Origin of the sequence: Mesorhizobium sp. BR1-1-16 (assembly GCF_020165495.1) — a bacterium.
Taxonomy (GTDB): Bacteria; Pseudomonadota; Alphaproteobacteria; order Rhizobiales; family Kaistiaceae; genus Kaistia.
Genome location: NZ_JAIUIE010000007.1, coordinates 1 through 56,263, shown reverse-complemented (window position 1 = coordinate 56,263; position 56,263 = coordinate 1). Strand labels below are relative to the sequence as shown.

The 56,263-nt window shown below is 64.4% G+C and carries 54 protein-coding genes (1 of these 54 cut by a window edge); 19 read left to right on the top strand and 35 right to left on the bottom strand.

Annotated features, from left to right (window positions below):
- The 16 genes from LB518_RS15945 to LB518_RS15870 all read right to left on the bottom strand — a co-directional run.
- Window positions 1–761: the 5' portion of a branched-chain amino acid ABC transporter permease gene (locus tag LB518_RS15945; RefSeq protein WP_224578515.1), read on the bottom strand. The gene continues 97 nt to the left of window position 1, outside the view; only the first 761 of its 858 coding nucleotides appear in the window; it begins with the start codon at window positions 759–761; its stop codon lies off the left edge, out of view.
- Window positions 748–1,476, bottom strand: coding sequence for an ABC transporter ATP-binding protein (locus LB518_RS15940; RefSeq protein ID WP_224578514.1), 729 nt, complete (start codon window positions 1,474–1,476; stop codon window positions 748–750). The genes LB518_RS15945 and LB518_RS15940 overlap by 14 nt, the downstream gene beginning before the upstream one ends.
- Window positions 1,473–2,201: an ABC transporter ATP-binding protein gene (locus LB518_RS15935; RefSeq protein ID WP_224578513.1), complete on the bottom strand. Its 729-nt coding sequence runs from the start codon at window positions 2,199–2,201 to the stop codon at window positions 1,473–1,475. The genes LB518_RS15940 and LB518_RS15935 overlap by 4 nt, the downstream gene beginning before the upstream one ends.
- Window positions 2,202–2,227: 26 nt before the next feature.
- Window positions 2,228–3,535: an ABC transporter substrate-binding protein gene (locus LB518_RS15930; RefSeq protein ID WP_224578512.1), complete on the bottom strand. Its 1,308-nt coding sequence runs from the start codon at window positions 3,533–3,535 to the stop codon at window positions 2,228–2,230.
- 74 nt (window positions 3,536–3,609) lie between these two features.
- Window positions 3,610–4,428, bottom strand: coding sequence for an SDR family NAD(P)-dependent oxidoreductase (locus LB518_RS15925; RefSeq protein WP_224578511.1), 819 nt, complete (start codon window positions 4,426–4,428; stop codon window positions 3,610–3,612).
- Window positions 4,429–4,467: 39 nt separating this feature from the next.
- A complete protein-coding gene (locus tag LB518_RS15920; RefSeq protein WP_224578510.1) occupies window positions 4,468–5,358 on the bottom strand; it encodes an intradiol ring-cleavage dioxygenase in 891 nt (296 codons plus the stop codon).
- A gap of 9 nt (window positions 5,359–5,367) precedes the next feature.
- Window positions 5,368–7,122, bottom strand: a complete 1,755-nt coding sequence (locus LB518_RS15915) for an FAD-dependent oxidoreductase (protein WP_224578509.1) — start codon at window positions 7,120–7,122, stop codon at window positions 5,368–5,370.
- Window positions 7,122–8,171 carry a branched-chain amino acid ABC transporter permease gene (locus LB518_RS15910; RefSeq protein WP_224578508.1) on the bottom strand — a complete coding sequence of 350 codons (1,050 nt, stop codon included), beginning with the start codon at window positions 8,169–8,171 and terminating at the stop codon, window positions 7,122–7,124. The genes LB518_RS15915 and LB518_RS15910 overlap by 1 nt, the downstream gene beginning before the upstream one ends.
- 8 nt (window positions 8,172–8,179) lie before the next feature.
- Window positions 8,180–9,043: a branched-chain amino acid ABC transporter permease gene (locus LB518_RS15905; protein ID WP_224578507.1), complete on the bottom strand. Its 864-nt coding sequence runs from the start codon at window positions 9,041–9,043 to the stop codon at window positions 8,180–8,182.
- A complete protein-coding gene (locus LB518_RS15900; protein WP_224578506.1) occupies window positions 9,040–9,747 on the bottom strand; it encodes an ABC transporter ATP-binding protein in 708 nt (235 codons plus the stop codon). The genes LB518_RS15905 and LB518_RS15900 overlap by 4 nt, the downstream gene beginning before the upstream one ends.
- Window positions 9,744–10,460 carry an ABC transporter ATP-binding protein gene (locus LB518_RS15895; protein ID WP_224578505.1) on the bottom strand — a complete coding sequence of 239 codons (717 nt, stop codon included), beginning with the start codon at window positions 10,458–10,460 and terminating at the stop codon, window positions 9,744–9,746. The genes LB518_RS15900 and LB518_RS15895 overlap by 4 nt, the downstream gene beginning before the upstream one ends.
- 63 nt (window positions 10,461–10,523) lie before the next feature.
- Window positions 10,524–11,798 carry an ABC transporter substrate-binding protein gene (locus tag LB518_RS15890; protein WP_224578504.1) on the bottom strand — a complete coding sequence of 425 codons (1,275 nt, stop codon included), beginning with the start codon at window positions 11,796–11,798 and terminating at the stop codon, window positions 10,524–10,526.
- A gap of 27 nt (window positions 11,799–11,825) precedes the next feature.
- The gene (locus LB518_RS15885) at window positions 11,826–12,890 is read right to left on the bottom strand and encodes a maleylacetate reductase (RefSeq protein ID WP_224578503.1); all 1,065 of its coding nucleotides are present in this window, start codon (window positions 12,888–12,890) and stop codon (window positions 11,826–11,828) included.
- On the bottom strand, window positions 12,887–13,546 hold the full coding sequence (locus LB518_RS15880) for an alpha/beta hydrolase (RefSeq protein ID WP_224578502.1): 660 nt from the start codon (window positions 13,544–13,546) through the stop codon (window positions 12,887–12,889). Before LB518_RS15880 ends, LB518_RS15885 begins: the two co-directional genes overlap by 4 nt.
- Window positions 13,543–14,502, bottom strand: coding sequence for a VOC family protein (locus LB518_RS15875; protein WP_224578501.1), 960 nt, complete (start codon window positions 14,500–14,502; stop codon window positions 13,543–13,545). The genes LB518_RS15880 and LB518_RS15875 overlap by 4 nt, the downstream gene beginning before the upstream one ends.
- Window positions 14,503–14,505: 3 nt before the next feature.
- Window positions 14,506–15,414, bottom strand: a complete 909-nt coding sequence (locus LB518_RS15870; protein WP_224578500.1) for a dioxygenase family protein — start codon at window positions 15,412–15,414, stop codon at window positions 14,506–14,508.
- Between the two features lie 93 nt (window positions 15,415–15,507).
- Here LB518_RS15870 and LB518_RS15865 point away from each other — a divergent pair, with 93 nt between their 5' ends.
- Entirely contained in the window at window positions 15,508–16,458 is a 951-nt protein-coding gene (locus tag LB518_RS15865; protein WP_224578499.1) for a LysR family transcriptional regulator, read from the top strand.
- Between the two features lie 119 nt (window positions 16,459–16,577).
- A complete protein-coding gene (locus tag LB518_RS15860) occupies window positions 16,578–17,207 on the top strand; it encodes an NADPH-dependent F420 reductase (protein ID WP_224578498.1) in 630 nt (209 codons plus the stop codon).
- Between the two features lie 23 nt (window positions 17,208–17,230).
- On the opposite strand, the gene LB518_RS15855 is transcribed toward LB518_RS15860, so the two are convergent.
- Window positions 17,231–19,552: a glucose/quinate/shikimate family membrane-bound PQQ-dependent dehydrogenase gene (locus LB518_RS15855; RefSeq protein WP_224578497.1), complete on the bottom strand. Its 2,322-nt coding sequence runs from the start codon at window positions 19,550–19,552 to the stop codon at window positions 17,231–17,233.
- Between the two features lie 385 nt (window positions 19,553–19,937).
- On the opposite strand from LB518_RS15855, the gene ytfQ reads away from it, so the two are divergent.
- From ytfQ to LB518_RS15830, 5 genes are all read left to right on the top strand, one after another.
- On the top strand, window positions 19,938–20,900 hold the full coding sequence (ytfQ, locus tag LB518_RS15850; protein WP_353619960.1) for a galactofuranose ABC transporter, galactofuranose-binding protein YtfQ: 963 nt from the start codon (window positions 19,938–19,940) through the stop codon (window positions 20,898–20,900).
- A gap of 77 nt (window positions 20,901–20,977) precedes the next feature.
- Window positions 20,978–22,528, top strand: a complete 1,551-nt coding sequence (locus LB518_RS15845; protein ID WP_224578496.1) for a sugar ABC transporter ATP-binding protein — start codon at window positions 20,978–20,980, stop codon at window positions 22,526–22,528.
- A complete protein-coding gene (locus LB518_RS15840; protein ID WP_224578495.1) occupies window positions 22,525–23,526 on the top strand; it encodes an ABC transporter permease in 1,002 nt (333 codons plus the stop codon). Before LB518_RS15845 ends, LB518_RS15840 begins: the two co-directional genes overlap by 4 nt.
- A complete protein-coding gene (yjfF, locus tag LB518_RS15835) occupies window positions 23,523–24,500 on the top strand; it encodes a galactofuranose ABC transporter, permease protein YjfF (RefSeq protein WP_224578494.1) in 978 nt (325 codons plus the stop codon). Before LB518_RS15840 ends, yjfF begins: the two co-directional genes overlap by 4 nt.
- A gap of 1 nt (window position 24,501) precedes the next feature.
- Window positions 24,502–25,263, top strand: coding sequence for a FadR/GntR family transcriptional regulator (locus tag LB518_RS15830; protein WP_224578493.1), 762 nt, complete (start codon window positions 24,502–24,504; stop codon window positions 25,261–25,263).
- Window positions 25,264–25,267: 4 nt separating this feature from the next.
- Here LB518_RS15830 and LB518_RS15825 read toward each other — a convergent pair whose 3' ends face one another.
- On the bottom strand, window positions 25,268–26,677 hold the full coding sequence (locus LB518_RS15825; protein WP_224578492.1) for a sensor histidine kinase: 1,410 nt from the start codon (window positions 26,675–26,677) through the stop codon (window positions 25,268–25,270).
- A gap of 157 nt (window positions 26,678–26,834) precedes the next feature.
- Here LB518_RS15825 and LB518_RS15820 point away from each other — a divergent pair, with 157 nt between their 5' ends.
- From LB518_RS15820 to LB518_RS15810, 3 genes are all read left to right on the top strand, one after another.
- Complete coding sequence (locus LB518_RS15820; RefSeq protein WP_224578491.1) at window positions 26,835–27,614, top strand: Crp/Fnr family transcriptional regulator; 780 nt, start codon at window positions 26,835–26,837, stop codon at window positions 27,612–27,614.
- 152 nt (window positions 27,615–27,766) lie between these two features.
- Window positions 27,767–28,885, top strand: a complete 1,119-nt coding sequence (locus LB518_RS15815; protein WP_224578490.1) for a PAS domain-containing protein — start codon at window positions 27,767–27,769, stop codon at window positions 28,883–28,885.
- Window positions 28,886–29,326, top strand: a complete 441-nt coding sequence (locus LB518_RS15810; RefSeq protein ID WP_224578489.1) for a response regulator — start codon at window positions 28,886–28,888, stop codon at window positions 29,324–29,326.
- 7 nt (window positions 29,327–29,333) lie between these two features.
- Here LB518_RS15810 and LB518_RS15805 read toward each other — a convergent pair whose 3' ends face one another.
- Window positions 29,334–30,053, bottom strand: coding sequence for a CBS domain-containing protein (locus tag LB518_RS15805; protein ID WP_224578488.1), 720 nt, complete (start codon window positions 30,051–30,053; stop codon window positions 29,334–29,336).
- A 191-nt stretch (window positions 30,054–30,244) separates the two neighbouring features.
- On the opposite strand from LB518_RS15805, the gene LB518_RS15800 reads away from it, so the two are divergent.
- A complete protein-coding gene (locus LB518_RS15800) occupies window positions 30,245–31,426 on the top strand; it encodes an acetate/propionate family kinase (RefSeq protein WP_224578487.1) in 1,182 nt (393 codons plus the stop codon).
- Window positions 31,427–31,429: 3 nt separating this feature from the next.
- On the opposite strand, the gene LB518_RS15795 is transcribed toward LB518_RS15800, so the two are convergent.
- Window positions 31,430–33,358, bottom strand: coding sequence for a hybrid sensor histidine kinase/response regulator (locus LB518_RS15795; protein WP_502845839.1), 1,929 nt, complete (start codon window positions 33,356–33,358; stop codon window positions 31,430–31,432).
- A gap of 30 nt (window positions 33,359–33,388) precedes the next feature.
- Window positions 33,389–34,141, bottom strand: coding sequence for a Crp/Fnr family transcriptional regulator (locus LB518_RS15790; RefSeq protein WP_224578486.1), 753 nt, complete (start codon window positions 34,139–34,141; stop codon window positions 33,389–33,391).
- Window positions 34,142–34,293: 152 nt separating this feature from the next.
- Between LB518_RS15790 and LB518_RS15785 the strand changes: the two genes are divergently transcribed.
- The 3 genes from LB518_RS15785 (at window position 34,294) to LB518_RS15775 (ending at window position 36,399) form a co-directional block, all read left to right on the top strand.
- Window positions 34,294–35,022 carry a response regulator gene (locus tag LB518_RS15785; protein WP_224578485.1) on the top strand — a complete coding sequence of 243 codons (729 nt, stop codon included), beginning with the start codon at window positions 34,294–34,296 and terminating at the stop codon, window positions 35,020–35,022.
- 229 nt (window positions 35,023–35,251) lie between these two features.
- Window positions 35,252–35,890, top strand: coding sequence for a DsbA family oxidoreductase (locus LB518_RS15780; RefSeq protein ID WP_224578484.1), 639 nt, complete (start codon window positions 35,252–35,254; stop codon window positions 35,888–35,890).
- Between the two features lie 101 nt (window positions 35,891–35,991).
- Window positions 35,992–36,399 carry a VOC family protein gene (locus tag LB518_RS15775; RefSeq protein ID WP_224578483.1) on the top strand — a complete coding sequence of 136 codons (408 nt, stop codon included), beginning with the start codon at window positions 35,992–35,994 and terminating at the stop codon, window positions 36,397–36,399.
- Window position 36,400: 1 nt separating this feature from the next.
- Here LB518_RS15775 and LB518_RS15770 read toward each other — a convergent pair whose 3' ends face one another.
- The 4 genes from LB518_RS15770 to LB518_RS15755 form a co-directional block, all read right to left on the bottom strand.
- The gene (locus LB518_RS15770) at window positions 36,401–36,946 is read right to left on the bottom strand and encodes a putative glycolipid-binding domain-containing protein (protein WP_224578482.1); all 546 of its coding nucleotides are present in this window, start codon (window positions 36,944–36,946) and stop codon (window positions 36,401–36,403) included.
- Between the two features lie 66 nt (window positions 36,947–37,012).
- The gene (locus tag LB518_RS15765; protein ID WP_224578481.1) at window positions 37,013–38,485 is read right to left on the bottom strand and encodes an NAD-dependent succinate-semialdehyde dehydrogenase; all 1,473 of its coding nucleotides are present in this window, start codon (window positions 38,483–38,485) and stop codon (window positions 37,013–37,015) included.
- A 197-nt stretch (window positions 38,486–38,682) separates the two neighbouring features.
- Window positions 38,683–39,402: an HAD family hydrolase gene (locus LB518_RS15760; RefSeq protein ID WP_224578480.1), complete on the bottom strand. Its 720-nt coding sequence runs from the start codon at window positions 39,400–39,402 to the stop codon at window positions 38,683–38,685.
- The gene (locus tag LB518_RS15755; protein WP_224578479.1) at window positions 39,402–40,952 is read right to left on the bottom strand and encodes an acetolactate synthase large subunit; all 1,551 of its coding nucleotides are present in this window, start codon (window positions 40,950–40,952) and stop codon (window positions 39,402–39,404) included. Before LB518_RS15755 ends, LB518_RS15760 begins: the two co-directional genes overlap by 1 nt.
- A 177-nt stretch (window positions 40,953–41,129) precedes the next feature.
- Here LB518_RS15755 and LB518_RS15750 point away from each other — a divergent pair, with 177 nt between their 5' ends.
- A complete protein-coding gene (locus LB518_RS15750) occupies window positions 41,130–42,029 on the top strand; it encodes a DMT family transporter (RefSeq protein WP_224578478.1) in 900 nt (299 codons plus the stop codon).
- Here the strand turns inward: LB518_RS15750 and recJ are convergent.
- From recJ to LB518_RS15725, 5 genes are all read right to left on the bottom strand, one after another.
- Window positions 41,989–43,803: a single-stranded-DNA-specific exonuclease RecJ gene (recJ, locus tag LB518_RS15745; RefSeq protein WP_224578477.1), complete on the bottom strand. Its 1,815-nt coding sequence runs from the start codon at window positions 43,801–43,803 to the stop codon at window positions 41,989–41,991. The two genes, LB518_RS15750 and recJ, sit on opposite strands and share 41 nt — an antisense overlap.
- A gap of 12 nt (window positions 43,804–43,815) precedes the next feature.
- Window positions 43,816–44,814, bottom strand: a complete 999-nt coding sequence (gene glpX, locus LB518_RS15740; RefSeq protein WP_224578476.1) for a class II fructose-bisphosphatase — start codon at window positions 44,812–44,814, stop codon at window positions 43,816–43,818.
- 12 nt (window positions 44,815–44,826) lie between these two features.
- Complete coding sequence (locus tag LB518_RS15735) at window positions 44,827–46,155, bottom strand: homoserine dehydrogenase (protein ID WP_224578475.1); 1,329 nt, start codon at window positions 46,153–46,155, stop codon at window positions 44,827–44,829.
- A gap of 23 nt (window positions 46,156–46,178) precedes the next feature.
- Window positions 46,179–47,399, bottom strand: coding sequence for an LL-diaminopimelate aminotransferase (locus tag LB518_RS15730; protein WP_224578474.1), 1,221 nt, complete (start codon window positions 47,397–47,399; stop codon window positions 46,179–46,181).
- Between the two features lie 111 nt (window positions 47,400–47,510).
- On the bottom strand, window positions 47,511–47,921 hold the full coding sequence (locus LB518_RS15725; protein WP_224578473.1) for a hypothetical protein: 411 nt from the start codon (window positions 47,919–47,921) through the stop codon (window positions 47,511–47,513).
- A 130-nt stretch (window positions 47,922–48,051) separates the two neighbouring features.
- Between LB518_RS15725 and LB518_RS15720 the strand changes: the two genes are divergently transcribed.
- Entirely contained in the window at window positions 48,052–49,887 is a 1,836-nt protein-coding gene (locus LB518_RS15720) for a PHA/PHB synthase family protein (RefSeq protein WP_502845838.1), read from the top strand.
- 75 nt (window positions 49,888–49,962) lie between these two features.
- On the opposite strand, the gene LB518_RS15715 is transcribed toward LB518_RS15720, so the two are convergent.
- Window positions 49,963–50,799 carry an alpha/beta fold hydrolase gene (locus tag LB518_RS15715; RefSeq protein WP_224578472.1) on the bottom strand — a complete coding sequence of 279 codons (837 nt, stop codon included), beginning with the start codon at window positions 50,797–50,799 and terminating at the stop codon, window positions 49,963–49,965.
- A 115-nt stretch (window positions 50,800–50,914) separates the two neighbouring features.
- Between LB518_RS15715 and LB518_RS15710 the strand changes: the two genes are divergently transcribed.
- Window positions 50,915–51,937 (top strand): GlxA family transcriptional regulator, encoded by a 1,023-nt coding sequence (locus tag LB518_RS15710; RefSeq protein ID WP_224578471.1) that lies wholly within the window; start codon window positions 50,915–50,917, stop codon window positions 51,935–51,937.
- Here LB518_RS15710 and gfa read toward each other — a convergent pair.
- From gfa to rplM, 4 genes are all read right to left on the bottom strand, one after another.
- Window positions 51,927–52,502, bottom strand: a complete 576-nt coding sequence (gene gfa, locus LB518_RS15705) for an S-(hydroxymethyl)glutathione synthase (protein WP_224578470.1) — start codon at window positions 52,500–52,502, stop codon at window positions 51,927–51,929. The two genes, LB518_RS15710 and gfa, sit on opposite strands and share 11 nt — an antisense overlap.
- A gap of 105 nt (window positions 52,503–52,607) precedes the next feature.
- On the bottom strand, window positions 52,608–53,591 hold the full coding sequence (gene argC, locus LB518_RS15700; protein ID WP_224578469.1) for an N-acetyl-gamma-glutamyl-phosphate reductase: 984 nt from the start codon (window positions 53,589–53,591) through the stop codon (window positions 52,608–52,610).
- Between the two features lie 141 nt (window positions 53,592–53,732).
- Window positions 53,733–54,203, bottom strand: a complete 471-nt coding sequence (gene rpsI / locus LB518_RS15695) for a 30S ribosomal protein S9 (RefSeq protein WP_073054500.1) — start codon at window positions 54,201–54,203, stop codon at window positions 53,733–53,735.
- A gap of 2 nt (window positions 54,204–54,205) precedes the next feature.
- On the bottom strand, window positions 54,206–54,670 hold the full coding sequence (gene rplM / locus LB518_RS15690; RefSeq protein WP_224578468.1) for a 50S ribosomal protein L13: 465 nt from the start codon (window positions 54,668–54,670) through the stop codon (window positions 54,206–54,208).
- 300 nt (window positions 54,671–54,970) lie between these two features.
- Between rplM and LB518_RS15685 the strand changes: the two genes are divergently transcribed.
- Together LB518_RS15685 and LB518_RS15680 are read left to right on the top strand one after the other, a co-directional pair.
- The gene (locus tag LB518_RS15685) at window positions 54,971–55,420 is read left to right on the top strand and encodes a VOC family protein (protein ID WP_224578467.1); all 450 of its coding nucleotides are present in this window, start codon (window positions 54,971–54,973) and stop codon (window positions 55,418–55,420) included.
- On the top strand, window positions 55,417–56,229 hold the full coding sequence (locus LB518_RS15680) for an SH3 domain-containing protein (protein WP_224578466.1): 813 nt from the start codon (window positions 55,417–55,419) through the stop codon (window positions 56,227–56,229). The genes LB518_RS15685 and LB518_RS15680 overlap by 4 nt, the downstream gene beginning before the upstream one ends.
- The last annotated feature ends 34 nt before the right edge of the window (window positions 56,230–56,263 follow it).

Here is a 56,263-nt window from a genome sequence, read left to right as displayed (position 1 = left end):
CCGATGCCTTGCGAGATGCCGAGCACCATCGAGCCAATGAAGGCACCCCACACGGAGCCCATGCCGCCGATGATCACCGCCTCGAACGCGTAGATCAGCTGCGCCGGGCCATCCGCTGGCGCGACGGTCGACCGCAGCGCCTGGAACACGGCGGCGAAGCCGAGGATGCCGACCGCGACGGCGGTTGCGAGCGCGTAGATGGCTCGCGGATTGATGCCGGTCATCGCTGCCGCCTCGACATCGGCGGAAGCGGCGCGCAGCGCACGGCCGAAACGGGTTCGCTTCAGCATGATGTCGAGGCCCCAGGTGAGCGCTGTCGCTACGATGAGCACGATCACCGGCAGGAGGCCGATATAGATGCCGCCGATCTCGATCGACTGGCTCTCGATGCCGCCGCCCGGGAGCGAACGACTGTTCGCCGACCAGATCTGGAGCATCAGGTTCTGCAGCGCCACAGAGAGGCCGAATGTCGCGATCAGCGAAGGCAGCGGGTCGCTGCCGACCACCTTGTTCAGCACCGTCTTCTGCAAAACCCATCCCATCAGGACGGCGAGCGGGACCAGGGCGATGAGAACGGGCAGCGGTCCCCATCCCCAGGCGGACGCCATCGATATGCCGACCAGCGACAGCAGGATCACCAGATCGCCATGGCTGATATTGACGATCCGCATGACGCCGAACATCAGCGCCATGCCGAGCGCATATTGGGCATACATGCCGCCCAGCAGGATGCCCTGCACCAATGCGTCAAACCACTGCATGGCCCGCTCCAAAATACGCTTCGCCGATCTGTTCGCGCGTGACTTCGGCGGATCGTCCTGTGAGGGTCACGCGCCCCTCGAGCATGCAGTAGAGGCGGTCGGTCGCGGATTGCGCGAGACCGACATCCTGCTCGACGACGATCATCGCGGTGCCGGCTGCGCGGATCTCGGGGAGCGCGGCATAGATTTCGCGGATCACTTTCGGCGCGAGGCCGAGACTGATCTCGTCGCAGAGCAGCACCCTCGGCTGGCAGAGCAGCGCGCGGCCGATCGAGACCATCTGCTGTTGGCCGCCGGATAGGCTCTGCACCGGCGTGCGCGCCTTCTCCTTGAGGATCGGGAAGAGCTGATGCAGCCGTCCGAGCGTCCAGCCGCCCTTGGCCCCGACCCGTGTCGCCTGGTCGATGGCAACGCGAAGATTGTCCTCGACCGACATGCCGGTGAAGAGGCGGCGCCCCTCCGGGACGATAGCAATGCCCTTCTGCACCATGCGGTCGGTCGGCGTTCCGCCCACCGGCTCGCCATCGAGACGGACCATGTCGCGGCTGACGGGCAGCAAGCCCATGATCGAACGCAGGAAGGTCGACTTCCCTGCCCCGTTCGCGCCAATCAGGGCCACGGCTTCGCCGGCATTCAGCTCGGTATCGACACCGTAAAGCGCCTGGAAATCCCCATAGCGCGCGATCAGCCCATGGGTGGAGAGAACGGCGGTCATCCTTCGATCCCCATATAGACGCGCCGAACCTCGGGCAGCGCGATCACTTCGGCCGGGAGCCCCTCCGCGATCTTCTCGCCGAAATTCAGCACCATCAGCCGGTCGGCCACAGCGAGCAGCGCATGCAGCACATGCTCGATCCAGACGATGGTGACGCCGCGGTCGCGAATGCGGCGGACCAGCGCCACCAGCGCCTTCGATTCATCATCGGTCAGCCCACCCGCGATCTCGTCGAGGAGCAGCAGCTTTGGATCGGAGGCGAGTGCGCGCGCGAGTTCGAGGCGCTTCCGGTCGAGCAGCGTCAGCGCGCCCGCCGAGGCGTTGGCCTTGTCGATCAACTCACAATCGCGCAGCACCTCAGCACAGAAGGCGTAACTCCTCTTCTCGGACCGGCCGCCGCCAAACGCGGCGGCGACCAGCAGGTTTTCAAAGGTGGTCATGCCGGAATAGGGTCTCGGGATCTGGTAGGTCCGCCCGATCCCCATCTGGCAGCGCCGAAACGGCGGCTCGCCGCGAAGCATCGTGCCGCCGAGCTGGATTTCGCCGCCCGACACCTTCATGTCGCCGCTGATCATGTTGAACAGCGTCGTCTTGCCGGCGCCGTTCGGGCCGAGGATGCCAAGCACCTCGCCCCGCGCGACATCGAAGCTCACTTCATGCAGGACGCGGATGGCGCCGAAGGACTTCGACACACCGCGCGCTTTCAGCAGGATTTCCCTGTCCATCACTTCCCCCGCGTCCCGCACTCACATCACCAGGCGATCGGCACGATCTTCTGCTGCGGCGCGAAGAGCTGATTGACGGAGTTGTCGACGATCTTCAGGTCATACGGCCACTTCTCGCCCTTCACCCACTGGCCGCCGAAGATCGGCGTCTTGCAGATGTTCTTGTGAACGGCGCCGTCGAACTTGATGTGCCCGACAAGCGACTGCAGATCGGTCGCGGCCAGCGCATCGCGATTGGCCTCGCGGCTCAGCGGATCCGAGGAGCGCTTCAGGATGTCGATCGCGACCTCGAGCAGCGCATGTGAATAGCCAAGCGGCTGCGTCCACTGCTTCTTGGTGTCGGCTTCCCACTGGTCGGCGATGTCCTTGCTGACCTGGCCGGTCAGCGAAGACTTGAACGGGAAGGCCGGCGTCCACCAGACTTCCGACGACATGCCATTGCCGAGCGGACCCATGGCTTCGACACCGCTGGGGAACAGCAGAGCGGCCGCCACAGTGATCGCCTTGGGCTTGAAGCCCTGCTGGTTGCACTGGGTAACGAAGGTCTTCAGATCGTCGGGATAGGTGATACCGCCAATGATCTCGCAGTTGTTCTTCTTGAATTCGGCAATCTGGGCCGAGAAATCATTGGTGCGCGGCTGGAAATAGCCCGGGACGAACACCTCGTAGCCCGCCTTCTTGGTCGGGACAGGCAGGCCGTATTCGTCATTGCCCCATGTTTCGCCGTCGATGTTCTGCGGGAACAGCATGCCGACCTTCTTGTTGGTCTCCAGGCCGTTCCAGAGACCGACAAACGTGTTCAGCGCTTCGTCGAGGCCCCAGAAGAAGTGGTAGGTCCACTCGAAGGTCTGCTTGCCGCCGCCGCGCGGGAATACAACTGCCTGCCACGGCGCGCCGGACGAGAGGCACGGCGTCTCGTAGAGTTCGGCCTGTTCGGCCGCCGGCAGGATCGTGTCGGTGGTCGAGGCCGGCAAGAGCAGGTGGATCTCGTCATTGAGGATGAGATTGCCGGCGATTTCCGACGACTTGTTCGGGTTCGACTGGCTGTCGCGATCGAGGATCTCGATTTCGTAGGTCTTGCCATTCGACGACTGCAGCTGGCCGCCAAGCGCCGCGCGGATCTTCTGCAGCGTGTAGCCGTCGGTCTCGCCGAACAGCGCCAGCGGGCCCGTGGTCGGGCTGATATAGCCGACCTTGATCTTGCCGGCCGTCTCCGCGCGGGCATAGCCGGGCAGCGCGAGGGAACTGGCCGCGGCGCTGGCCGCGAGGCCCTTCATCAGGCTTCGACGATTGATGTTCAGGCCCGATTTGACGATGCGATTGTAATAGGTCATCCGAGACTCCTCCTTCTGGATGGATTGTTTCTTGTGGTAGCGGCGCGCCCTCCCTGGCGCGCCGGACGCGTCTGTCAGGTCATGCGGGTCAGAGCGCCCCCGTCGATGACGATCAGCGAGCCGGTGAACAGCGAGCCGGCCGGCGAGGCGAGCAGCAGCGCCAGACCCTTGATGTCCTCGACATCGCCGATGCGGCCGATCAGCGACTGGCTCTCGAAGGCGGCGCGATCCGCCTTGTTGCGCAGCCTTCCCCCCGCGATATTGGTAATGAAGGGCCCCGGCAGGACCGCGTTGACGCGGATGCCATAGGCGCCGAGCTCCATCGCCATATGGCGCACGAAGTGGTTCACCGCGGCCTTGGCCGGCATGTAGGACGTGCCGACGATGCTCTCATTGATCATTGAGGCGATGGACGAGGTGACGATGATCTCGCCGCCGCCATTCGGCTTCATGTGGCGGACGGCGTTCTTCACCGTCGTATAGACGGAGGTCAGGTTGACCTCGATGCCGCGATCCCACTGTTCGTCGGGAATGTTCTCGATCGCGCCATCCGGATAGCGCTCGCCCGTCACAGTGTTGAAGCCTGGGCCGGGATCGATGCCGGCATTGGCGAAGACCGTGTCGATGCGACCTTGCCGCGCCGCGACGGCGTCGAAGGCTGCCGCCATCGCGGCGCGGTCGCTGACATCCACCACCTGGCCGGAGACGTCCCAGCCCTTCGCCGTCATCTCGGCGACGACACGCGCGAGGCCGTCCGGATCGATGTCGAAAATGCAGACCGACGCGCTGTTTTCGGCCATCACCTCGGCATAGGCCCGCCCGATACCGCTGGCGCCGCCGGTGACGATCACCGACTTGCCCCGGACATCAAACATCTTCTCGAGTGCGGCCATTCATTTCCTCCCATTGGTCTCAAGCTGTTCGAGGCGCGGCTAGCCGGCCTTCGCCCGCGACAGCACGAAGTCGAATTCCACGTCGTAATAGGGAGCCGTCACGCCGACCGTGGCGGCGGCAGCGGGGTCATCGACCTTGGCGAACTCGGCCAGGAGGCTTTTCTTCACGCCGAAGACGGCGTCCGAATTGATGTAGGGATCGTCGGGGTCGAAAATGTGCGTGGTGAGAGAGTCGAAGCCCTCGGCCGAGATGATGTAGTGGAGATGCGCCGGGCGGTTTGGATGACGCCCCAGCGCGCCGAGCAGCTTGCCGACCGGACCATCATCAGGAATCGGGTAGTATTTCGGCTTGACGCCGCGGAACCAGTAGCGCCCGTCGTCCCCGGTCCGGAACACGCCGCGCAGGTTGAAGTCGGGCTGGATGCCCTTCTGCTGCACGTCGTAGAAGCCCTCGTCATTGGCCTGCCAGACATCGATCTTGGCGCCCGCGATAGGGTTGCCCTTCGTGTCGAGGATATGGCCGTGGACGAACATCGGCTCGCCCTTCTGGTCGAGGCAGATGTCAGCGCCCATCGGCAGCTCGGGCGCGTCGTCGACATGAAACGGGCCCAGCACCGTCGATTCCGAGGCGCCTGACGGCTTTCGGTTGTTGATCGCGTCGACCAGCATGGAAACGCCGAGAACGTCCGAGAGCAGGATATATTCTTGCCGCCATTCGTTGCAGATCTGGCCGGTCTCGGTGAGGAACATGATCGCGCGAAACCACTCCTCCTGGGTTGGCTCGATCTCCTTCACCGCCTCATGCAGCTTGCGGGTGATGACCTCCATCACCTGCTTCAGCCGCTCGTCTTTCGCGTTCTTGTTGCGCGCAACAACGACCTCGGCCGAGTTTTCCTCGGTGAAGTAGCCATATTCATGCTCGTTGCTCATGGCCGTTCCTCAGCGCGCGAGAATGGAAGCAAGCACCCGGCGCAGCTCCGCTGCCGGGTCAGCGGCCAGAGCCTCGGAGCGCCAGGCGACGTGGTGGTCCGGGCGAACCAGCAGGCAGCCGGCATCGCGGATCTCCCGGGCGCGCGCCCAGTCGCCGGTGTGATCCTCGATCGCGCGGCGCGGGCCGATCACATGGGTGCGGATCGGCAGGCCGAGTTCGGCGCCAACCGTCTCGGCGGCCGACACCCACGCCTCGCCGCCAATGCCGGTCAGCAGCGTGAACTCGCCATGGCCGCAGAGATCCAGCGTCGAGAGTTTCTTGCCAGCACGATCGAAAACCCAGACATGCGGAAGCCGGGCGCCAGGCCAGGTGGTCGGCGCATAATGCAACTCGCGATCGGCCGCGAAAGGCGGCTCTTCCTGGCCATCGGTCGCGACCGCACCGGAGCGATAGCGCTGGTTCATCTCGACGCCATGCGCGTCGAACTCGTATTTCTTAAACGCGATCGCCTTGCGCAGCGCCTCGCGCTGAGCCTCGGCCGCCGGCGTCGCGTCGCAGCGCGCTTCCATGTTGCGCTGGATCTTCTCGTGATCGACGCCGCCATCCATGCCGAGCGCCTCGAAGATCGGCCCGAACTCCGCGATCGACTGGTTGGCGCGCGTCACGATCTGGCGGGCAATCGGCGCACGCTCTGTGGTGTAACTGTCGAGCAGTCCGATCCCTGCCTGGTCCTTGACGACCTTGGCCAGCTTCCAGGCGAGGTTGAAGGCATCCTGGATCGAGGTGTTGGAGCCGAGGCCGTTCGAGGGCGGATGCCGATGCGCGGCGTCGCCCATGATGAAGACGCGGCCCTTCTGCATCTCCGTCGCGAAGCAGTTGTTCACGGTCCAGGTATTGGCGCCGAGAAGCTCGATCTCGAGTTCGGGATCACCGACCAACTGGCGCGCGACTTCGGTCGCCAGTTCCGGCGTCACCTCGGGCGGCGGCTGGTTGATGTCGTAGCCCCAGACGATGAGCCATTCGTTCCATGGCCGCACCATGCGCACGAGGCCCATGCCAATGCCGCCGACATCGGCGCCTGGCTGCATGACCCAGTAGAGAACGCTCGGACGGTGGGCGACATATTTGGAGAGATCGGCGCGGAACAGGATGTTCATCGAGCCGCCGACGCCCATCTTGCCTTCGAAGGGCAGGCCAAGATGCTCGGCGACCAGCGAGTTGCCGCCATCAGCGCCGACAAGGAACTTCGAGCGTACCGTGAACGTGCCACCCGAAAGGCGGTCGCGCAGCGTCGTCGTGACGCCGTCGGTGTCCTGGACGTGGCTCAGATATTCGGTGCTCATGCGGGCCTGCGTGCCGCGCGAGCAGGCCGTCTTGAACAGGATCGGCTCCATGAAGGTCTGCGGCAGGTCGTTCATGAAGGTCGGCGAGGACAGGAGATGCTCGGCCTTCGAATTGGGGTGCGTGCCCCAGCTCTTCATCCGGCCGATTTCCTCCCCGGCGAGGCTCTCGCAGAAGACGTTCTCGCCCATCAGTTCCTGCGGCGAAGCGTGCATGACAGCCTCGGCCTCGACGTCGTGGCCGAGATCGCGCAGCACTTCCATGGCGCGCTGGTTGGTGATGTGGGCGCGCGGTGTGTTCGCCAGCCAGCGGTAGCGGTTGACGACCATGTTGGCGACGCCAGCGCTCGCGAGCAGCGCGGCCGTGGCCGAGCCTGCCGGGCCCGTCCCCACGATCAGCACGTCAGTCTCGATATCCGCCATCAGAATCCTCCCTCGATCTTCGGACCGGTCAGCCTGCGGCGGACCGGAAACAGGTGCAGGCCGGATCTTGCCGAGATCAGCCCCCAGAGCCCCTTCGGGGCGAAAAGCATGACGACGATGGCGATGAGGCCGAGCGTCATCAGATACCAGCTGCCGTAATCGGCCAGCGCGGAGCGCAGGATGAAGAAGACGATGACGCCAAGGATCGGCCCCTCGATCGTGCCGATGCCGCCGATGACGACGATGAAGATCACGTAGGCGGTCCAGTCGGTGACGGCGAAGGCCGCATCCGGCGAGATGCGCGCGGTCTGCATGAAGATCAGCGCGCCGGTGAGCCCGGTCGCGGCAGCGGCGATCAGGAACACCGCCCATTTGAGCCGCCCAGTATCGACGCCGACCGACCGCGCCGCCTCGGAGTTGTCGCGCACGGCCGACAGCGCGAGGCCAAGTCGGCTCTTCAGGAGCCAATAGATGCCACCGGTGACTAGGACGACGAGCAGAAGCGCCAGCCAATAGGCGAGGATGTCGCGCGCGGCAGCTTCGCGGACGCCGAACAGCGCCCGGATCGCATCGGTGCCAAGGATGTTGCTCGTCGCTTCGCGTGGCAGCGAGGTGCCGGTGCCGCCGCCGAGCGTCTTCCACTGGGCGACCAGCAGCCGCGTCACCTCGGCGATTACCCAGGTGCCGATGGCGAAATAGGCCCCTTGCAGGCGAAAGGCGAAGAAGGCCGTCGGCACTGCCAGCACCAGCCCGGCGAGCCCGCCAAGCAGGATGGCCCAGACCGGATTCCAGCCAGCGAGGATGACGCCCGCGAACATCGCATAGGCGCCGATGCCGACGAAGGCCTGCTGGCCGACCGAAACGAGGCCGCCATAGCCGGCGAGCAGGTTCCAGAGCTGAGCGAGGGTCAGCATCGTCAGGATGAAGAAGAGATCCTGGATGATCCCGCGGGTGGCAACGGCCGGCAAGGCCAATCCCGCCAGGACGAGAATGACGATGAGGATCGCGGTGGCTGTTCCGGCGCGGGTGCGGGTGGTGAGCTTGTACATGCCGCGCCTCAATCCACAGCGCGCGGAAAGAGGCCGCGCGGCTTCAGCAGCATGACGGCGAGGAAGGCGATATGACCGGCCAGGATCTGCCATTCAGGATTGACGGCGGCGCCAAAGGTTTGCGCGACGCCGATGATCACGCCCCCGGCGAGCGTTCCCCAGAGGCTGCCGAGGCCGCCGATGATCACCGCCTCAAAAGCGTAGATCAGCCGCGCCGGCCCGATCGAGGGGTCGAAATTGGCGCGCATGCCGAGATAGAGCGCGGCGATGGTCACCACGACCATGGCAATGCCTGTTGCCATGGCGAAGACGCGCTTCGGCTCGATGCCCATGAGGCCGGCCGTCACCGCGTCATCAGACGTCGCGCGGAAGGCCCGGCCAAGCGCCGTATGATAGAAGAGCGCGTTGAGCGCCACGATAACGATGATCGCCGAGATGAAGGTCAAAAGGGGCATCACGCCGACCGTGACAATCCCGAGATCGAGCGACGCGCCTTCGAGCGCGCCGGCCGGGATGCGCCGGCTATCGGCCGAGAAGGCTTCGAGCAGGCCGTTCTGAAGCGCCACGGAGAGCCCGAAGGTGACGAGCAGCGGCGGCAGGATATCCTTGCCCAGCACCCGATTGAGCACGCCGATCTGTAGCAACCAGCCAAGCGCGAACATCAGCGGCATCGCGATGAGCGCCGCCACCCAGGGCGAGAGTCCGAGCAGCGTCACACCCATCAGCACGAGATAGGCAGCAAAGACGATGAGATCCCCATGCGCGAGATTGACGAGGCGCATGATGCCGAAGACGAGGCTGAGGCCCGCCGCGAACAGCGCGTAGAGCCCGCCGAGCAAAATGCCTTGCACCAGCGTGTCGACCCAGATCATGCCGCCTCTCCGAAATAGGCGGCATGAATGTCCTGGCGCGTCACATCGGCCGGCTTGGCCACAAGCGTCACGCGGCCTTCCATCATGCAATAGACGCGGTCCGCGACGGCGAGCGCCTTGCCGATGTCCTGCTCGACCACGACGATCGCCGTGCCTCCGGCGCGCACCTTCGGCAAGGCAGCGTAGATGTCACGGATAACCACGGGCGCGAGGCCGAGGCTGATCTCGTCGCAGAGCAGCAATTCCGGGTTCGACATCAGCGCCCGGCCGATCGCCACCATCTGTTGCTGGCCGCCGGAAAGCGCCGTGCCGGCATTCTTCCGCCGCTCGCGGAGGATCGGGAAGAGATCATAGACGGCTTCGAGGTTCCACGGCCCGTCGCCTTTCCGCGCCTGACCGCCGATCAGAAGATTCTCCTCGACGGAGAGCGAGGGAAACAGCCGGCGACCCTCCGGCACCATGGCGATGCCACGCTTCATGATCTCGGCCGAGGGCCGCGCCCCGATCGGCTCACCCCAGTGCAGCACCATGGCGGGTTCGTTGCGGATGATGCCCGTGATCGAACGCATCAGCGTCGACTTGCCGGCGCCGTTTGCGCCGATGATCGCGACGCATTCGCCAGTGTCGACGGCGATGTCGACGCCGAACAGCGCGCGGAACTGTCCGTAGCTTGCGGTGAGATTATGGGTTTCGAGCAGCATCAAACCTCGAGCCCCAGATAGATCTCGCGAACCTCTTTCGAGGCCATGATGTCGTCGGGCGAACCGATCGCGATCACGCGCCCAAAATCGAGCACCAGCAGCCGCTCCACGACCGAGGTCAGGGCGTGCAGCACATGCTCGATCCAGATGATCGTCGTGCCCTGCGCATGGATGGCCTTGATTGTCGCGACCAGCGCCTTGCACTCGCCATCCGTGAGCCCACCAGCGATCTCGTCGAGCAGCAGCAGTTCGGGCCCGGTTGCCAGCGCGCGGGCAAGTTCGAGCCGCTTGCGGTCGAGAAGGCTGAGCGCGCCGGCCACGACATTCGCCTTTCGGAGAAGCTCGGTCTCCTCCAGGATGCGCGCGCAATCGTCAACCATATCGGCCTCGCGACGGCCCCGGCCAAAGGCCGCGGCGGTCAGGAGGTTCTCGAATACGGTCAGTCCTTCGAAGGGCTGCGGGATCTGGAACGAGCGGCCGACGCCCATGCGCACCCGCTCCATGGCCGGCGCACGCGTGACGTCGCGGCCGAGGAATTCGATCCGCCCCGCATTGGCCAGCACATTGCCGGTGATGAGGTTGAACAGCGTCGATTTACCGGCGCCGTTCGGCCCAATGATGCCGAGCGCCTCGCCACGCGGCACGTCGAAGGTCACGGAATCCGCAACCTTCAGCGCGCCGTAGGACTTCGAGACGTTTTCAAGCCTCAGGATCATTGTCGTGGTGTTCCTCGAAAGGCGGGGAATGCGGACCGGGCCTCACCGGTCCGCATGATCGGGTCAGGAAAGCGCTTCCATCTTGCCGGCCGCAGGGATCTCCGGCGCCGTGCCGTTCTCGACGATCACGAGATCGAAGCTGCCATCGGACTTCTGCCGCCACTGGCCGCCGACGAGCGGCGTCTTGCAGACATTCTTCGCCGCGAAGGGCGGAACACCGGCGCCATTCCACACGACCTTGCCGACGACGGTCGTCATGTCGGTGGCCGCGATGGCCTCAGCGATCGCCTCGGCATCCTCCGGGTCCGAAACACGACCCATGACATTGGCCGCGACCTCGAACAGCGAATGCACAAAGCCGATCGGCTGCGTCCAGGGACGGCCGGTCTTCGCCGTGAAATCGGCGGCGAGTTCAGCCGATGACTGGCCCGTCAGCGTCGATTTGAACGGATGCGAAGCGGACCACCAGACTTCGGAGGAGAGATTGTTGCCGGCAGCGCCGAGCGTCTCGACGGATTGCGGGAACAGGATCGCCTTTGCGACCGTCACGGCTTTGGGCTTGAAGCCCTGCTGGCGCGCCTGGTTCCAGAAGGTGGTGAAGTCCGGCGGGATCACGACACCGGTGACGATCTCGGCATAGGCCGCCTTGAACGCGTTGACCTGCGCGGTGAAATCATCCGAGAGATTCTGGTAGCGGCCAGGATCGGTCAGCGTGAATCCTGCGGCTTCGAGCCCTGGCTTCAGGCCGTTCTTGGGGTCGCCCCAGGCATTGCCGTCGGCATCGTTCGGGAAGAGCCCGCCGACCTTGCCGTTGGTCTCGAGCTGCTTCCACATCGCTGTGTAGACAGCGATGATGTCCTCGAGACCCCAGAAATAGTGGTAGGCGAATTTGAACGGCTTCCATGAGGCGGGGTCGCCCGGATTGCCCTGCTGGCCGATGAACCAGGGCTGCCACGGCGCCATGGTCGAGATGACGGGAATGCCTTCCGCCTCGCAGGTCGTCGCTACCGGATTGGTGTTCTCCGGCGTCGAGCCGACGAGCATCAGGTTGATCTCGTCGTCGACGATCAGGCTCTTGGCGACTTCTGCGGCCCGGTTCGGATTGGACTGGCTGTCTTTGACGATGACTTCGAAGTTCTTGCCAGCCTCCGACGCAAGGAAAGCCTTGATGTTATAGGCGTCGCTTTCGGCAAAGCCGGCGAGCGGGCCGGTCTGCGGCGACACATAGCCGAGCTTGATCTTGGCCCCCTGCGCGATCGCGGGCGCGGCAAGCCCTCCCGTCGCCAGCGCCAGACCTGTCGCCGCCGAGCCCTTCAGCAGATTACGTCTTGTCAGCATGATTTCCCTCCTCCCTCTTGTTTGTTCTCAGCCGCCAGGGCGGCGTCCCTCCCACGCCGCCTGGAGAAGTTCCCGGATTGATCCCGGGTCGATAGGCCTTGGATTGGCGTAGGCATTCTTGACGGCGATCGCGGTTGCCCGGTCGAGATCCGCCTCGCTGATGCCGATGGCCTTGAGGCTCAGCGGCGAGCCCACGCTATTCGCAAAATCCCAGAGCGCGCCGCCCGCCGATCCGCCACCAAATGCCTCGGCAATCGGCGCAAGCAGTTTCGGCACCGCGACCTCATTGAATGCCGCCGTATAGGGCAGCAGGATCGCGTGCGTTTCGGCATGCGGCCTGTCGAATGAGCCGCCAAACACATGCGCGAGCTTGTGGTGCAGCGCCATCTGGACATAGCCGAGCGCCGTCGAGCAGCACCAGGCGGCATAGAGGGCCTTGGTCCGGGCCGCCCGATCATGCGGATCCTCGATCAGCCTCGGGATGCCGTCGCGAAAAGCCGACATGGCATCCTTGATCATCAGCAAGATCACCGGATTGCGATCCGGCGCGTAGAACGCCTCCATCGCATGAGCGATCGCGTTCATCGCCGACGTGACCGTGAGCCCGACCGGCAGCGAAAGCGTCAGGTCGACGTCGTAGATCACGGTCTCCGGGCGAATAACCGGCGAACGGCGCGTCGTCTTCTCGCCATTGGCCGTCTCGCCGAGGATGTCGGTCATCTCCGAGCCGGCATAGGTTGTCGGGATCACGACCTGGTCCGCGCCGGTGCGCAGCGCGATCGCCTTGCCGAGCCCGGTTGTCGATCCTCCGCCGAGGCTAACGACAGCCGTGGCGCCGCTGACGCGGAACGCTTCGACGGCCGTTTCGGTGACCTCGACCGGCGTGTGCATGGTGGCATCGGCAAAGACGCCGGCCGCGAGACCGCCTAGACTGTCCGCCAGCTTCTCGGCATCTGCCTTTTGATGCGGTGTCGAGAGCACCAGTGCCTTTTCATGACCGAGCCGGCTGACCTCTTCGCCCGCTCGTGCAAGGGTGCCAGAGCCGAAAACAACCCGCGTCGTTAGTCCCGGAAAGACGAAATTATCCATCATCGCGCCGCCTCCATGCGTGGGCCGCGTCCGGCGCCGAGGTCCGCGAGCATCCCGCCCAGCATGGCGATCTCGGGATCCGAAACCTCGTGGGGGCGCCCAGGAAAGAGATCGGCCCGCAGGCTTGCGCCCCGCCGACCGAGCGTCCCCACTGCCTCCGCAAAGGCGGAAACAGGGATCCAGGGATCGGCATCGGCGCCCGAGAGATAGACAGGTACGCCGGCCGGCACAGCCTCGACCCGAGCATCGCTGGGAACGCCGACGCGGCAGCCCGTGAAGGCAGCCAGCGCCTCCGGCGGCGGCAATCCCGCGCAGAGATACTCAATGGCGAGGCATGCGCCTTGCGAGAAACCCGCGAGTAGCAGCGGCAGTCCCGGCAATTCACCTCGCGCCGCGGCGACCGCAGCGGCAAGATGATCGAGCGCCGACGAGAGCTGGGCCCTTGCGACCGGCGTCAGCGGATCGACCGCACGCGCCTCCCACCACGCGCCCGTCGGGGCACGCGGCAGGACAAACGCCACGGATGGCGCGGAAAGCCGCGCCAGCACATGGGACTGCATGTCCTCCGGCGTCTGGCCGCGGCCATGCACGAAGACGCAGATCGCCTTCGCTTCAGGAGCTCTGGACCCGAGCCTCAAAGGACCGCCGCCTGCGCTCATGCGAACTCTGCCTGCTCCAGGCCGGCCCGCAGTTCGTCCTCGCGATCCTTGAACCACGGCGGGAACACCAGCGTCTTGCCGATCGCACCCGGCGGTTCGTCCTTGGCCCAGCCTTCCGGCGTCGTCCAGGCGAGTTCGAACAGCGCGCCGCCGGGCGAGCGGACATAGCAGGACTTGAAGTAGTTGCGGTCCTTCTGCTCGGAAATATCGGTAAAGCCGAGGCCTTCGATATGAGCGCGGAGCTTCAGCTGGTTCTCTTCGTTGCCGGTGTTGAGAGCGAGATGGTGGATGGTGCCGCCGGCCAGCGTCCATGTGCCCTGGGGGCTCTCGCGGTCGACGATTACCTCGACGCGCTGATTGGCGCCCGTCTCGTCAGGCACGCGGTAGACGAGGCCCTCATGCGTATCGGCCTCCTTGGTGAGCGGTAGCGCGATGGTCAGAAAGTCGTCCATCGCCGTCCGGTCGGTCACGGCGATGGAGGCGCCGTAGATGCCCTTGATGCCATGCGCCTTGCCGATGCCCTGAACCGTGTTGGTGATCGGCTCGCGCGGATCGCTGTCGCTTTCGACCAGCTCGTGCAGGATGCCCGAGGGATGCGCAAAGGCGGCGCGGTCGGCGCCGAACCGGGTGATTTTCTTCGTCTCTATGCCGCGTGCGTTTAGCCGGTCGACCCAGAAATCCGCAGCGCCTTTAGGGATGGACTGCAGGATTGTCCGCGACTGATTGGTGCCGCGACGGCCATAGACGCCAGGCTTGCGGAACGGAAAGGTCGTGATGATCGTCGAGGCATCGCCGTTCGGCGAGCCATAATAGAGGTGATAGACGGGGATCACGCCATCGAAGAGCACCGTGCGCTTCACGGAATGCAGGCCGAGCGCCTTCGTGTAGAAGTCGAAATCGTCCTGTGCGCCGTCCGTCGACATCGTCAGATGGTGGTAGCCGCTTACACGGGCCATCGGTCATCTCCTCCCAGAGGTTTCGTTTTCGCCCTGCCGCGCCGGGCAGAGCACCAGATTGAGGTCGAGCGCGTATTTCCGCTTGCCGCCCGCTGGCGGCAGGGCACGAAACTCGGCCATGAGTTCGGGCTTCACCCCGAAAATCGCGTCGCGGTTGATCGCCGGGTCCGACCGGTCGAAAATGTGGGTCGTGAGCGTCTCGAAACCGTCCCCCGAGACGCGGAAATGAATGTGGGCGGGACGTTCAAGGCCTAGGCCAAGCGCCGACATCAACTGGCCCACCGGCCCGTCCGAGGGCAGCGCATAGCCTTTGGGCTTGACCGTCAGGAAATGAAACCTGCCCTGAGGGTCGGTCCGGAAACGGCCGCGCAGATTGAATTCCGGCTGCCGATCCGGCTCCTGGTTCTCGTAGAGGCCTTCGGCGTTGGCCTGCCAGACCTCGACCAGCGCGCCGGCGACCGGTGAGCCATCGAGCGCGAGAACCCTGCCCTCGACGGCCAGGGGATCGCCCTTATGGTCGCGCGATATGTTGGCGCCCGGTGCCATGTCCGGAACGTCGGAGCGGTAAAACGGGCCCGCCAGCGTGTTGGGCGTCGCCCCGGCAGGGCGCGGATTGTTCAAGTCCTCGATCAGCGAGGACACGCCGAGCACATCGGCGAACAACACCCATTCCTGCCGCCGGGCATCGGCGTAATGGCCGACTTCGGTCAGGAAATCGATAGCCAGGCGGAACTCCTCCCCCGAGGGACGGAGTTCGGCGATGAGGGCGTGCAGACCATCGACTGTTGCCTGCGCCGCCGCAGCGACACGGGTCTGCCCGGCAGCCGTCAGACGACGCGAGAATTCCTCCGCCTGTGCCGAAATCGCCCCGGGGAGTTCCTCCCTCGTCGGACCGTCATGCTGGCCGTGCATTCCGCCGGGGCCTCCCTTCCCCTTGTTAATCGGGATAGCACGGCTGCTGACGGCGCTTGATGAGTTGTGCAGCGGCTTGTATAGCATTTTGCTATGAAGCTGAATGAACGCCACCTGATGCAGCTCGCCGCCGTGCTGGATGCTGGCGGGGTTTCGGAAGGCGCGGCCATGCTGGGCCTGACCCAGCCGGCCGTCAGCCGCTCGCTAGCCATGCTCGAAGCGCGCGTCGGCGAGCCGCTGTTCCTGAAAGGCCGCCGCCCGATGCAGGCGACGCCGCTCGGGGCACAGCTCGCCGCGCAGGGCCGCACGATCATCACCGCCTCACGCAAGGCCAGCGATGCCGTGCAGGGCTTTTTGAAGGGCACCAAGGGCATTGTCCGGGTCGGCGGCGTGCCGTTCTTCATGGATGCCATGATCAGCCGGATGATCGGCGAGTTCCAAAATCTGGAGCCCGAAGTCACGATCCAGCAGAGCTATCTCAATTTGCCGGAGATGGTCGGCGCGCTGCAGGGTGATCAGATCGACCTTGGGATCGTTCCGATCGGCGTGCTCGATCTTGGCCCCGGCTTCGAATTCACGGAAATTCTGCCCGGCCGGAACATCGTCGCCTGCCGCCCTGATCATCCGCTCTTACGCAATCGCCGCCTTCGCGCCCACGACCTGACGAGCTTTCCCTGGGTCGCTCCCCTTCCCGGCTCGCCGCTGATGTCCGATCTCCAGATGATCCTGATGAGCATAGGCATGTCGGATCTCAACATCCGCTATTCCGGCGGCTCGCTGATGAGCGTCATCAACTTCCTCGCCGAAACCGACGCACTGGCGGTGTTGCCCTTCTCCGTGGTGTTCGCGCAGCGCAAGGAAAACCGCGTGACGGTGCTGCCCTACGAAATTCCGCAGCCAAACCGTTCACTCGGCATTTTGCGACGCGTCGGCGCGCCGCGCTCGCCGGCGGCCGAGCGCTTCGCCGGGCATGTCACGACCGCCTTCGAGAATCTGAAGCACATCATCAAGCGCCACGAGAATGCGGTCGTCTGGGGCCGGTAGGATACGCAGTCTGATCTACAGTATTGCGCTCAGACTCGCCGACTGACCGACGGCAGCAATTGGACTTCGTAGGGACGCCCGATAGGCTGCCCATCCATAGCGGAGGCAAGGGATCCATCATGAAATTCGGCGTTCTGGGAACGGGAGAGGTTGGCAGCGCCATCGGCGGCAAGCTGATGCAGCTCGGCCATGATGTCGTTATCGGATCGCGCCAACCGGGCGGCGACAAGGCGCGCGCGCTCGGTGCGCGGACCGGAGCGGGAATCGGTAGCTACCGGGAAGCGGCCGCTCACGCCGAATGGGTGTTCAATGCACTGCCGGGCGAGGAAGCGATCGGCATCCTTAGGGGCTGCGCCATCGACGACAAAATCCTGATCGATATCGCCAATTACAATTCCGCCGTCGACCAGCCGATCGTGACGCCGATTGGCGAGGCGATCCAGGCGGCATTCCCCCGCGCCCGGCTCGTCAAGACGCTGAACAGCGTCAGCGCGCATCTGATGGTCGAGCCCACAAGCCTTGGCCGGCCGCACCACGTCTTCGTCGCCAGCAACGACATCTCCGCCAAGAGCGAGGTCACGGAACTGCTGCGCTCCTTCGGCTGGGCTTCGATCCTCGATCTCGGCGATCTCACCGCCTGCCGGGCGATGGAACAATTGATCCCGCTGTGGATGCGTCTCGAGGAGAAGCTCGGCACGACGCATTTCAATCTTGCGGTCGTTCACGACGACGCCAGCCCGGCGGCGTAGGCCTGCCGGGCTGGCGGCACCCACTACGGCAAAGTATAGGCGATGACATAATCGCCTGGCTTGGTGCCGATCGATCCGTGTCCGCCGGCGACCATAACGACATACTGCTTGCCGTGGAGACTGTAGGTCATGGGCGTTGCCTGTCCGCCGGCAGGCAAGCGGGCCTGCCAGAGCTGTTTGCCGGTCGTGACGTCATAGGCGCGCAAGAAGTCGTCGACAGTTGCGCCGAGGAAGGCGACGCCGCCCTTCGTCAGCAACGGTCCGCCGATGCCGGGCACGCCCAGCTTGATCGGCAGTGGCAGCGGCGTCATGTCGTAGACGGTTCCGTTCTTGTGCTTGTAGGCGATCTTGCCCGTGGTGAGGTCAACGCCGGCGACATAGCCCCATGGCGGCGCTTGGCAGGGGATGCCGAGGGGGCTGAGGAACGGGCCCATCAACACGCCATAAGGCGCGCCTTCGTTGCGGTTCAGTCCCTGCTCGCTCGCCGTCTCATCGCCCTTCGGCGGCAACTTGGCAGCCGGCACGAGGCGCGATGTGAAGGCGAGATAGGTTGGCATCGCGAACATCACCTGCCGCTCCGGGTCGACGGCGACGCTGCCCCAGTTGAAGGTGCCGAAATTGCCCGGATAGACGATCGTGCCCTGCACGGAGGGCGGCGTGTAACGGCCCTCGTAGCGATATTGATGGAACGCGATGCGGCAGACCATCTGGTCGATCAGCGAGACGCCCCACATGTCCTTCTCCGTCAAAGGCGGCGGCGAGAAGGTCAGGTCAGAGATGGGCTGGGTCGGCGCTGCCGAATCCTCGGGGATCGTGCCGCCGGGTGCCGGGATTTCGTGGATCGGGATGATCGGCTCGCCGGTGCGCCGGTCGAGCACATAGATATCGCCCTGCTTGGTCGGGCCGACCAGCGCCGGCACGACGCTGCCATCCGCTTTCCTCAGATCAAACAGAACCGGCTGCGCCGGAACGTCCATGTCCCAGAGGTCATGATGCACCGTCTGGAGAACCCAGCGCAGCTTGCCGGTGGCGACATCAAGCGCGACGATGGACGATGAGAAACGCTCGACATTGGCGCTGCGGCCCATGCCGAGCTGGTCGGGAACCTGGTTGCCGAGCGGGATATAGACGAGGCCGAGCTCGGGATCAGCGCTGAAGACCGACCAGCTGTTGGGCGAATTCGTCGTGTAGGTCTGGCCGGGCGGCAGCGGCGCGGTCTGGTCCGGATTGCCGGAGTCCCAATTCCAGATCAGCGCGCCGGTCCGAATGTCAAAAGCGCGGATCACACCGGACTGGGCGTCCACCGAATAATTGTCGTTGACCGCTCCGCCTATGATGATCTTGCCGTCGATGGCGACGGGCGGAGAAGTCGAGTAATAATAGCCCGCGGGATCGTATTTCATGCCCTGCTCAAGATGCAGAGCGCCCTTGTCGGCAAAGTCAGTGCAGACCTCGCCGGTGGCGGCGTCGAGCGCGATGAGCCGCGCGTCGGAGGTCGGCAGATAGACGCGGGTCGCGCAGGCAGCGCCCGCGGCCGCCTCAGGGTCGGCCCAATAGGTGACGCCGCGACAGGTCTGGTGCTGCCGGTCGGGGTTAAGGCCCGAATTGGAGTCGAATTTCCACTTCTGCTGGCCGGTCTTGGCATCGAGCGCGATCGCCCAATTATGCGGCGTGCAGAGATAGAGCGTATTGCCCACCTTCAGCGGCGTGACCTGGTAGGTCGTTTCGCCGACATCCTGCGGCAGTTTCACGTCTCCCGTCTGATACTGCCAGGCGACCTTCAGCTGCGAGACATTGTCCGTATTGATTGAATCGAGCGGCGAATAACGCTGGCCATAGGGCGTCCGGCCATATTGGTGCCAGTCGCTGTCCGGAACGTTTCCTCCCATCGCGGCAGCAGTTTGCGCGGTCGGCAGCGCGCCTGCGATGTCATGCGGATCCTGCGTCATCGCATAGCCGGCCACGATGATCGCAATCGCCAGCGGGGCAATGAGCGACCAAGTCGAGGCCCAGCCGGCACGGCCGGGGCCGGAATCGAGGCGACGCCAGACCCACGGCGTCAACAGCCAGAGGCCGAGAACCACGAGCAGACCACCGCGCGGTGCGAGCTGCCACCAATCGAACCCCACTTCCCATACCGCCCAGCCGAGCGTCACCAATACGAGAACGCCATGGACAGCGAGCGCGGCGCGTTTGCGTCGATAGATCAGATAGGCAGTCAGCAGGAGCGCAGCGCCGATCAGGAGATAGAAGGGACTGCCGCCGAGGACGACGAGGAAAATGCCGCCGGCGGCCAGCGCCAGCCCGAGAAGAGCAAAAACGAGTGAGGTCAGCATAATGATCATGGGAGTGGACTTTCGGAAGATATCGAGGCGGGTCGCTCGGCATCCCTTCATGCGCCGCTGCAAGGCAGAAGCAGGCGAAATGAGCGCCGGCCAGCGGCCACGCTCCTGATGCCAACCCACTCGAAGCGGTGGCGTTCCCGAAAAACGCTCGTCATCAGAGGTTGGTTCGATGCGGGTCAGCCGGTATCGCCAATCCTTGGCGGACAATCCTCGGCCGTTCGGCAGCCCGCTCTACGCCGGCCAGAGCGTCGAAATGCCGATCTTGAGTAGAAATGGTGAGCCGGCGCAGCGACGAAGCCGGCCCTATTTACATATAATAGTACTAATGCTATCGACGCTTCATGCCGTGCTGGGGAGGAACGCCGCGCGGCCAAGGGAGAAAATCTTGAGCATCTTGAAGAAACTCGCCCTCGCGGCGGGCATCGCCACTGCCTTGTCGTCGGCAGCCATGGCTGCGGATATGACGGTCGGCTTCTCGCAGATCGGCTCCGAGTCCGGCTGGCGCGCCGCCGAGACATCGGTCACCAAGCAGCAGGCCGAGAGCCGCGGCATCAACCTGAAATTCGCCGACGCTCAGCAAAAGCAGGAAAACCAGATCAAGGCGATCCGCGGCTTCATCGCCCAGGGCGTCGATGCGATCCTGGTTGCGCCTGTGGTCGCGACCGGCTGGGAAGACGTGCTCAGCGAAGCCAAGGAAGCCAAAATCCCGGTGATCCTGCTTGACCGTGGCATTGACGGGCCGGAGGATCTTTACCTAACGTCGGTCGCGTCCGATCAGGTGAAGGAAGGCAAGGTCGCGGGCGACTGGCTCGTCGGCACCGTGAAGGATAAGGATTGCCGCGTCGTCGAATTGCAGGGGACCGTCGGCTCGACGCCGGCGATCAATCGCAAGAAGGGCTTCGAGGAGGCGATTGCCGGTCATTCCAATATTTCCATCGTCCGCAGCCAGACGGGTGACTTCACCCGCTCGAAGGGCAAGGAAGTGATGGAAGGCTTCCTGAAGGCCGAGAACGGCGGCAAGAATATCTGCGCCGTCTATGCGCATAACGACGACATGGCTGTCGGCGCGATCCAGGCCATCAAGGATGCGGGCCTGAAGCCGGGTACGGATATTCTCGTCGTTTCGATCGACGGCGTGCCGGATCTCTTCTCGGCCATGGCGGCCGGCGAGGCCAATGCCACTGTCGAGCTGACGCCGAACATGGCCGGCCCGGCTTTCGACGCCCTCGCCGCCTACAAGAAAGACGGCACCATGCCGCCGAAGTTCATCATCACCGAGTCGAAGCTCTATACGCCCGCCGATGATCCGAAGGGGGAAGCCGAGCGCCGCAAGAGCCTCGGCTACTGATCGGTCAGCGACAAACCACGCCTCGCCGGCTCGTGCCGGCGGGGCTATTCTTTGCGGAATCATTCGGAGACGGCCGGATGAGGCTTGGGGGACGCGACGTGGCAGAGACCGCCTTTCGCATGGAAGCGCGCGGGGTCTCCAAGATCTTTGGGACCCACAAGGCGCTCGATACGGTCGATTTCGGCCTTCTGGCGGGCGAAGTGCACGCGCTGCTCGGTGAAAACGGAGCCGGCAAATCGACCCTCATCAAGATCCTGACCGGCGCCTATCAGCCTGATGGTGGGGAGGTTCTGGTGGATGGCACCCCCGTCCATCTCGACAGCCCGCTTCACGCGCAGTCGTTCGGCATCGGCACTGTCTATCAGGAGGTCAATCTCCTGCCGAACCGTTCCGTCGCCGAAAATCTCTTCCTCGGACATCAACCCACTCGTTTCGGCCTTGTCGACCGCAAGCGCATGAACAAGGACGCGCGCGTCCTGCTGAAGCGCTACGGGCTCGAAATCGACCCCGCAAGCGAGCTCGGGAGCCACTCCGTCGCCGTCCAGCAGATCGTCGCGATTGCAAGAGCGGTCCAGCTTTCCGGCAAGGTGCTGATCCTCGACGAGCCGACCGCGAGCCTTGATCGCGACGAGGTGCAACGGTTGTTCGAAGTGGTCGCGAGTCTCAAGCGCGATGGGCTCGCCATCGTCTTCATCACGCATTTCCTTGATCAGGTCTTTGCGCTCGCCGATCGCGTGACGATCCTGCGCAATGGCAAGCTGGTCGATACCAGCCGCCTCAGCGATCTGACGCGCACCGAACTCGTGCGCAAGATGCTCGGCAAGGACATCGCCTTTTCCGGCTCCACCAGCCTGGAGGCGCAGCGTCCTGTCACCGACGTGCTGCTCGAGTTCAAGAACTATGGCCGCAAGCGCAGCGTCCGGCCATTCACGCTGACCATCCACAAGGGTGAAGTCATCGGCGTCGCTGGGCTGCTCGGTTCCGGCCGGACGGAAATGGCGCGGGTCATGTTCGGCATCGATCCATCGGATGAAGGATCGGTCACTCTCAATGGCAAGCCGATATCGATCCGGGCTGCGACCGATGCGATCGCACATGGCTTCGGCTTCTGCCCGGAAGATCGGAAGGCCGACGGCATCTTCGGCGATCTGTCAGTACGAGAGAACATCGTCATCGCCCTGCAGGGCAAGCTCGGCTGGTTCCGCGCGCTCAATCGGGACGAACAGCTCGATCTGGCGGGTCAGTTCGGCGAGTCGATGGATATCCGCGCCGCCTCGCTCGACATGCCGGTCAAGTTGCTTTCGGGCGGTAACCAGCAGAAGGTCATCCTCGCCCGCTGGCTGGCGACGGACCCCGCTTTCCTGATCCTCGACGAGCCGACGCGCGGCATCGATGTCGGCGCCCATGCCGAGATCGTGCGGACTATCAACCGACTGCGCGACGACGGCATGGCGCTGGTTGTCATCTCGTCGGAAATCGACGAGGTCGTCGCCTATTCCTCCCGCGTCGTGGTTATGCGGGATCGCGAAATGGTAGCCGAGCTGCGCGGCGAGGACATTAGCCCGGCCGTGATCGTCCAGGCAATCGCCACCCATGGCGAGGCGACATCTGAGGAAACGGCGGCATGACGCGCATCTCGTTCGGCCGGATCCTCAATACACAGACCATCGCGCTCGTGAGCGTGCTGCTCCTGAACTGGATCCTGTTCCCCGGCTTCTTCAAGATTGAATGGCAGGATGGCCGCCTGTTCGGCAGTCTCATCGACGTTCTCAATCGCGGCGCTCCCGTGGCGATCCTTGCCATCGGCATGACGGCGGTAATCGCGACCAAGGGCGTCGACCTGTCCGTCGGCGCCGTTATGGCGATGTCCGGCGCGGTCGCGGCGACGCTCGTGGTCGCAGGCTATTCCGGTCCGGTTGCGGTCGGCGGCGCACTGGCTGTCGGGCTGGCCTGCGGGCTCTGGAACGGCATCCTCGTGGCGGTGCTCGATATCCAGCCGATCATCGCGACGCTGGTGCTGATGGTCGCGGGACGCGGCATCGCCCAGCTCATCACCGAAGGCTCCATCGTCACCTTCTCCGATCCGACGCTGATCTTCATCGGCACCGGATCATTCCTCGGCATGCCGATGCCCGTGGTCATCGCCTTCGCGCTGATGGTGCTGGTGACGCTTGCTGTCCGCAAGACGGCGATCGGGCTCTTCATTGAGGCGGTCGGCATCAATCGATCCGCCGCGACGCTTGCGGGCATCCGAAGCCGCCTGCTGCTGATCTCGGTCTATTCGGTCAGCGGCCTCTGTGCGGCGATCGCCGGCATTATCGTCGCCGGCGACATCCGAGGCGCCGATGCCAACAATGCCGGTCTTTGGCTGGAGCTGGACGCCATCCTGGCGGCGGTCATCGGCGGGACGTCCCTGCTAGGCGGCCGCTTCTCGATCCCGATGTCGGTGATCGGCGCGCTCATTATCCAGGCGATGAACACCGGCATCCTCGTTTCCGGCTACCCGCCTGAATTCAATCTCGTGGTCAAGGCAGGCATCATCACGGTGATCCTGATGATCCAGTCGCCGCTTGCCGGCCAGGTCCTCGGCTTCTTCGGCCGCAAGAAATCCGGTGCCTCGCGATGAACCGCAGCATGCGCCCTCTCTTGGCGACGGTCGCCATCTTCCTCGTGGCCTATGCCGCTGCCGTGTTCCAGTTTCCCGGACTGCTCTCGACCCGCGTTCTCGGCAATTTCCTCACCGACAACGCGTTTCTCGGCATCACGGCCGTCGGCATGACCTTCGTGATCATCTCCGGCGGCATCGATCTTTCGGTGGGCGCGGTGATCGGCTTCACCGGCGTTCTGGTCGCGGTGCTGATCTCGAGCTTCGGCCTGCACCCGCTGGTGGCCTTTGCTATCGCTTTCGTTGTGGCGGCACTGTTCGGGGCGGCGATGGGGCTCGCGATCCACTATCTCGAAGTGCCGGCTTTCATCGTGACGCTGGCCGGCATGTTCCTCGCCAGGGGCGGCGCGTCGGTGATCACGCAGGACTCCGTGCCCATCAACAATGAATTCTACACGATGATCTCATCGCTCTATTTCCGCCTTCCGGGCGGAGGGCGGCTGAGCTTCGTCGGGCTTTTGATGATCGCCGTGTTCGTGTTCGGCGCCATCCTCGCCCATCGGACGCGCTTCGGTTCCTATGTCTATGCGCTCGGCGGCAATGCCACCTCCGCCTCGCTCATGGGCGTGCCGGTCGCCCGCACGACCGTTCAGATTTACATGCTCTCGAGCGTGCTCGCCTGTCTGGCCGGAATCGTTTTCTCGCTCTATACGTCGGCCGGTTATCCCCTTGCGGCGGTTGGTGTCGAACTGGACGCGATCGGCGCTGTCGTTATCGGCGGAACGCTTCTGACGGGCGGCTATGGCTTTGTCTTTGGAACGTTTGTGGGCGTGATGCTGCTCGGTCTGGTGCAGACCTACATTATCTTCGACGGGACGCTGTCGAGCTGGTGGACCAAGATCGTGATCGGCATCCTCCTGTTCCTGTTCATCGTGCTGCAGCGGCTGGTCTTCGCCGCCTCGGCTCGCGGAGACAGATCATCCGAGACCGCCTAGCATGAGCGAGCCAGGCAGCCTTCTGCGCTCGCTGTCAGGCAAGCCGGCTGCGCGCAACTTCCACACCTTCGTCATCAACGAGATCGGCGCCGGTATCGTCTCCGGCCGCTTCGCGGTGGGCACGATCCTGCCGAGCGACGCGGAGATGATGGCGAGCTACGGCGTCTCGCGCACCGTGCTGCGCGAGGCGCTGCGGACGCTCGAGGCGAAGGGCATGGTCGAGGCGCGGCCGAAGGTCGGCACGAGGGTCTCGCAAAGGAGCCGCTGGAACCTCTTCGACCAGCAGGTGCTGGCCTGGCATTTCGAGGCCGAGCTCGACGCCGATTTCATCGCCGGCCTGTTCGACATCCGCGGCTCGCTCGAGGCGCGGGCGGCCGATCTTGCTTCGCGGCGACGCACTGCCGAACAGATCCGCCTGCTCAAATACTGGATCCACCAGATGGAGCTGGCCGAGGGCGATGCCGAGACGCATGCGCTGGCCGAGCTCGAAGTGCACCGGATCATCGCGGAGGCATCGGGCAATCCGTTGCTGCGCTCATCGATCGGTCTCGTCGAGCTGACGCTGGCCCTTGTCGCCGTCGCCGGTCACGACACCGAGAAGAGTCGCCTGGTGCGCGCCGAACTGACGGCGAACAGCCAGACGCTCGTCGCAGCAATCGAGGCCGGCGAGCCGCCGCGTGCCGTCGAAATCATGACGGCGATCATTGCGTTCGGATTGAGCCGAGTCCTCTCCGTACGGCGCATCGGTCCGGCGCGCGGCTAGGACTTCAGGCCAGCAGGCGGCTGACTGGGATAACCAGGACGACGACAAGGCCCTCCGGCAGCCATTCGCGCTCCAGAGTGGCCCCGAGCTGCGTCGAGGCGACCCGCTCCGAGAGCGTGGTGCCGAAGCCGCGGCGGGTCGGCATGCCATCGATCGCTGGCCCGCCAGTCTCCTGCCAACGGATCGAGAATTGCTCGCCGATATCGGAGCAGACGATTGTCACAAGGCCGCCATCGCTCGACAGAGCGCCGTATTTCACCGCGTTGGTGGCGAGCTCGTGGATGGTCAGCGCCATAGCGGTCGCGGCCTGTGGCCCGATCGGCCGATCGTCGCCCTCGATGGCGATGTGGCCACGGCCCGGCGCGTTGTAGGGCGAGACCAGCAGATCCAGCAGCCCCTTGACTGTATGGGCGCCGTCCGCGGGAGCGGAGGCTGCGCTGTGCGGACGGACATATTCATGCGCGGAAGCCAGCGCCTGAATGCGCGCCTGGACGGACATCGCGAACGGCCGCGCTTCGGGCTGGTCGCGGGCCGGCAGCATCACCAGGCTCGAGACCACCGCGAAGATGTTGCGAATGCGGTGCGACAGCTCGCGCGCAATGAGTTCGCGCTGGGCCTCGGCCTCCTTCAGATCGTCGATATCCGTGCAGGTGCCATACCAGCGAACGATACGGCCTTCGGCATCGCGCACACACTGGGCGCGGCCGATCACCCAGCGATATTGGCCAGAGCGATGCCGCAGGCGATACTCGATATGATAGGGCTCGCCAGTCTCGAGGCTGTGGCGCCAGCGCTCCCAGGCCCGTTGCTGGTCGTCGGGATGGAACATGCCGTTCCAGGCCTCGCCGTCGGTTGATCCGATCGGCATGCCCGTGAATTCATACCAACGCAAATTATAGTAGTCGTGGAATCCATCGGGCCGCGTCGACCAGATCATCTGATCGATGGAATTGGTGATCGCTTCGTAGCGCTCCTCGCTGGCACGCAAAGCCTTTTCGGTCTGGTGCTGCTCGGTCACGTCGACGACGACGCCGATGAGGCGGCCCGTGCCGCCCTCCTCCGGCGTCCGCATCCGGCCGCGCGCCAGCAGCCACACCGTCTGGCCATCGCTGCCCGCGACACGGTAGTCGAAACGAAGCTGCTCGACCCGACGCGTCGCGGCATCGTGCAACGCCGTCGCCAGCGCCTCGCGATCCTCGATATGCACCATGGCCAGCCAGCCCTGGATATTACCCGGCGGCTCCTGAAGCGCTCTTGGTAGCCCGTGCAGCGACCAGAAGCTGTCATCGGCGGAAAGCCAATCCGTTCCGACGTCGAACTCCCAGGCCCCGACGCCGCCAGCCGCATCAAGCGCCAGGCGAAGCCTGGCCTCGCTGCCGGGGCCCGGCCGAGCCCCTGGGCCATAAATTACCATTATATCGCAGCTCTCCAAACCGCCGACGAACCGGCAGTGTCGCCTTGTAGACACAAGCGCAGCCATCGTCTGCGCACAAGTGAACATATTGGTCTCTCGCGCGTTGCGATTTCAGGAACCCCAAAGAAACCTGACGATCGCCGTAAGGGAGAGACTCTTGCTGACACCTCATCGATCCAAGGATGGGCGCGTAAACAATCTGCTGCGTGCGCTTCGGCCCGCCGATTTTGCGCTGCTGGAACCCCATCTTGTCGAGATGACTCTCGCCTCGGGGACTGTGCTCTATGAACCTGGCGACAATGTGCAGAAGGTATATTTCCCCTGCGATTCGACATTGCTCATCTTTCGCATCCAACTTGATGACGGCCGTGCGGTGGAAACAGCCCTGGTCGGCCGTGAGGGCGCGGTCGCGGGGATTGTGAGCCAGGGGCGACTGCCGGCCTATTCACGCGCCGAGGTGCATCTTGGCGGACCGCTCCTGTCGATGGATCTCGAGGATCTCGAGGAAGCGAAGATGAAGTCGCTTGTCTTGCGCCACATCTTCGCACGCTACGCCGACTGCCTGATGGCGCAGGTGTTCCAGTCCGTCGCCTGCAACGCGGCCCATTCCATCGAACAACGCGCCGCCAAATGGTTGGTCTCGGCCATGGATCGCACCAACGAGGCCTCGCTGCCGATGACGCAGGAGCAACTCGCGGGAATGCTTGGGGTTGGGCGCAGCTATGTCAGCCGTGTCATCCAGACCCTGAAGCATCGCCGGTTGATCGAGACGCAGCGCGGGGTGCTGACGGTCACCAATCCCCATGGCCTTGGCCACCTCGCCTGCTCCTGCCACACGGCTGTGCGGCGTCATTTTGATGAAGTCCTGAAAGGCGTCTATCCGGACAGTCCGATCGTCGGCGCCGACGGTCGCCTCCACTCGAATGAGACCGGCTGAGTCGTCGCAAGACGTTGAAGTGATTCGCCCAAGACTCTCTCCTGCAACGTTTTTTCGGAACCTTCGGCTAACCTGGTTCTTGATGGGCAACAAAGAAGCTGGCTCGGCTGCCGATGTGGCCTCGCCCTCGATGTTTTGGAGGAAAGTGGATCTTGGAGGCGCGCGATGCCTGGAAATTGACCGATCGGCTGCAGGCGCCGAGTGGCAAGGGCGATCCCTTCGCAGCCGCGGTCCGGGCGACGCGAATGCCGATGGTGGTGACCGATCCGGGCCAGCCCGACAATCCGATCGTCTTCGTCAACGACGCCTTTCTGCAGCTGACGGGCTATGAGCGCCATCAGGTCATTGGCCGCAATTGCCGCTTCCTGCAGGGGCCGGACACCGACCAGGCTGCCGTTTCGGCCATCCGCGCCGCTGTCGAGAGCAAGACCGATATCGCGATCGACATCCTGAACTATCGCCGCGACGGCACGCCGTTCTGGAATGCGCTCTATCTCTCGCCGGTGACGGATGACGACGGCGAGTTGCTTTTCTTCTTTGCCAGCCAACTCGACGTAACGCAGCGCAAGCGCGCGGAACTCGATGTGATCGAGGAACGTGACCGAGTCGAGGCGGCCGTCGCCGAGCGCACGCAGGAGCTTGAGGTCGCACTTCAAGCTCGCACCGATCTGCTCCATGAAGTCGATCATCGGGTCAAGAACAACCTTCAGCTCATTTCGGCGCTCGTGCTGATCGAACGGCGGAAGGCAACCGACGCGGCGACCAAGGCAACTCTGACGACACTGCGCGAACGCGTGGAAGCGCTTTCAGCCGTCCATCGGCTGCTTTATCGCAACGACAATGTTGTCCGGTTCGACGTCGCCGGCTTCATCCGCGAATTCGCTGCGGAGGCAGCGCAAGCGCGCGGCAAGCCGCCTGTAGGGTTAAAGCTAGACCTCGATTCGATCAGCGTGGCAGCGGCGTTTGCTGCTCCTGTTGCCTTGATGGCAAGCGAGTTGGTGCGGATCGCGATCACGCACGCACTGGCGAGCGGAACCGAGCGTTACATCTCGCTCAGCATCAAGCCCACGAGCGACGCACTTTACCGCTTCTGCATCGCAGACGATGGGACGGCGGAAGGCATCATCACGAGCATCGAGCCGGACCAGAAGAGTTTCATTGAACTTTTGGCTACACAATTGCATGCCAAGGTTCATTGGAACGGGTATGTCGGGCCCAGTCACAGCATATGCGTCGATCTGCCAATCGACGAACCGCCACGCGGAGGTTGAATGGACACTCAATTGCGCGTCTTCGTCGTCGAGGATGAGGTGTTGCTGCAAATGCAGCTCGAGGTCTTTCTTGATGAGGCCGGACATCTGATGGTCGGAAGCGCGACCACGATGCACGAGGCGATCACCCGGGCGCCGACCGCCGGGGCGGATCTCGCTCTCGTCGACATTCACCTCGCCGATGGCCCGACAGGGGTCGAGGTGGGTCGCGCGCTCGCCGACATGGGCCTGCCGGTCGTCTTCATGACGGCGAACGCGCGACGCATCCCGGCAGATTTTTCCGGGGCGATCGGCATCATCAGCAAGCCTTACAGCCAGACAGGCGTGGCCGAGGCGCTGAAGTTCCTTGTCAGCGCCGTCAAGCATCCGCCGCCGGAAGCACCGCTGCCGCCCTGCCTGACGCTCGCGCCGGCGCTCGCCGAGCGCTGGCGCGTGAATTAGTTCACGATCAGCTTGTCTGTTTCGGCGGCATGATGACGAGCCCGGAGATCGGCTCGACGCAGACGAGGTTGTCGACGACGGTGCGGACGCCCGGCACGTTCTCGGCAACCACACGAGCCGCCGCCCGCTCCCGTTCGTCGAAGATCGTGCCGGTCAGATCGACCGAACCGTCTTCGACATGCACGCGAATGAGCCCGTTGCCGCTCCAGGACTGGCGGCCAAATTCCTGGGCCAGGGCGGAGCGGATGGTCGCATCGTCGCTCGGGGCCGCTGCGGCTTCCTCGCGCGCCCGCACCATGGCCTTCATGAGATCGGATCGGCTAACAATGCCGAGCAGGCTGCCATTGCCATCGATGATGGGCACCCTCTTGACGCGTCGGCGCGTCATGATCTCGACGATGGTTTCGAGTGGCGTCGCGGGCGATGCCGTTTCGACATCGTGCGTCATAACATCCCCGACCCGCCGGGCATGCGACTCGACATAATCGGACGCCGCCTGACCGGGGCTCAGCAGGAATTCCAGCCAGCGCGACCGCTTGCGGCCGGTCGCGAGCTCGCTGCGTCGCAGGAAGTCGCCCTCGCTGACGATCCCGACCAACCTGCCATCGGCCTCGACGACCGGAAGGCCGCTAACCTTGTGCGACAACATCAGTTTCGCGGCGTCATCGATGCTGGTCGTCGGCTCGACGCTGATCACCGGCGAGGTCATCACGGTTTCGGCGTGCATGGCGGGTCTCCCTGAAAGTCTGCGGGCCTTGCGGTCCCTGTTCCACTTCTAGCCGATACCAATGCAGGAGCCTTGATCACGATCAAGGCCTCAGTCGGACCCGCCAAGCAGGAATTCCCTGCTGGCGCCAGCGCCGCTAGAGTCGAAATCGGCTGTACCCGCCCATCATAAGCCTGCCGAAGGAAATCGCCATGGCCCAGCCCACGCTGCTCACCTTCAACGCCGGTTCTTCCACGGTCAAATTGGGCCTGTTCGCAATGGAGGAGGCGACGCCGCGGCGGTTCGGCAACGGCATGGTGGACCTTCGCCGCGAGCCGCTGATGCTGCACGTCACCGAGGGAGCGGAAACGGCCGATATTCCGCTCGACGCCAAGGTGGCCGAGGAACTCGACGAGGTGGTCGCGGAAACGCTCGATGTGCTCGCGACGCATTTCGCGCATGAGGCCATTGCCGGAGCCGGCCACCGCATCGTGCATGGCGGCGACCGGTTTCACGGCCCTGCGCGGATCGATGATGAAACGCTGAAAGCGATCGAGGATCTGGTGCCCCTCGCGCCGCTGCATCAACCGCAGGGGCTGCGGCTGATCCGTTCGCTCCGTCGGCTGAGGCCCGATATCCCGCAGTCGGCATCCTTCGATACCGCCTTTCATCAGACGCAGACCGACGCCATCAGGCGCCTGCCGCTGCCGCGCGAGTGGTTTGACCGCGGCGTCAAACGCTACGGCTTTCACGGCCTTTCTTATCGCTTCGTCGCCAGCGAACTCGCCCGCATTGCGCCGGATATCGCGGCGCGCAAGGTCGTCGTTGCGCATCTTGGCAGCGGTGCCAGTCTCTGCGCGATCGAGAACGGCGAAAGCCGGGCAACGTCGATGACGTTCTCGACGCTGGACGGCATCGTCATGGCAACGCGGCCAGGTTCGCTTGATCCCGGCGTCATCATTCACCTCGCCAAAGGGGGCCTTTCCGTCGATGCGATCGAGGACATGCTCTATCACCGCTCGGGATTGCTCGGACTCTCCGGCATCAGCGCCGACGCGCGCGACCTGGCGGCCAGTGCCGCGCCGGAGGCCCATGACGCGCTCAATCATTTTGCGCGCACGATCGCGGAGACAACGGCGTCTCTCGGTGCTGTGCTCGAGGGTCTCGATGCTATCGTCTTCACCGCCGGGATCGGCGAGCATCAGCCGGCCCTGAGGGCCGATGTCTGCCGGCGACTTGGATTTCTCGGCGTCGCCATCGACGCGGCCAAGAACGCCCGCAATGCGCAGCGGATCGATGCAGCGTCGAGCCGCATCGCCGTGTTCGTGATCCCGACCGACGAGGAACAGGTGATCGCCGAAGAGGCCGCGTCTCTTATCGCCGCAGGGTCGTGACGATCAGCCGCCGCCTGCGCCTGGGCCGAGCAGCGTACGCAGGCGGGTGGCAAGCGCCGCCGTCGTATAGGGCTTGCGCAGCCATGTTCCGGTCTCGGCCTGTCCGCGCTCGGCGATGCTCGGCTCCGCAAAGCCGGAGGTGAGCAATACCTTGATCCCGGGCCTTAACGCGCGGATTTCAGCAGCGAGCGTGCCGCCATCCATACCGCCGGGCATGACGACATCGCTGAAGAGAAGGTCGATCGTCCGCGCTTCGCCGGCGGTCGCGAGCGCTTCGGCGGCGTTCGAGGCCTCGATCACCTCATAGCCGAGATCGCGCAGCCGTGCGACCGCGACCCGCCGCACCCGCGGCTCGTCCTCGACGACAAGGATGGTCTCCGTGCCGCCCGGCGGCCGCGCCGGCTCCCTCCTCGCATTTCCGTCCGTGGTTTCCGGCGAGGCCTGAGGGCGCACGCCTGGCAGGTAGATGCGAACCGTTGTGCCGTGTCCGGGTTCGCTCTCGAGGCGGATGAGGCCGCCCGATTGCGTGACGAAGCCATAGACCATGCTGAGGCCAAGTCCCGTGCCGGCGCCGACCCCCTTCGTCGTGAAGAACGGTTCGAACGCGCGCTCCCGCACGGCGGGCGTCATCCCTGTGCCCGTATCGGAGACCGCGATCAGCACATATTCACCGGGGCGCATGTCGGGCCGTGTTCCCGTTTCGGCCAGCGCGATTTCGGCATGACTGATCTCGACCGTCAGCCGGCCACCGCGCGGCATCGCATCGCGGGCGTTGAGCGCCAGGTTGAGAAGCGCGTTCTGCAATTGCGATGCGTCGACCATCGCGTGATTGGAAGAGCCCGTGACCACGGTGCGCAGCTCGATCGTCTCGCCAAGCGCACGGCGGAGCAGGTCGGAGAAATGCGCGACGAGCTGGCTGATGTCGGCCAACTGGGCGTTGAGCGGCTGGCGTCGGCCGAAGGCGAGCAATTGGCCCGTCAGCCGTGCCCCGTCGTCGGCCGCCTCCTGCGCTGCCTGAACCAGCTCACGGATTGACCCTGGCTCGGCCCGGCGCTCGATCATTTCGAGATTGCCGCTGATGACGGTAAGAAGATTGTTGAAATCATGCGCGATTCCGCCCGTCAGCTGCCCGATGGCCTCCATCTTCTGAGCCTGCCGCAGCTCTTCTTCCAGCTTGTGGCGGCTGGTGAGGTCGCGGATAAAGCCCGTAAAAATGCGCTGCCCATTGGCGATGGTCTCGCCAATGGCAAGTTCCATCGGAAACCGCTCGCCGCTTTTTTTGATGCCGGTAACGATGCGGCCATAACCGATGATGTGCCTGCGGCCGGTGGTGAGGTAGCGCTCGAGATAGGTGTCGTGATTTTCGCGGTCCGGCGGTGGCATCAGCATGCGCACGTTGTTTCCGTGCACTTCACTTGTGGAATAGCCGAACAGCCGCTCCGCGGCCGCGCTGAACGAATCGATTGTGCCCTTTTCGTCGATGACGACCATCGCTTCGGGAACCGTTTCGAGGATCGACCGGAGATGCGCCTCGCGCCGCGCGATTTCCAGCTGCGCCCGCTTGAGGTCACTGACATCGTGATTGATCGAAAGTACCGAGCCTGGCGGAACCGCGATCATGCGGCTGGCGATCGCCAGCATGTGCCCGTCGCGATGACGCTGCTGAACTTCTCCGTCCCAGGTGCCCGTTTTCGCCAGTGCGTTGCCCATCGCCGCCCGCGGCGAAACAAAGCCGGTGGCGAGCAGTTCCTGAAGAACACGGCCCACGGCCTCCTGGCGTGTCCAGCCGTAGAGCGCCTCCGAGCCGCTGCTCCAATGGGAAATTACGCCATCCGAAGTGCGGTAGATGATGATGCTGCCCGCGTCGAGAAGGGCGGCGATGGTATCGAGGTTGGCGTCGCCGACGAGCGCGGCATCCTTGGCTTCAGTCACGATCGGGCCTCGTTGGGGAATGAAACCCGGCTAGTTGGGCCAGACCGCCTGGCGGGAATAGGCGACGGCGATAGGATCATGAGCGCTATCGTCGCCTTGGCCGGCCAGAATCTCAAGCTTCAACGGCTGGCGGACGACAATCGCGTGGCGACCGCTGGCGGAGATGACGCCACGGCTGGTGAGGCGCGTCATGATTCGGGAGACCGTCTCGATGGTCAGACCGAGATAGTCGGCCATGTCGAGCCGTGTCATCGGCAGCTCGATCGGCGACTGGCCATTCGGATGGGCGGACGCGCGCCGCGCGATCGTCAGCAGGAAGCTGGCAACCCGCTCCTCGGCACTCTTGCGCGCCAAAAGCACCATCTGGTCCTGTGCTGCCTCCATTTCGTCGGACAGGCGGGCAAACAATTCCGGCCGCAGCGTCGGCGAACCGTTGACCTCCTCGTCGAAACGGCTCCGCGAGACGCGCCGAAGCTTCACCCGGGTGACGGCCTCAGCGGTATAAAGATAGCAGCGACGCTGAGAGAGGCCGACGAGATCCCCGGGATAGAGGAAGCCCGTGATGACACGGCGGCCGTCGCCGATGATCTTGTAGACGCGGAGCACGCCTTCGATGATCTGGAAGAGATGCGCGGCTGCATCCCCTTCCCAGAACACCGCGGCCCCGGGTTCGAATCGCTCATCGGCCTGGCGGCGGAAGACGCTGGCCAAGCCGTCGCCGGAACCGACCTCGCCGGGGGTGTGGTCTTGGCGAGCCAGAGCCATCATCGGTTCGGAGTACATCGGAATTCCTCGCTTGCGTTGCTGCCGGGTGCCATCTGAAGGGCGATCGGTGACGCGGGGACGATGCGCGTGCTACGCTCGGTGCTCGTTCGTAACAGAGTGTGACAGCGGTCGAATGATGCATACCGGGACCGGAACCGCAGAGACGTGTCATGGCTGAGCCGCCCATGCGGCAAGAGCATCTGCTGGTGGTCGACGACGATGCTCGCATTCGCCAGATGCTCGCCCGGTATTTCGAGGACGAAGGCTATCGGATCACCACGGTTGGCGACGGCAAGGCCATGCGCGAGGCGATGGCCCGTGGCGCCGCCGACCTCGTATTGCTCGACCTGATGCTCGGCCCCGGCGAAAGCGGCCTCGACATCGCGCGCGAACTTCGAGCTCGCTCGGACATCCCCATCATCATGCTCACAGGGCGTGACGATGTCGTCGATCGGATCGTCGGGTTGGAAGTCGGCGCGGACGACTATATCGCCAAGCCGTTTCACCTTCGCGAAGTGCTGGCCCGAATCAAGACGGTGCTCCGCCGTCGTGCCCCGGCTCAGCGCGTTTCCGAAGTGTCTGCCGGCCGGCCGATCCGCTTCGATGGCTGGGAGCTCGACATCGAGCGCCGCCGCGTGGTCCGCCCTGATGGTTCCGAAGTGACGCTCACGACCGGCGAGTTCGAAATCCTGTCGATCCTCGCCCGCAGTCCCGGCCGCGTCTTTACGCGCGATATGCTGATGGACCTCACAAGGGGCCGCCAGCTCGATGTCTTCGATCGCACCATCGACGCGCAGATTGCGCGCTTGCGCAAGAAGATCGAGGCCGATCCCAAGAACCCTCTCCTGGTCAAATCCGTGCGAGGCGTTGGTTACGTCTTTACGGGGAAGGCGGATTGAGGGTTTCTCAGAATACCAGCGAGGCGCCGAGGCCGAGCATGGCGCCAATGGCACCGCCGCAGAGAATGGCAAAGGCGAGCGCGAAAAATTTGCGCATCAGATAATCGTCTCCATGATTGAGTTGGCGGCCATTTCGGTAACACCGGCGTGCCTGCTTGCCAGTGATCAGCTTCACGGCCATGTTCCGCCCGCTGACATGTAACGCTTGGCTGCGAGGAGAGTTTCACCGATGGGCACGCTTTCGATCGACCTGGTGACCGATATCGTCTGCCCCTGGTGCTTCATCGGGCTGATGCGGCTCGACAATGTGCTTCGCGAGACCGGGACGGACGCTACGATCATCCACCACCCTTATTTCCTCGATCCCGACCTTCCGGCCGAGGGCGTCGACGTCGCGGAGCGGCTCAAGGCGAAATATGGCGGCGATGTCAAAGCGATGTTTGCGCGCGTGGAGGCCGAGGCACGCAAGAGCGGCATCCCGCTCGATCTGTCAAAGCAGCCGCGCCAGCGCCCGACCGACCGGGCCCATACGCTGATCCGCGCCGCGGCGGAGAAGGGCACGCAGCACGCCCTCGCCCGCGCGCTGTTCGAGGCGCATTTCATCCAGTCGCGCAACATCGCCGACGCCGATGTTCTGGCCGAGATCGCGGCCGGTTTTGGCTTTGCCGATGACGAGGCCCGCGCCGTGATCCTTGATGCCGATGCACTCAGTCAGACGCGCCAGGAGGCGGCGGCGATGGCGGATATGGGGATCGGCGGTGTGCCATTCTTCGTCTTCAACCGGGCCTTGGCGCTCTCGGGGGCGCAGCCGGAAACGGTGATGGCCGACGCGATGCGTCAGGCAGTCGCTGCGGAGCCGGCTGCGTAGCGGCTTGTTCTTGCAGCCTCATCGCCGGAAACTATTGCGGCTGCCCGAGCGTTTCAGCCCGAGCATGATGTGCTCTGTCTCGACTTGAAGGAAACGGCGCCATGACCGACCGTTCGCGTCTGTTCCCGGCACTCCGCTACCATGACCCGCGGGCTGCGATCGATTTCCTCGTCGCCGCTTTTGGCTTCACGCCACACGCGATCCACGCGACGCCCGAAGGTGTCATCGCCCATGCTGAGCTGCGGCTTGGCGAGGACATGGTGATGATCGGCGCAATCGGGCCGGACCTTGCCGCCACGGGTCGAACGGTCAGTGGCGGCACAAGCAGCATTTACGTGTCGGTCGCCTATGTCGACGGTCACCACGACAAGGCGATTGCCGCGGGCGCAGTCGTCACGCGCCCGCTTGCCGATACGGATTACGGCTCCCGCGAATATTCCTGCCGCGATATCGAAGGCTATGAATGGTCGTTCGGCACGTATGATCCGATGATGAAGCCTGCCGATTGAGCTAAAGGATGCGGCGGAAGAGGCCATCGTAGAGCGTGACGAGCCCCTGCCCGTCGACCTCGATCACCGCTTCGAAACTGCCATCCGCGGCCGCATAGCGATAGAGCCGGTCCCGTTCGAGGCAGGTATAGCGCTGGCGGTCGAGCGAGAGTTCGAGATCCGGGAAGCGGACATAGAGGACCGTGATCTCGCCGGACTGGCCTTCGGCAAGGCCGAGCCTCCGGATCGGCAACGTATTGGTGAACGGGCTCGCCGAGAAGTCGACATCGAGAGCGCCCGCGAGAGACGTCAGCCGCTTGCCCTCTCCGTTCCGCCATTTGCCGTCGCCATCGGATTGCAGTGTCAGTTTCGGCCCACCGACCACCGCAACCTGCGCTCGTGCCACGGCACCCGAAGCATGGCAGGCGACTTCATAGGCGGCGGCGAAATGAGCATCGCCACCCGAGAGGATCGCGCCCTCGCCGCTGATCCCAGCCTCGCGGTCGGCAAAGACCAGATGCTCGGTGCCGTTTCCGTCCCAACTCTTCCAGCGCACTGCCTTCGACATGCCAGTCCCCTCTCCTTGTTCGGCGCGAAGCCGCTTCGGATGGCAGATGATTGGCGGCCGGCCGGCTTATCTGTCGAGGCCGGCCAGCAGCAGGTATTTCTTCTCGACGAACTCGTCGATGCCGTGATGCGAGCCCTCGCGTCCGTTGCCGCTTTCCTTGACACCGCCGAACGGAGCAAGCTCCGTCGAGATCAGCCCGGAATTGATGCCCACCATGCCATATTCCAGCCCTTCCCCGACACGGAAGATGCGGCCGATGTCGCGGGAATAGAAATAGGCCGCAAGGCCGAACTCGGTGTCGTTGGCCGCATGGATCACCTCCTCCTCCGTCTCGAAGCGGAAGATCGGGGCAACCGGGCCGAACGTCTCTTCGCGAGCGAGCGTCATCGCAGCCGATGCGCCAGTCAGAACCGTCGGCTCGAAGAAGGCGCCGCCGAGGCCGTGTCGATGGCCGCCGAGCACGACCTTCGCGCCCTTGGCCTTGGCGTCGGCCAGATGTTGCTCGACCTTGTCGATTGCCTTGTCGTTGATCAGCGGTCCCTGCGTGACGCCATCGGCCGTGCCGTCCCCGACCTTCAGCTTGGCGACCGCCGCGGTCAGCTTTTCGACAAACGCATCATGGATGCCGGCCTGGGCGTAGATGCGGTTGGCGCAGACGCAGGTCTGTCCCATGTTCCGGAATTTCGAGACCATCGCGCCTTCGACGGCGGCATCAAGATCGGCATCGTCAAAGACGATGAAGGGTGCATTGCCGCCAAGTTCGAGGGCGACCTTCTTCACGGTGCCGGCTGCCTGCCGCATCAGTAGCTTGCCGATTTCGGTGGAACCCGTGAAATTGACGAGCCGGATAGCCGGATGCGACGTCAGCACGCCGCCAATCGCCTTTGAATCGCCCGTGACGACGTTGAACACGCCCTTGGGAATTCCGGCCCGATCGGCGAGTTCTGCCAGTGCCAGCGCCGTAAGAGGCGTCTCGCCGGCCGGCTTCACAACGATCGGGCAGCCGGCCGCGATCGCCGGGGCGGCCTTGCGGGTGATCATCGCTGCCGGGAAGTTCCAGGGCGTGATCGCGCCGACGACGCCGGTCGGCTGGCGCAGCACGAGGATGCGCGCATCGGCGCGGTGGCTCGGCAGCGTCTCGCCGGCGATGCGCTTCGCTTCTTCGGCATAAAATTCGATGTAGCTCGCCGCATAGTCGATCTCGCCGCGCGCCTCGGCCAGCGGCTTGCCCTGCTCGCTGGTGAGGATCAGCGCCAGATCCTCGCGATGGGCCATGATCCGCTCATACCATTGGCGGATCAGCTTCGAACGCTCCTTGGCAGTCTTGGCTGCCCAACCCTTGAACGCCGCAGCCGCTGCATCGACTGCGGCCGTCGTCTCGTCGGCGCCAAAACGGGGAACCCGTCCGATGATCGCGCCTGTCGCCGGATTGGTCACGTCGATTTCCGGCTCTCCGATCCAGGCGCCATCGACATAACAGCGCTCCTTCAGCAGCGTCGGGTCGATCAGGTCAAGCTCGATGAGGGCGGATGTGGTCATGGAGTTGATCCTTGGGATGCTGCGTGGTCGAAGTGGCACCGGCGGTTCTACCGCGACGGAATGGCGAAAATAGCGCGCACCGCCTCACATCGCCATGGCGACCCCCGTCCGAACGGCCACGAAGGTCGTTCCAAATGCTGATATAAGCTGGATGAATAACAGCGCTTTGCCGCGGCTCACTCAGAATGCAGCCGGCCCTAGCTTTCGCTCAAACGGTCAAGGAGCTCCGGCAAGCCCATGATATCCTTGATGACATGGTCAGCGTGGGGTGCGAGGGCTTCTTCCGAGAGATAGCCTGATGCAACGCCGATGGCCAGAACGCCGGCGGCGCGGGCGGCGTCGAGATCATGCAGCGTGTCGCCGATCAGCGCCGTCTCTTCGGGCGCCGAGCCGAAGCGGTCGATGAAGGCGTGGATCTGGCCGGGATCGGGCTTGCGGCCATGCCCCGAGTCATAGCCGATGATCGCATCGAACAGCCCGTCTAGGCCGAGCTTCTCGCTTTGCGCCCGGGCGCCGGATTCGGTGTCGTTGGTGACGATGCCGAGGAGATAGCCTTGGGACTTCAAGCTCGTGAGCAGGCCGAGCGGATCGCCGATCGGGGCGACGGATTCGAGCGCGCCCTCGTTGAAGAGCCGGGACAGGTGTTCGATGAAGCCCTCGTGATCGTCCGCCTCAATGCCAACCACGGGCGCGAAATGCGCGGCGATATCGGGCACGGTTCCGCCGACAAAGGGCGACGTCGGCAGGATCGCCGCGGTGACACGATCATAATGAAGGATGGTGGCGAGCGCGCGATGCATCTCGTCGTCGTCGCCGGCGAGCGTCGCGAGGACGGCGGTCGCGGCGCCATTCCATGTGATCGCAAAATCGACCAGCGTGCCGTCCTTGTCGAAGAGGAGCGCTTTCAACCGCGCCATCAGATTACCGCCTCGATCAGAAAGGGGCCCTTGGTCCCGACGGCCGACCGGTAAAGATCGGCGAAGCGCTCGCAGGTGTCTGCGCGAGCGGCCTCGACGCCCATACCGCGCGCCAGCGACACCCAGTCGAGCGCCGGTTCGTCGAGCCGCAACATCCGATCGGCATTGTGGCCGAAACCGGTGACGCCGACATTGCCCATTTCCAGGCGAAGGATGGCATAGGCGCGGTTGGCGAAGATGACGACGAGGACGTCGAGTTTCTCGCGCGCGGCGGTCCAGAGCGCCTGCAGCGTGTACATGCCACTGCCGTCGGCCTGCAACGTCACCACCTTTCGGCCGGGACAGGCGATGGCAGCGCCGACTGAAAGCGGCATGCCCGTGCCGATCGCCCCGCCTGTGCACATCATGTAGTCGTGGCGCGGCCCGCTGGCACTGAGCGCATAGAACCGCCGGCCAGAGGTCAGTGCTTCGTCCACGACGATTGCATCCTCGGTAAGGCCGGCTGCGGCGATCACCGAGACGGCATCCTCCGTCAGCGGCCCGCTCGGGCTTCCCGGCGCCGTTGTGGCGGCCACCCGGCGTGGTGGGGGTCTTGTCGCCCCCAGCCGTTCGGCAAGACGCTTAAGCGCATCGGGAATGTCGTCGCCGGGCCCGGCCAGCGTTTCGATGCGGCAACCATCCGGCAGCAGGCGGCTCGGTTTGCCGGGATAAGCGAAGAAAGCGACCGGCTCGCGAGCGCCGACGAGGACGAGGAGATCGAGATCGGCCAATGCCGCAACGGCCTGGTCGATCGGATAGGGAATCCGTTCCAGAGGAACGCGGTCGCCACCCCGCTCGCTGCGTCCGTTCAGGACTTCCTCAAACAGCCGCGCGCCCGTCCGGGCAGCGATTCGTCCGGCCATTTCCAATGCCGCGCCGCGCGGGGCCTTGCCCGCCAAGAGGAGGCCTGCCCGACCGCCCGCTGCAATGAGGGCCGTGGCCAGATCGGCAAGCCGTGCTTCGTCGACCTTCGGCGGTGACGCAATGGCGGCCGGGCGAGCGTCGCTCGGACCAACCGGGCTCCAGGCTGCGTCGGAGGGAAGAATGAGCGTCGCGACACCTTGCCGCTCGATGGCCGCCGCAATCGTTGCTTCCGCCGCCGGGCCGACGTCGTCGGGTCCCGTGGCCCGGCGGACGAAGGCCGACATGGGCCGCGCGATGGAGTCGATATCGCTCGTCAGCGGCGCATCAAAGCCGAGATGGTAACTCGCATGATCGCCGACGATGTTGACGAGCGGCGTCCGGGCGCGCCTGGCATTGTGCAGATTGGCTAGCCCATTCCCAAGACCAGGTCCGGTATGCAGAAGCGTCGCGGCAGGTTTGCCGGCCATACGGCCATATCCGTCGGCAGCCCCTGTCGCGACGCCCTCGAACAGCGCGAGAACGCATCGCATGGCGGGCTTGCGGTCTAGCGCCGCGACGAAGTGCATCTCCGACGTGCCGGGATTGGCGAAGCAGACATCGACGCCGCTGGCCAGCAGCGTATCGCAGAGTCGGTCAGCACCGTTCATTCCATGTCTGCCCTGGCCGGTTTCGCGAAGGCGGGAACACTCGCGCGCCGATCGCGCGGCTGTCAATTGTCGCGACGCAAAGGCCGGTGAAACAAGCGGTGTAATGCGTCTGCGGCCGATTGCATTTGCGTGCCGCCAGTGGAATATCGCGTGTCTTCCCGTCACCGGAATCCCGACATGACAAAGGGCGTCGTTTTCGCGCTTGCGAGCTATGCCGTCTTTTCGTGCGCCGACGCGGCCATCAAGGCGGCCGGCGGCCGGCTGCATGTTGCCGAGATGACGCTGATCCTGACCATGTTCTCATGCTTGGCAGTCTATTTCGCCAAGCCTCGGCAAGAACGCTGGAGCGACATGCTCCGCATGCAGCGTCCGGGCCTGGTGCTGGCACGCATGTCGGCGGCCGTCGGAGCGGGCCTTGCGAGTGCCTATGCCTTCACGACATTGCCGCTGGCCGACGCCTATTCGCTGATCTTCCTGTTGCCGCTGTTCGTGGCCGCATTCTCGTACTTCTATCTGCGCGAGCGGACCAATGTAGCGCGCTTCATCGGCCTCCTGGTCGGTCTTGCCGGTGTTCTGCTGGTCGTGCGGCCGGGCTTCCGGGAAATCCTCCCCGGTCATCTGGCGGCCATTGCCACGGCGCTCCTTGGCGCATTGTCGCTTCTGATGCTGCGGGTTATCGGACGGACCGAGCGGCAGGTGACGCTGCTCGGCACGCTGATGCTCGGCTCGCTGGTGGTCAACGGTTTCATCACGCTGTTCGTCTTCGAGTGGCCGACGATGCGCGAGGTGGTTCTGCTGGGTCTTTGCGGGCTGCTGGCCGGCGCCGGCCATCTCCTGATCATGGCGGCGACGCGGAACGCCCCGGCCAACCGCATTGGACCGACGCAATACAGCCAGATCGTCTGGGCCGTCGTGCTTGGGGGATTGCTGTTCGAAGAACTCCCCGACGCGCTGGCCTTTGCCGGCATTGGGCTCGTGCTGCTTTCGGGCGTTCTAAACTTCCTGCCGGCCAGATCGACTGATGCGACCTCCGCTGTCAGCGCACCGGTTCCGGCTCCGCAGCATCGAGAATCCTGAGGCTTGCCTGCTTGCGGCCCTGCCAGTGATCGAGGCCGAGCACGCCAGCGACATGTAGCGGGCGGCCGCGGCTCTCGAGCAGCACGCGGCCGAGATCGCTATCGGCGGCACGAAAGGCGATGGCGCGCAGATTTTGGTCGCCACCCGACAACTGCACGCGGACATGGCCATTGCCCACGGTCTCGACATAGCCGATCCGGTGTGCCGGAAACGCAAAGATAGGCTCGGCGTGGCCGGCGCCGAAGGGCCCTGCCCGCTCGATCTGATCGATGAAGTCGGACGTCGCGGCCCGCGCCGTCAGTGCACCATCGACGAGCAGCGAACTCGCCGAACGCGCTGCGCGGGACGCCGCTGCCGCCCGCACTTCCAGGAATGCCCTGAAGTCGCCGAGTCGTGCCTTTTCGACCGTGATGCCGGCCGCCATGGCATGGCCGCCGCCTTTGACGAGCAGCCCCTCGCCTACAGCTGCCCGCACCAGCGCGCCGAGATCGACGCCGGGCACTGAACGGCCGGAACCGGTGCCGAGCCCGTTCGGCATCATGGCGATGGCGAAAGCCGGACGCTGGAACCGCTCCTTGAGACGCGCCGCGATGAGGCCAACGATGCCGGGATGCCAATGCTCATCCACCGTAACCAGCACTGCCGGGCCCTCGCCGCCGCCGATCTCCGCTTCGGCTTCGCCCAGAGCCTGTTCGAGCATGGCCGCTTCGACGGCCTGCCGCTGGCGGTTGAGATCATCGAGTGAGGCGGCGATGACTTCGGCCTCGGCCGCCCCATCGAGCGACAGCAGGCGCGCGCCAAGCGCGGCATCGCCGATCCGTCCGCCCGCATTGATGCGGGGCCCGATCAGAAAGCCGAGATGATAGGGCGAGACCGGCGAATCGATCCGTGCCAGCCGCGCCAACGCTGAAATGCCGGGATTGGCGCCACGGCGGAGCGTGATCAGCCCCTTCACGACAAAGGCGCGGTTGAGCCCGATGAGCGGCACGACATCGCAGACCGTGCCAAGCGCCACGAGATCGAGCCACTGCAGCAGGTCCGGCTCGGAGCGACCCTCGCGATACCAGCCGCGCCGGCGCAGCGCGCGGTTGACGGCGACCACGGCAAGGAAGGTGACGCCGACTGCCGCGAGATAACCAAGGCCCGAAAGATCGTCCTGCCGGTTTGGATTGACCACGGCATGGGCCGGCGGCAGGTCCGCACCCATCTGGTGATGATCGAGGACAACAGCGGGATGACCGCGCTCTGCCGCAACGGCGAGGGCCTGATGGCTGGTCGAGCCGCAATCGACGGTAACGATCAGTCCTGCCCCTTCATCGATCAACAGGCGGATCGCGTCGGGGTTGGGGCCATAGCCTTCGAAGATGCGGTCGGGGATATAGATCCGCGTCGGGACGCCCTGGCTTTCGAGAAAACGGGCGAGCAGCGCCGAAGAGGTGGCGCCATCAACGTCATAATCACCAAAGATTGCGACCGCCTCGCCCCGCTCGACGGCATCGGCGATGCGCTCGGCGGCGCTGTCCATATCGGTCAGCACCGAGGGATCGGGCATCAGCTGGCGGAGGCTTGGATTGAGAAAGTCAGCCGCTTGATCAACGGCGACGCCTCGGGCCGCGAGGACGCGGGCCAGAAGCTCGGGCAATTCGTGCCGCTGGACCATCGCAGTGGCCGAAAGGCCCGCCGCGACATCGAGGCGATCGTCCCACCGCCGGCCTGTGGCTGACCGCTCGACGCCGAGGAAGCTGCGCCGCGCGGCCGTGCCGAAGTCAGACATCGCTCAGTCCGATCAACTCTCCGTCGCGAATTTCTCGTCGTCGCGATGGGTCGCCTTGATGAAACGGATCGTGCCCTTGGACGAGCGCATCACCAGCGTTTCCGTCGTGATGCGGCCGTCGCGCGCATAATGGACACCGTTCAGCATGTTGCCGTCGGTGACGCCCGTCGCCGCAAACAGCACTTCGCCGCGGCACATCTCCAGATGGGTGTACTTCTTGTCAAAATTGGCAATGCCCATCTTGCTGGCACGCGCCTTCTGGGAGTCCGACTGGGTGATCAGCCGGCCCTGCATCTGGCCGCCGGTGCAGCAAAGGGCAGCAGCAGCCAGCACACCCTCGGGCGCGCCGCCGGTGCCGAGATAGATATCGATGCCGGTTGCGTCCGGGTCGGTCACGTCGATGATGCCGGCCACGTCGCCATCGCCGATCAGGCGCACAGCGGCGCCGGTGGCGCGCACCTCGTCGATCAGCTTGGCATGACGGGGACGGTCGAGAATGCAGGCGGTGATTTCGTTGACGCGCACGCCTTTCGCCTTGGCCAGCGCGGCGATGTTCTCGGATGGCGTACGGTCGAGATCGACGGTGCCCTCGGGATAGCCCGGGCCGATGGCGATCTTGTCCATGTAGACATCAGGCGCATGCAGCAGCGTGCCGCCTTCGGCAATCGCGACCACGGCCAGCGAGTTTGGCAGGTTCTTGGCACAAATCGTGGTGCCTTCGAGCGGATCCAGCGCGATATCGACCTGCGGTCCGTAACCGGTGCCGACTTCCTCGCCGATATAGAGCATCGGCGCCTCGTCGCGTTCGCCCTCGCCGATGACGACGGTGCCTTCGATGGCGAGGTTGTTGAGTTCCTTCCGCATGGCGTCGACGGCCGCCTGATCGGCAGCCTTCTCATCGCCACGACCACGCCAGCGCGCAGCGGCCACGGCTGCCCGCTCCGTCACGCGAACGAGCTCGAGTGTCAGGATTCGATCGAGACCCGCCGTCTTCGCTTCCGTCAAAGCCATCGCTTTCCCCACTTATGCGAACTGTTCGATGCGTATCATCTGCGGCTGCTCGGCGATATGGCCGTCGATCGTGATGCGATCCAGCGCATCCTTGATCTGCGCTTCCGTCGTATCATAGGTGATCAGGATGACAGGTTGAGGCTCGAGTGGCGTCGGATGGTCCGGCGCATCGGCCCGTGGCGCGCGGCGCCGCTGCACGATCGATTCGAGCGAGATGTCGTTTTCGGCCATGCGCTGCGCGATCGATGCGAAAGCGCCGGGGCGATCAAAAACCGCGAGGCGGACGTAATAGCCACCTTCATGCGCCCGCATCTGCGCCCGGCGATAGGGCTGCAGCGCGCTGGACGGCCGGCCGAACGTGCCGACCACATCGCCGCGCGCAATATCCGCGATGTCACTCATCACCGACGACGCTGTGGCGTCGCCGCCTGCCCCTGGTCCGGAAAGAACCAGCCTGCCGACGAAATCAGCCTCGACCGCGACCGCGTTCGTGACGCCGTCGACGCGCGCGATCGGCGAGGATTTCGGCACCATGGTCGGATGCACGCGCTGCTCGAAGCCGGTATCGGTCCGGCTCGCGACGCCGAGCAGCTTGATGCGATAGCCGAGTTCGTCGGCCGCTTCGATGTCGGCGGTCGTGATCGAGCGAATGCCTTCGACATACACGGCGTCGGCGTCGATCGTTGTCCCGAATGCGATCGCCGCGAGCAGCGACAGCTTATGGGCGGAATCGAAGCCGTCGACGTCGAAGGTCGGATCGGACTCGGCATAGCCAAGCCGCTGCGCATCGGCGAGACATGCCTCGAAGGACAGCCCCTCCCGCTCCATCCGCGTCAGGATGTAGTTGCAGGTGCCGTTCAGGATGCCGAACACCCGCGAGACGGTATTGCCGGCCAGCGACTCGCGCAGCGTCTTGATAATCGGGATACCGCCGGCGGCAGCCGCTTCGAAATCGAGCGAGACGCCGCTGGCTTCGGCCGCGGCGGCCAGTTCGGCGCCATGCTTGGCGAGCAGCGCCTTGTTGGCGGTCACGACATGCTTGCCGGCCGCGATGGCAGCGCGGACAGCGTCATTGGCCGGCCCTTCGGCGCCGCCAATCAGTTCAACGAAGACGTCGATCTCGGGAGAGCGCGCCAGCGCGACCGGATCGTCGAACCAGGCACACCCGGAAATATCGACGGCGCGATCGCGATCGCGGTCACGCGCCGAGACGCCTGTGACCGCGATCGGCCGGCGGGTTCGGACAGCGAGATCGCGGCCGTGCCGCTCAACCAGGCGAAGCAGGGACGCGCCGACCGTGCCCAGACCGGCAACGCCCAGCCTCAATACCGTTTGATTCATAAGTCGCCCCAGAGGGGCCCGGCTTACCGCCGGGCGCTGCTGATCGGGACGACGTTGTGCAACGTTTTGTCTGCCGATTCAAGGAAGCGGCGGATATTGCGGCCGGCCTGACGGATGCGCTGTTCGTTCTCGACCAGGGCGATGCGGACATACTCGTCGCCATGCTCACCGAAGCCGACGCCGGGCGCCACCGCGACATCCGCCTTTTCGATCAGCAGCTTCGAGAATTCGAGGCTGCCGAGGGAACGAAACGGCTCGGGGATCGGCACCCAGGCAAACATCGAGGCACGAGGCGCCGGAATCTGCCAGCCGGCACGGCCGAAACTTTCGACGAGGGCGTCGCGGCGATGCTTGTAGGTCGCGCGCATGTCGTCGATGCAATTCTGCGGGCCGTTGAGGGCGGCCGTCGCCGCGACCTGGATCGGCGTGTAGGCGCCATAGTCGAGATAGGACTTCACGCGGGCCAGCGCCGCGATCAGCCGCTCATTGCCGACCGCGAAACCCATGCGCCATCCGGCCATGGAATAAGTCTTCGACATCGACGTGAACTCGACGGCGACATCCATCGCGCCCGGAACCTGCAGGATCGAGGGCGGCGGGACGTCGTCGAAATAGATCTCGGCATAAGCGAGGTCCGAGAGCACGAAGAGGTCGTGCCGGCGGGCGAATGTCACGACGTCGCGATAGAAATCGAGATCAGCGACATGAGCGGTCGGGTTCGAGGGATAGCAGAGCACCACGGCGATCGGCTTCGGGATCGAGTGGATGACCGCCCGCTCCATCGCGTGGAAGAATTCGGGACCAGGCTCGGAGGGAACGGAGCGGATCACGCCGCCGGCCATCAGGAAGCCGAAAGCGTGAATCGGATAGCTCGGATTGGGGCAAAGAACCACGTCGCCAGGCGCGGTGATGGCCTGCGCCATGTTGGCGAAGCCTTCCTTCGAACCGATCGTCGCGACGATCTGGGTCGCGGGATCAAGCTTCACGCCGAAGCGGCGCTCATAATAGGCAGCCTGCGCCTTGCGGAGGCCATTGATGCCGCGCGAGGCCGAATAGCCATGCACATCGGGACGCGCCGCCGTTTCGGCGAGCTTCTGCACGATATGGGCGGGAGTCGGCAGGTCCGGATTGCCCATGCCGAGATCGATGATGTCGGCGCCTGCGGCCCGTGCGCTCGCCTTAAGCCGGTTGACCTGCTCGAAGACGTATTGCGGCAGTCGCCGCACGCTGTGGAACTCGCTCATTGCTCCGGATCCATCCTGGCTCGATGCACGTTGACTGGATGCACTTATCGTTGCGCCTTTGCCGGCGCGGCGGGGTTCATATCATTGAACCGGCTTCAAAAGGGAGCGCTTTCATTGCGGGCATTTCGTGGCGTCGATCACCTTGTCGGTCCCGCACCCGTTTTGAATCTCTTCGATCGTTTGTGCCGCGTGATTCTTGGCGAGCGCATCGAGTTCGCTGGCGCGCTCGGCGCCCTGCTTCTTGGCGTCGGCGCCGGCTTCGGGGCCGGCGACCTTGCCCTCCGCGGAAAGCGCGGCCTTCGCCTTTTGCTGTTCCTCGGGCGTCAGCGGCTTGCCCGGCTGCGGCGCGCCGCCAACATTGATGTTGGGATAGGCGCCCTTTCGCTGCAGCTCCGGATCCGCGCTGAAATCGAGCGTCTTCTTGACCGTCGTGCAGCCCGAAAGCGCAGCGACAATCCCGATCGACAGCCAAAGAACCATTCTCCGGCGCTGCCGCATCTCGTCACCGACCATTGAAGCCACCATCATTTTCCGCTGCGAGGGTAAGCGTCTCGTAAACGCCCCCCGGATATCCCTCATCCTGCGAACCTATTACACTTGACGCGCGGCGAAAGCAGCGGCGTCAGTAAAAAGACCGAACGAGCGAGGAAGCATGGCCGGCGACAAGAGCGCATCGGGCGGACCCAAGGGGCCGACGGGAACGCCGATCAACCTCATGGTCAAGGATCCCGAGCGCTTGGCGCGCAATATCGCGCTCATCCTCGAAGGCGCCTCTCGCGCGGCCGCGAACTTCCTGAAGCCCCGGGAGAACGGCTCCGTCTCGGCCGACGTCGTCGACGAGATCACCGAGATCATCAAGACCCTCTCCAAGGTGGTCGAGTACTGGACTGCCGATCCGACGCGCAGCGTGCAGGCTCAGGCGCGGCTGTTCGGACGCTATTTCGCGCTCTGGAATTCCGCCATCGCGCGGATGGCCGGCGCCCAGATGCCGCCGACGGCCGTCCCGGATGCGCGCGACAAGCGCTTCCAGGATCGGGAATGGACCGACAATCAGTATTTCGACTTCGTCAAACAGTTCTATCTCATCACCGCGCAGTGGGCCGACGAGATGGCGCGCGATGCGGAAGATCTCGATGCCCATACGCGGCTCAAGGCGCGCTTTTATGTCAGGCAGGTCGCCAACGCGATCTCGCCCTCGAACTTCCTCTTCACGAATCCCGAGATCCTGCGCGACACGCTTGATTCGAGCGCGGAAAATCTTGTTCGCGGCGTCAACATGTTTGCCGATGACATTGCCGCCGGCGAGGGTGAGCTGAAGATCCGCCAGGTCGACACGTCGAGCTTCACCATCGGCGGCAACCTGGCGCTGACCCCCGGCAAGGTTGTGCATCAAAACGAGGTCTGCCAGCTGATCCAGTACAAGGCCGCGACATCGGAGGTGCTGAAACGGCCTCTCTTCATCGTGCCGCCGTGGATCAACAAGTTCTACATCCTCGACCTGACGCCCGAAAAATCCTTCATCAAATGGGCCGTCGAGCAGGGCCACACGGTCTTTGTGGTTTCCTGGATCAACCCCGGGGAGAAGCAGGCCGGCAAGAGCTTCGAGCATTACATGCGCGAGGGCATCCTCGAATCGCTCGATGTCATCGAGAAGATAACGCGCGAGAAGGAAGTGAACGCTATCGGCTATTGCGTCGGGGGGACGCTGCTTTCCTTCACGATGGCCTATATGGCAGCGACCGGCGACACGCGCATCGCCGCCGCGACATTGTTCGCGACGCAGGTCGACTTCACTTTCGCCGGCGATCTCAAGGTGTTCATCGACGAGGAGCAGATCGAGCAGATCGAAAAGAAGATGAGCGTTCGGGGCTATCTCGAAGGCAAGAACATGGCATCTTCCTTCAATATGCTGCGCTCGAACGAGCTGATCTGGTCCTACGTGGTTAACAATTACTTCCGTGGCCGCGAGCCGATCCCGTTCGATCTACTGTTCTGGAATTCAGACGCCACGCGAATGCCGGCCGCTAACCATTCGTTTTATCTGCGCAATTGCTACCTTGATAACAAGCTGGCCAGGGGCGAATTGTCGGTCGGCGACACCAGGTTGTCGCTCGGCGACATCAAGATCCCGATCTACAACCTCGCGACGCGCGAGGATCATATCGCGCCGGCACGATCCGTCTTCTACGGCTCGTCGTTCTTTGGCGGCCCCGTGACCTTCGTGTTGTCCGGCTCCGGGCATATTGCCGGCGTCGTTAATCCGCCGTCGCGCAAGAAATACCAGTACTGGACTGGGCCCGCGCCTTCCGGCGACGGTTTCGACGCGTGGCAGGCCAATGCCGAAGAGCATGCCGGCTCGTGGTGGCCGCATTGGCAGGCGTGGATCGAGAGCCTCGACTCGACGCGCGTCAAAGCGCGCGTTCCCGGCGGCCGGCGCGTCAAGCCGATCGAAGACGCGCCGGGCAGCTATGTCAAAGTGATGTCCTGAGCCGGGCAGCGCGCTCTGCCGCCCTGGCCATCACGTTGATGCCCGTCCGCGCTGAGCCGACGGGCCAATCGTAGATCAGCTGGTGACGAAGGCCAGAAGATCGGGGTTGATCACGTCTGCATGTACCGTCAGCATGCCGTGCGGATAGCCCTTGTAGATCTTGAGCGTGCCGTTCTTCAGCAGCTTGACCGAGAGCAGTGCGCTGTCGGCGATCGGAACGACCTGGTCGTCGTCGCCATGCAGCACGAGGGTCGGCACGGTGATCGCCTTCAAGTCCTCGGTCTGATCGGTCTCCGAAAAGGCCTTGATGCCTTCGTAATGTGCCTTGGCGCTGCCCATCATGCCCTGCCGCCACCAGTTGTCGATGACGCCCTGGGAGACTTCGGCGCCCTCCCGGTTGAAGCCGTAGAACGGGCCAGTCGGGAAGTCGACGAAGAGCTGCGCGCGATTGGCGGCAACGCCAGCGCGAATGCCATCGAAGACCTCGATCGGCAGGCCGCCTGGATTGGCGTCGGTCTTCAGCATCAGCGGCGGCACGGCGCTGACCAGGATCGCCTTGGCGACGCGCCCCTGGGGCTCGCCATATTGGGCGACATAGCGCGCGACTTCGCCGCCGCCGGTCGAATGGCCGATATGCACGGCGTTGCGGAGGTCGAGATGTTCGGCCACCGCCGAAGCGTCGGCCGCGTAATGGTCCATGTCATGCCCATCGCTGACCTGCGCCGAACGGCCATGGCCGCGACGATCATGGGCGACGACACGGAAGCCCTTGCTGAGGAAAAACAGCATCTGCGCATCCCAGTCGTCACTCGACAGGGGCCAGCCGTGATGAAAGACGATGGGCTGCGCTTCTTTCGGGCCCCAGTCCTTGTAGAAAATCTCTGTTCCGTCGGCAGTCGTGATCGTGCTCATGATGGCTCCCTCGGCCTAAGCGGGCATCGCGCCCGCCTTCATGTGTCCATGTAACTCGACCGCGCATGATAGGATGCGTGGCAAGACTGACATTCTACGGGGCAAAAGCGACAAGATGGATACAGACGACAGCATCTGCACCGAGGTCGCGATCCTCTGCTATCCGGACTGCCAGCTGGCAGCGGTCTACGGATTGACCGACCTCTTCCGGATCGCCGGAGAGATCAGCCGCGACCGCGGTGACGACGAGGCCACACCGATCATCCGCGTCAGCCATTGGCAGCTTGATGCGGCGGGCGCTGATGTCGTCTGCACCTTCGACAGCCATCCGGGGCGGCCGCACCGCCTTGGTCATATCGTCATCCCGCCCAGCCTCATCGTGCCATCGCGGATGCAGCCGATGCAGGCGCTTGCGGCCTGGCTGACGGCGCAACATGGCAAGGGGTCGCGTCTGTGCTCGGTCTGCGCGGGCGCATTCCTTGCCGCCGATACCGGTCTCCTGGACGGGCGCGACGTCACCACCCATTGGGCATTCGCCGCCGAACTTGCCGAGCGCTACCCGAAGCTGCGGGTCGATGCCGACCGTATGGTGATCGACGATGGCGACATCGTCACCGCCGGCGGCATTCTCGCCTGGACCGATCTCGGCCTGACGCTCGTGGCGCAGCAGCTCGGGCCTTCGATCATGCTCGATACCGCGCGATTCTTGCTCACTGATCCGCCCGGCCGACTGCAGCAGCCCTTCATCGGTTTCGTGCAGCGCCGCGATCATGGCGACGAGGCGATCCTGAAGGTCCAGAACTGGCTGCAGGCAACGGGTGCGCGCGATCACGCGATCGAGGCACTCGCCGGGCGGGCCGGGCTCGGTGAGCGGACGTTCCAGCGTCGCTTCCACAAGGCGACCGGACTGCGTCCGACGGAATATGCCCAGCATATCCGCGTCGCCAAGGCGCGCGAATTGCTCGAGACGAGCCGCAAGAGCATCGAGCAGATCGCATGGGACGTCGGCTATGGCGACGTCTCCGCCTTCCGCCGTATCTTCCAGCGGCTTGCCGGCTTGGCGCCAGCTGATTACCGGCGCCGGTTCGGCACTGTGTTGCAGGAGCCGGACGACGAGGCCGTAGCAGCTACTCCCTGAGGGTGCCGGCTTTCTTTGCCGTAAAGGTCGCGAGCGCATCCATCAGCGTCGGCGACAGGCAGTCATACGGTTCGAGGCCAACTTCGCGAATGCGCGCACGAATGCCGTCCATCGACCTTGGCGGAACGCCGCCCTCGATCACCGAGGAGACAAAGGCCGCGAATTGCGGCGCCTGCCACCCCTTGTCGGGCGAGAGCTCAGTGTGGACGAAGGTGAGCCCCTTGAAGGCATGGTCGCGTTCGACCGGCCCGTGCATGTGGGCGCCGCAGACCTTGCAGGCATGCCGCAGGATCAGCGCGTCCGGATCCACGATCGCCAGCTTGTCGCCATTCTCGACGACATGGACATTCGCCGTCGGGGCGACAGCGACGATGGCGAAGATCGCGCCCGACGGCTTCCAGCATTTGGTGCAGCCGCAAGCGTGGTTGTGCACCACTTGCCCGTCGATCCGCACCTTGACCGGCTTTTCCGTGCAAAGGCAGGCGAGCGTACCGCCGGCAAAGCTTTCGGACCCAGCGGCGATGCCACCATCGATCGCCGGGTGGAGAAGAACCGTCTCAGACATTTCCTGCTCCCTCGTTTTTTCTCGCCCGTTGGCGCGGGCTGAGGAAACGCTAGACCCGTTCCCGCGCTTTGGGAACGAAATCATTGGAGCCGACGCGAAGGGCGGTCAGGACAGCCCGGCTGCCTCGTCGAGGCCGAGCGCAAGATTGAGGTTCTGCACGGCGGCGCCCGATGCGCCCTTGCCGAGATTATCCAGCAGTGCCAATGCCATCCCCTGCCCGTTCGCCGGATTGTCGAAGGCCATGATGCGCAGCCGATTGGTACCGTTGAGGTCTTCCGGGTCGATCAGAGCATGGAAGCCGGCTGCACCGGTCCGCGCCTTCTGAACTTCGGCTGCCTCGTCCGCGGTCAGAACTTCGATGAAGCGCTCGCCCTTGTAATGAGCTTGGTAAGCCGCGGTGAGATCGACGGCCGAAGGCTTGCCGGGAAGACGGCCGAGATGCAGCGGCAGTTCGATGATCATGCCCTGCGCGAAACGGCCGACCGCCGGCGTGAACAGCGGCGGCTCCTTGATCGCGCCATAGCGCACGACTTCGGGAAGGTGCTTGTGCGCGAGATTGAGACCATAAGGCCGGAAGGCGTCATGCGAACCGGGCGGCGGGCTCTGCTGCTCGAACTCGGCAATGAGGCCCTTGCCGCCGCCGGAATAGCCGGAAATCCCATTAACAAAGAGCGGCCAGTCCGCCGGGAGAAGACCGGCATCGACAAGCGGCCGGATGAGCGCGATGGCTCCGGTCGCATAGCAGCCGGGATTGGCGATGCGAGTCGCGCCTGCGATCTTCTCGCGCTGTCCGGGTGCCAACTCGGCGAAGCCATAGGCCCAGCCGGGGAAGACACGATGGGCCGTCGAAGCATCGATGATCCGCGTCTGCGGGTTGGTGACGAGCGTCACCGCCTCGCGCGCGGCATCGTCCGGCAGGCACAGGATCACCGCGTCGGCGGCGTTCATCATCTCGGCCCGCGCCGCAGTCTCCTTGCGACGCTCGGTTTCGATCGACAGCAGCGCGATATCCGGCCGACCCTCAAGGCGCTGGCGGATCTGCAGCCCGGTGGTTCCAGCTTCGCCGTCGATGAAGACCTTGGCTGACATGATCGTCTCCGCTTGAGCGCGTCGTGGGATTGTGCGGATGAAGCCGCCGCCTCGGCCCTATCAAATGGGTGTGACAGGCGCATGCAAAAAGGGCGCTCCGGTTTCCCGAAGCGCCCTTTCCGAAACGTCTGACGACGCGGCTTAGCGCTTGGAGAACTGGAAGCTGCGACGCGCCTTGGCGCGGCCGTACTTCTTGCGCTCGACAACGCGGCTATCACGGGTCAGGAAGCCGCCCTTCTTGAGGACGCCGCGCAGCTCGGGCTCGTAATAGGTGAGCGCCTTCGAGATACCGTGGCGCAGCGCGCCAGCCTGGCCGGAGAGACCGCCGCCGGCAACGGTGGCGACGATGTCATACTGGCCATTGCGATTGGCAACGCCGATCGCCTGGCGAACCAGCATCTGCAGCACGGGGCGTGCAAAATAAGCCGAGAACTCACGCGTGTTCACGGTGATCTTGCCGGTGCCCGGACGGATCCAGACACGGGCAATCGCGTTCTTGCGCTTGCCGGTGGCATAGGCGCGGCCCTGGGCGTCCAGCTTCTGGACATGGACCGGGGCGGCGTTCTCGGACGAAGTCGAGACGAGGTCCTGGAGCGACTGAAGATCGGCCATGTTCAGGCAACCCTCTTGTTCTTGGGATTGAGCGCGGCGACATCGAGCACTTCAGGCTGCTGAGCCTCGTGCGGATGGGCAGAACCGCCATAGACGCGCAGGTTGCTGAACTGCCGACGGCCAAGCGGGCCCTCGGGAAGCATGCGCTCGACGGCCTTCTCGATCACGCGCTCGGGGAAACGCCCCTCGATGATCTGGCGCGGGCTGCGCTCCTTGATGCCGCCGATATAGCCGGTGTGCCAGTAGTAGCGCTTGTCCTGGTACTTGCGGCCCGTGAAGACGCACTTCTCGGCATTGATGATGATGACGTTGTCGCCATCATCGACATGCGGCGTGAAGCTGGCCTTGTGCTTGCCGCGGAGACGGTTCGCCACGATGGTGGCGAGCCGGCCGACGACCAGCCCTTCGGCGTCGATCAGAATCCACTTCTTCTCGACATCCGCCGGCTTGGTGGAAATGGTGCTCATTATCGAACTCGTTTCTCGTGCCCTCGGGGGCATAAGGGAAGGCAACGGGACGAGCCCGTCGATCGGCGGGTTGTCTACAGTTTCGCAGGCAGCGCGTCAACCATGACGAAACGGCATCGGCGGCAAAACCATCATAAAAATCATAGTTCTGGCAAGTGCGGTATCATGTTACCGCAAATCGACGCGGGCCGAATTCCGCCATGATGATGGGGCTCATTGTTTCCGGCCGGAGATGACCTGTTCCAGCAACCGGGCGATCGGCTATCGTGCTGGCCGGATCGTGCGACGAGGAAGCGGACAATGACGGAAAGCGGACTTTCTCCCCGGTTGAGCATCGTGACGCTTGGTGTCGCCAATGTCGCGAAAGCGAAGGCATTCTACGAGGCACTTGGCTGGCGGCCTTCTTCGGCGAGCCAGGAGCAGATCATCTTCTTCCAGCTTTCCGGCGTGGTGCTGGCGCTGTTCGATCGCAACCATCTTGCCGATGACGCCACGGTGGCTCCAGCCGGCGACGGTTTCCGCGCCGTGACGCTGGCGCACAATGTCGGTTCGGAGGCCGAGGTCGACGCCGCCCTCGCCCATGCCGAGCGCTTTGGCGCCCGGATCGTCAAGCCGGCGTCCAAGGTTTTCTGGGGCGGCTATTCCGGCTATTTCGCCGACCCCGACGGCCATCTCTGGGAGGTGGCCTTCAACCCGTTTGTTTCCTTCGATGAGGCAGGCCGCCTCGTCCTCCCCGGACCCGTTGCATGAAAAAAAGAACTCTCGCGCTGTTTCTTGCCGCGACGTCGGCGCTTGTCGGCCCGCACGCCCTTGCCGCCCAGCCTTACGCACCCGTCGTTGCGACATATGACACGACCGGCGCCGACGACGCCGACCTCAAGGCCTTTGTCGATTCGCTGCAGAAGGCGATCGATAGCGGCGATGCCGCTTTCCTGAAGCTGCAGGTCGCCAAAGACCTCGCGATCTATGCGCCGCCGGTCGGCTTTCCCGACGCCTCGACGCCCAGCCCGCTTTCCAATCCCGACAAGCATGTCGGCGACCAGCGGCTCGATGAGGCCGCGATCCTCATGGGTGCCGCGGATGTCGACTACACACGCGACGATCTCGACAGCATGGTGATCGATCTGTTCGGAACAGCGATCGAGCCGCAGACGCTGGGCAAATCCGAGATCGCTGGCGACAGGCTGTGCTCCCCGGCGGAGCCGATCTTCGATCGCGACAAGGCGCTCGCGATGGCGACGGCTGCGGATGTGCCGCCGGGCAATCTCTGGATTCTCTCCGACAAGACGGATTTCCACGAGAAGCCCGACGCCAAGTCGCCAGTGATCGAGACGCTGCCGGCCCATTCAGTGGTTCCCTTCATCGAGGGATCGGTCGACGTTCCCGCGGATGGAACAGACGAGGCCGATGATGGCGGCTGGTATTCGGTTGCGCTGCCTTCGGGCAAGACCGGCTATGCCTCGGATGACGCTTCGCTCGGATTCCAGGCGGTCAGCGTCTGCTACGGCAAGGTCGAAGGCCACTGGGCCGTTACGGCCGTCATCGTGCCCAGCCTCTGACGGCTTCAGGCCATCGACGTCGGCTCAATGAGCC

Excerpts from the sequence above, each read along its gene's own strand:
- LB518_RS15940 (WP_224578514.1), bottom strand. The coding sequence starts at position 1,476 with ATGACCGCCGTTCTCTCCACCCATGGGCTGATCGCGCGCTATGGGGAT.
- LB518_RS15935 (WP_224578513.1), bottom strand. The coding sequence starts at position 2,201 with ATGGACAGGGAAATCCTGCTGAAAGCGCGCGGTGTGTCGAAGTCCTTC.
- LB518_RS15930 (WP_224578512.1), bottom strand. The coding sequence starts at position 3,535 with ATGACCTATTACAATCGCATCGTCAAATCGGGCCTGAACATCAATCGT.
- LB518_RS15925 (WP_224578511.1), bottom strand. The coding sequence starts at position 4,428 with ATGGCCGCACTCGAGAAGATGTTTGATGTCCGGGGCAAGTCGGTGATC.
- LB518_RS15920 (WP_224578510.1), bottom strand. The coding sequence starts at position 5,358 with ATGAGCAACGAGCATGAATATGGCTACTTCACCGAGGAAAACTCGGCC.
- LB518_RS15915 (WP_224578509.1), bottom strand. The coding sequence starts at position 7,122 with ATGGCGGATATCGAGACTGACGTGCTGATCGTGGGGACGGGCCCGGCA.
- LB518_RS15910 (WP_224578508.1), bottom strand. The coding sequence starts at position 8,171 with ATGTACAAGCTCACCACCCGCACCCGCGCCGGAACAGCCACCGCGATC.
- LB518_RS15905 (WP_224578507.1), bottom strand. The coding sequence starts at position 9,043 with ATGATCTGGGTCGACACGCTGGTGCAAGGCATTTTGCTCGGCGGGCTC.
- LB518_RS15895 (WP_224578505.1), bottom strand. The coding sequence starts at position 10,460 with ATGATCCTGAGGCTTGAAAACGTCTCGAAGTCCTACGGCGCGCTGAAG.
- LB518_RS15890 (WP_224578504.1), bottom strand. The coding sequence starts at position 11,798 with ATGCTGACAAGACGTAATCTGCTGAAGGGCTCGGCGGCGACAGGTCTG.
- LB518_RS15885 (WP_224578503.1), bottom strand. The coding sequence starts at position 12,890 with ATGATGGATAATTTCGTCTTTCCGGGACTAACGACGCGGGTTGTTTTC.
- LB518_RS15880 (WP_224578502.1), bottom strand. The coding sequence starts at position 13,546 with ATGAGCGCAGGCGGCGGTCCTTTGAGGCTCGGGTCCAGAGCTCCTGAA.
- LB518_RS15875 (WP_224578501.1), bottom strand. The coding sequence starts at position 14,502 with ATGGCCCGTGTAAGCGGCTACCACCATCTGACGATGTCGACGGACGGC.
- LB518_RS15870 (WP_224578500.1), bottom strand. The coding sequence starts at position 15,414 with ATGCACGGCCAGCATGACGGTCCGACGAGGGAGGAACTCCCCGGGGCG.
- LB518_RS15865 (WP_224578499.1), top strand. The coding sequence starts at position 15,508 with ATGAAGCTGAATGAACGCCACCTGATGCAGCTCGCCGCCGTGCTGGAT.
- LB518_RS15860 (WP_224578498.1), top strand. The coding sequence starts at position 16,578 with ATGAAATTCGGCGTTCTGGGAACGGGAGAGGTTGGCAGCGCCATCGGC.
- LB518_RS15855 (WP_224578497.1), bottom strand. The coding sequence starts at position 19,552 with ATGATCATTATGCTGACCTCACTCGTTTTTGCTCTTCTCGGGCTGGCG.
- LB518_RS15845 (WP_224578496.1), top strand. The coding sequence starts at position 20,978 with ATGAGGCTTGGGGGACGCGACGTGGCAGAGACCGCCTTTCGCATGGAA.
- LB518_RS15840 (WP_224578495.1), top strand. The coding sequence starts at position 22,525 with ATGACGCGCATCTCGTTCGGCCGGATCCTCAATACACAGACCATCGCG.
- yjfF (WP_224578494.1), top strand. The coding sequence starts at position 23,523 with ATGAACCGCAGCATGCGCCCTCTCTTGGCGACGGTCGCCATCTTCCTC.
- LB518_RS15830 (WP_224578493.1), top strand. The coding sequence starts at position 24,502 with ATGAGCGAGCCAGGCAGCCTTCTGCGCTCGCTGTCAGGCAAGCCGGCT.
- LB518_RS15825 (WP_224578492.1), bottom strand. The coding sequence starts at position 26,677 with ATGGTAATTTATGGCCCAGGGGCTCGGCCGGGCCCCGGCAGCGAGGCC.
- LB518_RS15810 (WP_224578489.1), top strand. The coding sequence starts at position 28,886 with ATGGACACTCAATTGCGCGTCTTCGTCGTCGAGGATGAGGTGTTGCTG.
- LB518_RS15805 (WP_224578488.1), bottom strand. The coding sequence starts at position 30,053 with ATGCACGCCGAAACCGTGATGACCTCGCCGGTGATCAGCGTCGAGCCG.
- LB518_RS15800 (WP_224578487.1), top strand. The coding sequence starts at position 30,245 with ATGGCCCAGCCCACGCTGCTCACCTTCAACGCCGGTTCTTCCACGGTC.
- LB518_RS15790 (WP_224578486.1), bottom strand. The coding sequence starts at position 34,141 with ATGTACTCCGAACCGATGATGGCTCTGGCTCGCCAAGACCACACCCCC.
- LB518_RS15785 (WP_224578485.1), top strand. The coding sequence starts at position 34,294 with ATGGCTGAGCCGCCCATGCGGCAAGAGCATCTGCTGGTGGTCGACGAC.
- LB518_RS15780 (WP_224578484.1), top strand. The coding sequence starts at position 35,252 with ATGGGCACGCTTTCGATCGACCTGGTGACCGATATCGTCTGCCCCTGG.
- LB518_RS15775 (WP_224578483.1), top strand. The coding sequence starts at position 35,992 with ATGACCGACCGTTCGCGTCTGTTCCCGGCACTCCGCTACCATGACCCG.
- LB518_RS15770 (WP_224578482.1), bottom strand. The coding sequence starts at position 36,946 with ATGTCGAAGGCAGTGCGCTGGAAGAGTTGGGACGGAAACGGCACCGAG.
- LB518_RS15765 (WP_224578481.1), bottom strand. The coding sequence starts at position 38,485 with ATGACCACATCCGCCCTCATCGAGCTTGACCTGATCGACCCGACGCTG.
- LB518_RS15760 (WP_224578480.1), bottom strand. The coding sequence starts at position 39,402 with ATGGCGCGGTTGAAAGCGCTCCTCTTCGACAAGGACGGCACGCTGGTC.
- LB518_RS15755 (WP_224578479.1), bottom strand. The coding sequence starts at position 40,952 with ATGAACGGTGCTGACCGACTCTGCGATACGCTGCTGGCCAGCGGCGTC.
- LB518_RS15750 (WP_224578478.1), top strand. The coding sequence starts at position 41,130 with ATGACAAAGGGCGTCGTTTTCGCGCTTGCGAGCTATGCCGTCTTTTCG.
- recJ (WP_224578477.1), bottom strand. The coding sequence starts at position 43,803 with ATGTCTGACTTCGGCACGGCCGCGCGGCGCAGCTTCCTCGGCGTCGAG.
- glpX (WP_224578476.1), bottom strand. The coding sequence starts at position 44,814 with ATGGCTTTGACGGAAGCGAAGACGGCGGGTCTCGATCGAATCCTGACA.
- LB518_RS15735 (WP_224578475.1), bottom strand. The coding sequence starts at position 46,155 with ATGAATCAAACGGTATTGAGGCTGGGCGTTGCCGGTCTGGGCACGGTC.
- LB518_RS15730 (WP_224578474.1), bottom strand. The coding sequence starts at position 47,399 with ATGAGCGAGTTCCACAGCGTGCGGCGACTGCCGCAATACGTCTTCGAG.
- LB518_RS15720 (WP_502845838.1), top strand. The coding sequence starts at position 48,052 with ATGGCCGGCGACAAGAGCGCATCGGGCGGACCCAAGGGGCCGACGGGA.
- LB518_RS15715 (WP_224578472.1), bottom strand. The coding sequence starts at position 50,799 with ATGAGCACGATCACGACTGCCGACGGAACAGAGATTTTCTACAAGGAC.
- LB518_RS15710 (WP_224578471.1), top strand. The coding sequence starts at position 50,915 with ATGGATACAGACGACAGCATCTGCACCGAGGTCGCGATCCTCTGCTAT.
- gfa (WP_224578470.1), bottom strand. The coding sequence starts at position 52,502 with ATGTCTGAGACGGTTCTTCTCCACCCGGCGATCGATGGTGGCATCGCC.
- argC (WP_224578469.1), bottom strand. The coding sequence starts at position 53,591 with ATGTCAGCCAAGGTCTTCATCGACGGCGAAGCTGGAACCACCGGGCTG.
- rpsI (WP_073054500.1), bottom strand. The coding sequence starts at position 54,203 with ATGGCCGATCTTCAGTCGCTCCAGGACCTCGTCTCGACTTCGTCCGAG.
- rplM (WP_224578468.1), bottom strand. The coding sequence starts at position 54,670 with ATGAGCACCATTTCCACCAAGCCGGCGGATGTCGAGAAGAAGTGGATT.
- LB518_RS15685 (WP_224578467.1), top strand. The coding sequence starts at position 54,971 with ATGACGGAAAGCGGACTTTCTCCCCGGTTGAGCATCGTGACGCTTGGT.
- LB518_RS15680 (WP_224578466.1), top strand. The coding sequence starts at position 55,417 with ATGAAAAAAAGAACTCTCGCGCTGTTTCTTGCCGCGACGTCGGCGCTT.